We start from the raw sequence: 54,242 nt of genomic DNA, 5'->3' as shown, positions 1-54,242 counted from the left end.
AAGGAATATTGGTAAATACAGAGCAAGAGCAAAACCAATAGTTCCTAAAAATCAACGAAATAGCTTATGAAATACACTAACTTAATGACATTGGGCTAAAGCCCGCTTCTATTGATATTTTCATTCCTGAACTTCAAAAAGCAAACGCTCCCCGAATTTTGTATCATTAATTTTTCCGTTGTCATAGACAAGATTTCCGTTGACAAAAGTGTGGGTAACTTTAGAATGGAAGTTCGTTCCTTCCAGTGGGCTCCAACCGCATTTGTAAAGGATATTTTCTTTAGCAACTGTCCAGTTTCCATTTAAATCAACCAACACTAAATCGGCCTTATATCCTTCTTTCACGAAACCTCTTTTTTCAACTCTGAAAAGAATGGCAGGATTATGAGACATTTTTTCAACAATTTTTTCTAATGAAATTTTTCCGTTGATGTAATTTTCTAACATCACAACCAAAGAATGCTGAACCAAAGGTGCTCCCGAAGGACATTTTGTATAGACATTTTGCTTTTCTTCCCAAGTATGAGGCGCGTGATCTGTTGCTATGACATCAATTCTATCATCCAACAAAGCTTCCCAAAGTGCATCTTTGTCCTTTTGAGTTTTTACGGCTGGATTCCATTTGATCAATCCTCCTTTTGTATCGTAATCTTCATTTGTGAAAGTCAAGTGATGAACACAAACTTCTGCTGTGATTTTTTTATCTTTTAAAGGAATATCATTTCTGAAAAGTTCCATTTCTTTCGCGGTTGAAAGATGGAAAACGTGAAGCCTAGCTCCTGTCTTTTGTGCCAATTCAATTGCTTTTGATGAAGATTTATAACAAGCTTCTTCGCTTCTTATCAAATGATGAAATTTCACAGGAATATCTTCACCGTACTCATCCATATATTGTTGAGTATTTGCTCTGATTGTCGCTTCATCTTCACAGTGAACAGCAATTAACATTTTTGTATTACTGAAAATATTTTCTAATGTTTCAGGATTATCTACCAACATATTTCCTGTGGAAGAACCTAAAAACAGTTTAATTCCGGGAACATTTCTCGGGTTTGTTTTCAATACTTCTTCCAAATTATCATTGGTTCCGCCCATCATGAAGCCGTAATTCGCATATGCTTTCTGAGAACCTATCTCATATTTATCAGCTAATAATTCCTGCGTAACGGCATTCGGAACCGTGTTTGGCTGATCGATAAAACTTGTAATTCCTCCTGCAATGGCAGCTCTTGATTCAGTTTCAATATCGCCTTTGTGAGTTAACCCCGGATCACGGAAATGCACCTGATCATCAATAACTCCCGGCAAAAGATATTTTCCTTCACCCTCAATAATTTGATCTGCTTCTTCCGAGATAGTAGAATCTATTTTAGAAATTAAATCATTTTCAATTAAAATATCACCTTCAAAGATCTGGCCTTCGTTAACGATTTTTACATTTTTGATTAAGGTTTTCATTTACTTTTTACTTTAGATACCAGACTTTGCCCTACGAGATTCTAAAATCCGGCTGTTATTTCATTGTAAGCAAAATTAAGGTTTATGAATGAATTTTAACCTTGCTAATAAAAAATCAATTTGTAAATATTTACATTTGTAAAAAAATTTCGACTTTGTATAAGAAACTATTAGGGCAAACAATCATCTACGGAGTAGGAGCCATAGCACCAAGAATAATTTTATTTATCCTTAATCCACTTTTGATTTATAAAATTCCCAATGAAGGTTTTGCTACTTTCACACAGCTTTACGCATGGATTTCGTTTGTGAACATCATACTTTCTTTTGGTTTTGAAACAGCTTATTTTAGATTTTCTGCAGAAGAAGGAAATGAGAAAAAGACTTTTAATACTTCGTTTTGGTTTTTATTTTCAACCTCTACTATTTTCCTCGCGTTGTGCTACTTATTCAATCAGCAGTTAGCAGATTATGCCGGATATCATGATAATCCTGAATACATTAAATGGTTTGCTTTAATTGCCTTTTTTGATAATTTATTGGTAATACCTTTTGCTTGGTTACGTTTTCACAATAAACCAATCAAATATTCAGTAGTAAGGATTGTTCAAGCTATTTTTCAGGCAGTCTTTACAGCTGCATTATTTTTTTGGATTCCACAAAGTATTTCAAGAAGCTTTGGACTAGACCAAAATGTAGATTATCCGTTCTTTAGTAATCTTGCGGGAAGTGCGTTAGGGTTTTTATTATTGCTGCCGATTATAGTAAAGGTAAGATTTCAATTCATCACTTCTTTGTTTAGACGAATGATCAAATATTCATTCCCTTTGATGTTGGCTGGTTTAGCTTTTATGGTTAATGAGAATTTCGACAAATCAATTCAAAAAGGTCTTATCTCAGATGAAGAGGCCGGTGCTTATGGGGGGTGTTATAAGTTAGCCGTTTTAATGACGTTATTTGTTACCGCTTACAGAATGGGTATTGAACCTTTCTTCTTTAAACAAATGGACAAAGGCGATTCTAAAAAAACGTATGCAAAAGTCGCTGAATATTTTGCATTTTTTGCATGTGCAGTTGCATTAGGAATTATTGCGAATATTGCGTGGTTAAAAAGCGTTTTCATTCCTAACAAATCTTATTGGATTGCCATAGATATTATCCCAATTATTGTACTTGCCAATCTTTGCTTCGGGATATATTATAACTTTTCCACTTGGTATAAAGTAACAGACAGAACCAGTGTCGGAACTATTATTTCATGGCTTGGAGCAGGTATAAATATTGCTTTCAACCTTTTAGCATTAACCTATTACCACAGTATGATTGGTTCTGCATGGGCAACTTTCGGAGCCTATGTTATCATGATGATTGTATCTTATCTATTAGGTCAGAAATATTATCCTATACCTTATAGAATGAAAAAAATGTCCTTTTTCCTTATATTACTCAGTGTTTTCAGTTTTATTATTGTAAAATATCTGAATTATAATATATGGATGAGTAACTTATTGTTTTTGGTTTTCATAGCCATATTATTGTATAGCGAAAAAGATATGCTTCTCTCCCGAATCAGAAAAAACTAATCTTTGGTCTCTCTTTTGATGATTACCAGATCTGCTTAAAAAATTAAGCAAACTGGCTAAAGCTGATAAATATTACTCATAAAAATATTTTTAATTATTACCTTTAGCCAAGAAATTAAAAAAATTAAATTTAGAAAACACTAGAATTATATAAATGAAAATTATAGTACCTATGGCTGGACGTGGTTCCAGATTACGTCCACATACATTAACTGTCCCAAAACCTCTTATTCCTATCGCAGGAAAACCAATTGTACAAAGATTGGTAGAAGATATTGCTAAAGTTGCAGGAGAAGAAATTGAAGAAGTAGCTTTTATCATTGGAGATTTTGGTCCTGAAATTGAAAAATCATTAATTCAGATTGCCGAAAAATTAGGAGCTAAAGGAAGCATTTATTATCAGAATGATCCACTAGGAACAGCTCACGCTATAAAATGTGCCGAAGCTTCGATGCAGGGAGATGTTGTTATTGCTTTTGCAGATACATTATTCCGTGCAGATTTCATATTAGATAAAAACTCAGATGGTGTAATTTGGGTAAAAAGCGTAGAAGATCCTTCTGCTTTTGGGGTGGTAAAATTAGACAACTACGGTTTCATTACCGATTTTGTTGAAAAGCCAACGACTTTCGTTTCAGACCTTGCTATTATTGGTATCTATTATTTTAATAGTGCTGAAAAATTAATGAGCGAGATTAATTATATCATGGATAATGATATTAAAAACGGTGGAGAATATCAATTAACAACAGCATTAGAAAACCTTAGAGCAAAAGGGGCTAAATTCTCTTTAGGAAAAGTAAACGACTGGATGGATTGCGGAAACAAAAATGCAACCGTAGAAACCAACAGTAAAATCCTTGCCTATGAAATAGAGGAAATGTCTACGTATCCGGCTTCTGCAGTTATTGAAAATTCATTGATCATTCAGCCTTGCTTTATTGGTGAAAATGTAAAAATTTCAAACTCAAAAGTAGGTCCCGGAGTGTCTTTAGGGAACAATACAATTGTTGTAAATTCAAATATCGAAAACTCATTGATTCAGGAAAATACAAGAATCAATCATGGAAACCTATCTAATTCTATGATTGGAAATTCTGCTCAGTATTTTGGAGTTTCAAGAGAGATCTCTTTAGGAGATTATTCTGTTTTAGATTTTTTATCTAGATAAGAGTTTATTTAATTTAAATTATATATCTTCAAACCACACAAAATGTTTTGTGTGGTTTGGCGTTAATATTGCAAAGTATTACCTCAATCAAAAAGATAAATACATGAAAAACTGGATACCATTAATTTTACTACTTTTCGTTTTGTCATCCTGTAAGACAAGGAATGTCGCTAAAAAGAACAACAGCAATATACAAGACAGCACTGTCGCAGTAAAAGACGATGGAAATCCAAAGGATGCTACTGAGCCTGTAAGAGATAAGCTTTCATTCTATGAGCATGTTCTTATTCCACCCAAATTCGATCAGATAAAAATCAGCAGTAAAGTAAATGTAGAGACAGGAAACTTTATCCCGACTCTTGATGCGACTATTTATATCGAAAACAATCAAAAGGTTTGGATGAATTTAACTGCATTTTTGTTTACTGTTGCACGAGGTATCGCAACTCCTGAAGGAATAAAAGGACAGGACAAAACCAGTAAATCATACATTGATTCTGATTTCGATTATCTTAATAATTTACTTAATGTTAATTTCATTGATTATAAATCATTGGAGAAAATATTGATGGGTAGGACTTTTGTAAAAATCAGCGATTCTCAGTTTACGCTTACAAAAAATGCGCAGGGATACAAAATGGCTTCCAATGTCAATCAAAAAATCGTTACTGACGAAAAAACAAGAGAGTATAAAATTACGTTGCAATATGATGAAAATTATGATTTATTGAATGTAAATTTAAAAGATGTTCTATCTCCTGATGAATTAGAAATATCTTACAGTAATTGGAATGTATATAACGAAATTCGTCTACCAAAAAATGTTAAAATAATTATAAAAGGTTCAAAAAGCAGTCAGATTTTACTAGAAAATACGAAATTTGATTTTTCTAAGATGGAAACTCCGTATTCAGTTCCAGCCAATTATAAGAAAATCGAAATTAAATGATTAAAAAATTTAGCTTTTTAATGGGTATTTTGCTGTTCTCATTGCAATATGGGCAAAAAAAAGAGCAATTACAGCAACAAAATTCCGACCTTAAAAAACAAATTGCACAAATAAATTCAGATTTAGCTAAAACCAGAAGCGAATCTAAACTTTCTATAGCATACCTTACCAACGTCAATAAAAAATTAGTTTTAAGAGAAAAAGTATATACTAATACTCAAAAAGAAAAAAGATTTATTGAGGATGATATCTATCTTCGTCAGTTAGAAATCAACCGTCAGAACAAAGAATTAGCAATTCTTAGGAAAAACTATGCTGATATTTTGGTGAATGCCTACAAAAATAAAGGTGTACAAAATAAGGTAACTTTCATTCTTTCTGCCAAAAACATGGGTGAAGCAATCAGAAGAGTTCAGTACTTAAAAGAATATTCTGATTATCAGGATAAAAAAGCTGCTGAAATTTCAAATGCTGCAGCCAAAATAAAAAACACCATCGTTCAGAGACAAAAATCAATTAAAGATAAAGATCAGCTTTTAGTTAATCAACAAAAAGATTTAACAACAATAAATGCTGAAAGAGCTCAGAAAGAACAGCTTGTAGCAGAATTCAAGAAAAATGAATCACAGTTAACGGTTGAGCTTAAACAAAAACAAACGCAGTCTAAAGCGCTTGAAGGACAGATAAGATCTATTATTGCTGAAGAAATCAGAATAGCAAAAGCTGAAGAAGAAGCAAGAAGAAAGGCTGAAGCTGAAAAAATACGTCTTGCAAAGATTGCTGCTGAAAGAGAAAAAGCAAGAATCGAAGCTGAAAACAGAGCTAGAGCTGAAGCATTAGAAAAAGAAAGACTATTAGCAGAAGCTGAGGCCAAAAGAGCAACAGAATTAGCTGCTAAAAGAGCTGCAGAAGAAAAGAAACGTACAGAAGAAGCTGCAAGAGCCGAAGCTAATGCAAAAGATGCTGCAAGAAAAGTAGCAGCTACCAAAGCAACAGAAGAAGCCAATGCAAAAGCAAGAGAAGCTTCAAACAAATTAATTGCTGCAAGAGCTGCAGAAGCTGCACTTACAAAGAAAAAAGACGACGAGAAAAAAGCAGCAGAAAGCAAAGCAATGACTAACTATGGGGTTTCTTCTACAGTGGCAGGAAATAACTTTGCAGAAAATAGAGGAAGATTAGGCTTTCCGGTAGATAAAGGCCAGGTTACACACCGATTCGGAAGACAACCTCACCCGGTTTTCAAAAATATTGTTGAAGAAAATAACGGGATTAAAATTTCTGTACCTTCAGGAACACGTGCAAAATGTGTATTCCCAGGATCAGTATCATCAATCTTAGCCAACAGTGATGGAACAAAAACGGTCATGGTAAAACATGGAAACTACTTTACCATTTATTCCAACTTAGGAAGTGTGAGCGTTTCTAAAGGTCAACAAGTTTCTGCAGGCACTCCTGTAGGAGTAGTAGGACAGGATTTTGACGGCTCTTACACTCTTGATTTCCAGGTATGGAGCGGAACTACACCTGTTGATCCATTAGGTTGGGTTTCTTATTAAAAAAGATTAACTTTGTAAAAAATTTAGCAATGCAAACACTAACAATATTAGCCTTATCGTGGCAACATATCTTGATCGTTGCAATACTTCTTGTATTACTTTTCGGAGGTAAAAAAATCCCGGAATTAATGAGAGGCGTTGGTTCAGGTATTAAAGAATTCAAAGATGCTGTAAAAGAAGAAGACAAACCAGGTGCTGAAGAAAAGAAACCTTCTCCTGACAACAATCCTACCAGCAACTAAAATTCTATAGAAGAAATGAACTTTACAGAGATTGCATGGCCAATCTTCAATAAATCTATTGAAGATTATCACGTGCTTGATAACGTTAACACTCTAGTTAATAATCCATTCGAAAAAGATAGTTTGGAACGAATTTTGTATGCAAAGAACTGGATTGATACCGTTCAATGGCATTTGGAAGATATAATTAGAGATGAGAATATAGATCCGACCGAAGCTCTTCAATTAAAGAGAACAATAGACGCTTCTAATCAGCAAAGAACTGATTTAGTAGAATTTATAGATAGTTGGTTTCTTAAAAAGTTTGAAAATATAACTCCTAAATCTGATGCAAAAATCAATACTGAAACACCCGCTTGGGCTGTAGACAGACTATCAATTCTTGCATTAAAGGTTTATCATATGTCGTTAGAAGCTAACAGAGAATCCGCTTCTGAAGAGCATCGTCTAAATTGCCAGGCAAAATTGGATGTACTACTTACTCAGAAAGAGGACCTGTCAACTTCTATTAATCAGTTGCTTACTGATATTGAGAACGGTGATGTTAAGATGAAGGTATACAAACAAATGAAAATGTATAACGATGACAGTCTTAACCCAATCCTTTATCAAAAGGGGCAAAAATGAAACGACTATTTTTTTTCGGAGTACTAATAATTATAACATCATCCTGCGCAACGGAAAAATTAAATTTTTCTCCGCTGTCTAATAATTTTTATAGCGAAGCCAAAGGTTCTGATTCCGATAGAGGGGTAAAGAAAAGCATCGACATCAACATTAAAGAAAATGTAAATGCATCAGAAATCTCTAATCTAATTTCAACTTTTCCTAAGTTCAAAAATTCTGGATTAAATGAGGAAGTAATAAATCTGAAATACAGCTTACAAAACTATCTCTATGCAATTGATGCCAATAATCTTTCAGGAAAGAACAGAGCAATTAAAAGCTTCGAAAAATCTTATAAAAAAATTCAAAAACTAAGACAGCATCTCAACAAAGATGATGACGAAGTTCTTAACAGATATTTGGTAAGACTAAAAACCAATATCACCGTTATTGAAGATTCTTTAAAAGGAAATTAAAAACTAATTCGAATTATTAATGATAAAAATTCAGGCGGAAGCTAACGTTCCTACAGAACACGGCAATTTCCGAATGATTGCTTTCTCCGAAAATGAGAACGACTGGATGCCTCATATGGCTATTATCGCCGAAAATACAGACTTTTCTAAGCCTGTAAATGTACGTTTCCACTCAGAATGTATTACGGGAGAAGTTTTCCATTCAAAAAAATGTGAATGCGGGCAGCAACTTGATGCCGCAATGAAGTACACCCATGAAAAGGGAGGAATTATTATTTATCTTCGACAGGAAGGAAGAAATATAGGAATCATCAATAAATTAAAAGCCTACTCTTTACAAGAAAAAGGATTTGACACTGTAGAAGCCAACCTAAAACTAGGTCTTCCTGCAGACGACAGAAACTTTGGAGTTGCTATTGATATATTGAATTTACTGGATATAAAAGATATCAATCTTCTTACCAATAATCCTGAAAAGGTAAAGCATGTAGAAAATAGTAATATTCACCTCAATTCAAGAATTCCTTTACAAATTCCGGCTAATGAGAATAGCAAAGGATATTTACAAACAAAAAGAGATTACTTTGGACATCTTCTTGATGACAACGATAATTAAACTCAATACAATCAAAAGCTCCGAAAGAAATTCTTCCGGAGCTTTTTTAATTATAAAAATTGAAAAGATATATTCTTATTTTGCTTTAGTTTTAGGCACATTAGAATCATTTAAATGATAATATTGTACAACAGCATTGTAATCGTTATAATCTACAGGTGCTGACTGTTTAGCATGCTGCCCTGATCCATTAGCAGGAACGAGAACGATTCTAAAAGTTTGATTAGACAAATACTGAGTAATCTCTGTTGAATTCAACCCAGTTGATAAGTTAAAGTTTTGATCATCAATTCTAATTTGAACATTTTGAGAATCGAAAACAAAGTTATACTGAAACTCTCTATTGTTTGGCATTCCTGTAGAGTTTGGTATGTAAACCATCTTAGGAATAAGTTGCCAAGCATTACCAACATTCTTATATACTAAAACTACATCTGTACTTGCAATATTAATACCTTGTGTAAAAGCATAATTGTTCGCATTTGTAAATGACCCTGTAACATCTCTCATTATAGATACAGTATCACTATCCACATGATTATCATCCTTACAGCTATATGTGAATAGACTCACAAAAGCTAAAAGTAAAATTGGAAGAAATTTTTTCATTTTATAAAAGTTTAATTATTATTGATATGGCTTATTCAAAACATATACCAAAAAACTTAAAAACATTGTTTTCATCCTTATTTTAATTGTATTTTTGTTTATATTCAAAAAGTAATGAAGAAAGCAGCTTATATTTCCCTCTTTATATTCTTAGGCATGAGCACAAAAACGGCAGCTCAATACCAGCCTAAAAACATTTCTCAAACAGATATAAACAAAGCGAATCAATGGGTTGATACAACTTATAAATCTCTTTCTCAAGACGAAAAACTAGGTCAGCTTTTTATTGTTGCATTATATACCAACAAAGATGAAAACCACATTAATCAGGTACGAAACATTGTTTTAAATGATAAAATTGGTGGTTTAATCTTAATGCAGGATGATGCAGCGAAGGAAATTAATTTGGTTAATGAATTCCAGCAAAAATCTAAAATCCCATTAATGATCGGGATGGATGCTGAATGGGGATTGTTTCAAAGAATTGCTGCCGCTCATAAATTTCCATGGGCCATGACTTTAGGTGCTATCCAGGATAAAAATTTAATTGAGCAGATGTCTGCCAAAATAGCCGAAGACTGCCACCGAATGGGCATCAATTGGGATTTTGCGCCAGTTGTTGACGTTAATACAAATCCTAATAATCCGATTATTGGAAACAGAAGTTTTGGATCTGAGGTTGACAACGTAATTAACTCGGCATTGTCTTATTCAAACGGACTTCAGAATAATAATATTCTTGCAGCCATAAAACATTTTCCGGGACATGGTGATACAAGTACAGATTCACACCTTGATCTTCCGGTGGTTTCACACAGTATCGAAAGATTAAATAAAATTGAATTGGCACCATTCAAAGCCTTAATGAATAAAGGAATCGGAGGAGTAATGGTAGCACATTTGTATGTTCCAAGCTTAGAATCTGGAAAAGGAATTCCCGCTTCTGTTTCTAAAAACATCATCACAGGTTTATTAAAAGAAAAATTAGGCTACAAAGGTTTAATTATTACTGACGCCCTGAATATGGGCGCTGTAGCCAATAAATATAAACCGGGAGAATTAGATGCTATGGCTTTCAATGCTGGAAATGATATTATGCTTTTTTCTCAAGGTGTTTCTGAGGGGAAAAAATTAATTCAAAAAGCGATTGATAAAGGAGATATTCCACAATCACGAGTGGAAGAAAGTGTAAAGAAAATATTATTAACAAAATATTATTTAGGTTTAGACAAGTACACTCCTAAAAATCCAGAAAATGTAAATCAAGATCTAAATAACAGCTCACATACAAATTTAGTTCAAAACCTGTATGCAAATGCTTTAACATTATTAAAAGACAATAAAAAACTACTTCCTCTTACTGGCAAACAAATTTATTATGTTCCATTGGAAGAAGCACCTTATCAAACATTTGCCAATCAATTAGGTTCAAATATTATTATTAAAAAAGCGAGTGAAATTAATTCAATTCCCGCCAATTCAACAGTAATTGTCGGTTTCCATAAAGATAATTCTACCGCTTACAAACCTTATAAAATTTCAGAACCATCGAAAAAAACCTTGGCTGATCTAACAAAAAATCAAAATGTTATTCTGAACGTTTTCGGAAGTGCTTACGCTTTGAAAGATATTGATATTTCAAAAGTTTCTACCGTTCTTGTATCTTATGAAAACAATGATGATTCAATGACAGCAACAGCTAATGCTTTCAACGGAAAAACAAAAATATGGGGCAGACTTCCTGTTTCAGTTAATGATAATTTAAAAGCAGGAATGGGAATAGACTTGAACCCAAGTTCTGCATCAAATACAAAAGTGAGTTCAACAGTTTTCACAACATCAAAACAACAATAAACTAATGAAAATAGGCATACTTTGCTATCCAACATACGGAGGAAGTGGAATCGTAGCTACAGAACTAGGAATGTCCCTAGCCAATAAAGGTTATGAGGTTCACTTCATAAGTTCTGCGCTTCCTGCAAGACTAGATATTACCAATCCGAATATTTTCTTCCACAGAGTAAATGTTCAGACCTACCCTCTTTTTCAATATCAGCCTTATGATATTGCCTTAAGCTCGATGATCTATCGTGTCGTGAATCTTTATAAACTAGATTTACTTCACGCTCATTATGCCATCCCTTATGCCTACGCAGCATTTACGGCTAAGCAAATGTTGCAAGAGGACAATAACGACGTTCCATTGGTAACAACGCTCCACGGAACGGATATTACCCTTGTTGGTCAACATCCAAGCTACAAACATGCAGTAGAATTTTCGATTAATCAATCAGACGCGATAACTTCTGTTTCTGAAAGCTTAAAAAGAGATACGCTACAGTTTTTCAAGATTAAAAAAGAGATTCAGGTAATTACCAATTTTATTGATAATTCCGAATTTGATGAACCTAGTGATTGTCAGAGAACGCAATTTGCCAATCCTGACGAAAAAATACTCATTCACGTTTCTAACTTACGTCCTGTAAAACGTGTTGACGAAGTACTTCAGATTTTCAAAAATGTTCAGAAAAAAGTAAAATCTAAACTGATCATCATTGGAGAAGGACCCGATATGGAAAAAGTCAATCAGTTTTTAGAAGAAAACCCTGATTTAATCTCGAAAATTCGTCTTTTAGGAAAAGTAAACGATCTTTACAGAATCCTTCAGCTTTCAGACGTATTTCTATTGCCCTCTGAGCAGGAAAGTTTTGGTTTAGCAGCATTAGAGGCAATGGCCGCAAATACTCCGGTTATCAGCTCAAATGCAGGAGGAATTCCGGAAGTAAACATTCAGGGCGAGACAGGTTTCTTAGCCGAAATTGGAAATGTAGAAGCCATGAGTAACTACACAATCAAATTGTTGAGCAATGAAGAACTTTTAACCCAAATGAAGATAAACGCGAAAGAACAGGCGATAAAATTCGATTTGAAAAACATTCTTCCTATATATGAGGAAATGTATAGAACAACGATAGAAAACTTTAAAAAGGAGTTGTCTAAAGTATAGCATTTCGGCTATATTTGTAAGACACTCATGACGGAAAAACTACTTCAATATCTTTGGAACTTTAAGATTTTCCAAAATTTTGACTTCAAGGATATTGAAGGAAATTCCGTTGAAATAATAGATTTCGGAAAATGGAATACCGATTCCGGACCCGATTTTCAGATGGCAAAAATTAAAACTAATAATTTAATTCTTGCAGGAAACATCGAACTACATGTAAAATCTTCCGACTGGATCTTTCACAATCATTCTAAAGATCCCAATTATCAAAGTATAATCCTTCACGTTGTTTTCCAAAACGATATTGAGATTGATGAACTTAAAAATAAGAACATTCCCACACTGGAATTAAAAAGTTTTATTGATGAAAATCTCCTTTGGAAGTATGAAAAATTGGTGAGTGAAAATCAATTTATTCCCTGTGAAGAAATTTTTGATCCGCATAAAATTCCCATCCATTTTCATGAAGAGAATATTCTTAAAAAACTACAGGAAAAATCTTTAGAAATAGAGAAAAGTTTAGAACTATATAAGAATAATTTTGAAGCAGTTCTTTTTCATAACATCGCCTACTCTTTTGGTTTAAAAGTGAATGCTTTTATTTTTAAACAAATTACAGAAAGCATCAACTTCACAACGATTAATAAAATCAAACAAAACGAAACTCAGCTTGAAGCATTATTCTTTGGTATTTCTGGCTGGCTTGAAAATCCTGAAGATGACCAAATGCACATTTGGAAACGAGAATTTGATTTTATTAAAGCTAAATTTAATATTTCAGACTTACAATTTCGTCCAAAGTTTTTAAGACTGAGACCTCCGAATTTTCCGACCATCCGTTTGTCACAACTAGCCAACCTTTACCATCAACATCACAGCTTATTTTCAAAAGTAATTTTCACGAAAAACTATGCTGAATTATTTGAAATATTTAAAAATGTAAAAGCTTCAACATATTGGGATAATCATTTTAATTTCGGTAAAATTTCTACGGTTGATCAACCTAAAGTTTTAACTAAAGATTTTATTGAACTCATTATTTTAAATGCAATCCTTCCTTTAAAATACACCTATCAAAAATACCATAATGATGAAATGGCCAATGAAATTTTAGCATTTTACACGAGCATTTCCTCAGAAAAAAATTCCATTGTTAGTCAATGGGAAAACCTTGGTTTAAAAACTAAAAATGCTTTAGAGAGTCAGAGCTTGATTTATCATTATAAAAATTCCTGTGAAGAAAAAAATTGCTTAAATTGCGGTATTGGATTTAAACTTTTAAAAGAAACTTCAAATGTTTGATAATATCCGCCATAAAATGGAAAGAGAATGGTTTGGCGTTCTTACAAGAATGGGCGCTAAATTAGGAATCCCTGTGTCTAAGCTGAGAGTTTTCTTCATCTACTCTACTTTTGCCACAGCAGGTTTTTTCTTTCTTATCTATTTAGGATTGGCATTTACCCTTTGGATTAAAGATATTTTTATCACAAGAAGACCTAGCGTTTTCGATTTATAGATTATGGAATTTTTACAGATCACATCACCAGACGATTATAGAGTTCAAGAAATCTATAATTCTTATTCCAGTACTTTTCCTGAAGATGAGAGAAGAGATTGGGATAAATTTTCGAGCCTTTTTTCAAACCCAAATGTAAAGATAATCTCTGTTTTGCATGACTCAAAAACAATTGGTTACCTCATCCTTTGGGAGCTAAGTCACTATGTTTTTGTTGAGCATTTTGAAGTGCTTGAAGAATTCAGAAGTCAGAAATTCGGATCACATATTACCGGATATTTATTTGATAATTATCCTAGAATTATTTTAGAAATCGAGCCTGAGCATTTAAATGAAGATGCAAAAAGACGCTACTCTTTTTATCAGAAAAATGGATTTAAACTTCTTGATGAAATGTATGTACAGCCAAGTTACGGTGAAGGTAAAAAACCGCTAGACCTTTGGTTGTTATCAAATTATACTCCTGAAAACCTGAAGGAAGTTAAAGATGAAATTTATGATATTGTTTATCATTAAAATATAGTAACGCTGGAAAATGATTCTAGCGTTTTTTATTTCCCACAGATTACACAGATTTTCACAGATGATTGCGCATAATTTTTAAAGATAAAATATTACATAAACATCTGTGAAAATCTGTGTAATCTGTGGGAGAAAAATTTTGTAAAAACTAATTCACTTCATACTCCAACTTAATCGTAATACTCGCTTCTTTTTCCTTAGAAGACGTATTGAAAGTTCCTCCATACGAATAATCTTCATTAGAATTAGGCGCTGTAATTTGAATTACGCCCATTGATGCTTTTTTAAGATTTCCTAATTTACTTCCAGAATTTTCAGCAATCTTTTCGGCTCTTTCTTTAGCATCTTTGGTTGCAGAAGCAATCATTTCCTGCTTTACAGTCGCTAATTTGGTATAAAAATAAGAAGGTGAAGAAGAAGTAAATTCTATTCCACGATTGATAATTTCTGTAATATTTCTGGAAAGGTTTTCTATTTTTGCGACCTCTTTGCTTTCAATAGAAACTTTTTGCGTTAGGCTATATCCCGAAAATTCACCCTGAACATTGTTTCCATTTGAGTCTGTATAATTTCTAAACTGCTTCTGAATATCTACCGAAGAAAATACAATTTCACTTTGCTTGATTCCTTTTGAAATAAGATAATCATTGATAACCTTCCTATCCATCGCCAATTCATCATAAGCAGATTTCAGATCGGCATTATTTTTAGAGAAACTTCCCGACCAGGTAATTAAGTCCGAAGTAAATTGTTTCGTTCCCAAACCGGTAATTGAAATGGTATTTTCAGATTTATTTCTGTTTTTAATGGCACTTCCTAAAAGTCCAAGACCAATGATGAAGCCTAAAGATGCAACTGCAATGGCAATAATATTTTTATTCATAAAAATTCGTGAATTTAATTGATTTTATTTCTAAGAGTATATCAATTTCTATTCCGAAATTTTAAGATTTAATTAACATTTGCATTAGTGCTTAATTTGTTTTAATCTTTCAATATAAAGAGGAATTACTTCTTCAAGTCTTAACAGCACACCAGATAGGTTTTTAGCTTTTACATAAGTGCGAGTCTGTGGTTTTGTGACAAATGCAAACTCAATAAACTCTGAAATTCTTTCAGCAGGAATTCCTGCTTTTGTAAAATAATAATCATCTACTCTTTTTCTTACCCATACAATATGCTCCTGCAAATCATCATATCGATACTGCCGTTTCTGCCTTCTTGCTTTTCCACTTACCAAATCATAAACGCCCTGTACATTAAGATTTCCCAAAAGAATCGGAAGTAAAACACTTTTCACTTCTGCAGGTGTTTCCCTCATTTTACCGGTAGGCTGAGGAAGTCCGACCGCCTGTTGAACAATCTCTCCTTTATCCACTTTAGCAACAGCTCTGGAATCATCACCCAAATCACCCGTTAATCTTTTGGCAACTTTAACTTCTTCTATATCCTCCGGGATTTTAATGAGCGTGATCGTTAATTGGGAGTTTATTCCGTTTATCAATACTCTTTTGGAAATTCTTTCATAGCCTACTCGTACAAATCTCAATTCATCATTATTAAAAGCTTCAATAGAAAATTCACCCAAATAGTTTGTATATACTTTTTGATCTGTTGACATATTAATTACCGTAACAGCTCCAAGATTAATATCATTATCATCCGTTATTTTTCCTGTTACTATTTCTTGAGAAAAAACGTAGCTACACAAAAATATGAGGAACAGAAAAACTTTTTTCCAGCCTAATAAAAATGAATATTGATTTTTTAATTTCAATTCAGGTACTACTATTATTTTATTCTCCTATTTTTTCAGTTTTCTTGTATTCCGCGAAAGCAACTTTTAATTCATTTTCAATAGTTACAATATTAAAGTTTTTACGGTAGTTTTTAGCTAATTTTCTGGTGTCGTTAGCATATACTAAAAACCTATCAATCTGCTCCTCAGTCATTCCGTATTTTGTAAGAAAACTAACATTAACCTCTCTTTTAAGCCTGTTCATAAAATTCTGATTTTCAAAATAATCAGGCTTCGTTATTTTAGGTTGTTTCGCTTTTTGCACTAAACCCACAGCAGCTCCAATTAACTTAACCATATCAACCTGCCCTACACTAAAATCATGCCCTTTAAAAGTTGTTGAAATAGAGTTATTTGGTAAGGGTTCATTTAATGGACTCCTCATATATTCATCCATCGACGATTTTAAAGCAGCTATTTTTCTTGATCCATCAAGATATTTAGTATCTTTTTCCAGATTGCCCGTAGGTTTGTAGGTAATTTTAACTTCCTGAATTAATGTTTCAGCCCTTACAAGTTTCACATTAAAAGGCGTATTTATATTTTCATTCGTGATCTTTTTATCGGAACGATAATATCCTTCTTTCACAAAACGAACCTCATCATTTTGCTGAGCTTCTATCACAAACTGTCCGGAGGAATCACTGTGAGCACTTTTATTATTGGAAATGTTTACCACTAAAACAGAATTCAGATTATGGTTATCCTCATCAACTACTTTACCCGTAATTTTCTGCTGAGAAAATAAATCTGCAAAAGCAAAATAGGGAATAATGTAAAGGCTTTTTCTAATAATAAAGGTATTCATCTGTGTTTATTTTTTAGTTTGAGGAGCTCGGTACGACGAGATCCTTGTAAGAACAAATCGTTGGAATCTATACAAATCTGCATCACTACAATATCCGTATTTTAAAATGTTTTTTCTTTCAAAACCACCTGCAAAAACATAATAAATAAAATTCTGGATCAAAGCCTTATCTATCTTAAGATCTGTAAAATATTGCTCACCCAATGCCTTTGTAAGATAATCCATAAAATCAATATCATCCCATTTATTTTTAACCTTTCCAATACTAAACCCTTGCCCTTTTGGCTGAACAAACTCTCCCGCTCTTGGAGCCAGTAGTCTAGGATCAGATTTTTGAGACATATAAACTGCCAGATCACTTTTTAGTTTCTCAACTTTTTTTGGAGGATTCAGACTTTTCGAATCAATTTTTATGTCTCCCGTGAGACCTTTCTTGATTTCTACTTCAGCAATTAAAGCAGCTGTCCTAATCAAAGTAATATTCATTGGAGAGCTGATATTTTCAGCGCTTACTTTTTTATTGAATCTTTCATATCCCGATTTAACAAAACGAAGTTCATCACCTTGTCTTCCGAAAATCATAAAATGTCCGTCATGGTTTGTAGATACCCTTTCATCTGTTCGAATATTGATTACCGTTACATCCGGCATCTCTATATTTTCTTCAGATATAATTTTGCCAAAAATATAATCCTGAGCCTTAGTATGAATGAAAAATACAGTAAATAAGAAAAAAAGTAGTTTAAATTTCACGAATAGTTTTTTATAACGCAAAACTAAAGCTATTTTTAAATTAAAATACAAGTTTAACCACAGTTAACGCGTTTTAGGATTTTTTTGTGAATTTCCATTTCTAAAATTGTTAAATAGCGAATTCAAATTGTTAAAATTTCACTTAAAAATTAGCTAACTTGCACTCTCAATTCTTTCAAAAAAATGCAAAATTCTTATACAGTTATCAATGCTTCTGCGGGCTCAGGGAAAACCTACGCCTTGGTTCAGAGACTTTTGATGATCTGTCTTCGTTATCCTAATCAACAACATGCCATCAGAAATATATTGGCCTTAACCTTCACCAATAAGGCAGCCAATGAAATGAAAGAAAGGATATTATCTTGGCTGAATAATTTTGCTGCAGATACTTTTGCTGAAAATGCAGATTTAAAAAATATTCAAACAGCATTTGAACAAGATGGTCTAAGAATAACAATTGATGAATTGCATGTTCGTTCTAAAAAATTGTTAGATTATGTTCTCCATAATTATTCCACATTAAATATTGGTACTATTGACCGTTTTAACGCGCGATTGGTAAGAAGTTTTTCTTATGAATTAGGCTTGGCTAAAAATTTTAATCTTGAAATTGATGCAGAACCTTTTTTGATTGAAGCCGTTGACAAAATGCTTGATCAGATTGGTGAAAATGAATCTATCTCTAATTCTTTCATGGATTATGTAGATTACAGCCTTGAAAACAACGAAAGAATTAACCTTAATAAAAACCTTTATGACTCGGCAAAAGAGTTTGTAAAAGACATTCATTACGAGCAACTGAAAAACAATAAGAGTTTTGATGATACGAATTATGAAACTATAAAAAACACGATCCGAAAAGATATCACGTTTAATAAAAAGCATTCGTTAGAACTCTCTACCCAATCTATCGAATTATTTAAATCAAGAAATATTGAGATTGAGGATTTTGCTCAGGGAAAAAATGGAATCGGAGGATTTTTCACTAAGGTTCTAGATTTTTACAACCAGAAAAGACCCGGATTTCCTTTTCCTACTACTCAGGAAGAATCTGTTCTCAATAATTATAGAAAAGGAGCTTCTGCAAAATCTAAAAGTAAAGAATCTGAAATTTTTGAAATCTTAGAACAATTACTGGAAAACAGAATGCAACTCATTCTTCTGTACATCGAAACTCAGAAAAAAGAGAAAATTTTATCTGCTTTACTTCCTTTGAAAGTTAATAAAGATATTCAGGATGAATTGAAAAAAATTGAGGATGAAAACGATCTTGTTTTGCTTTCAAAATTTAATATTTTAATTAACGAAAATCTCAAAAATGAGCCTTCCGCTTTTATTTATGAAAAAGTGGGCTCACAGTTTCAACATTATTTCTTTGATGAATTTCAGGACACTTCTGAGCTTCAGTGGCAGAACTTTGTTCCGTTAAGAGATCACAGTGTTTCAACAGATAATACTTCATTCACGCTGGTTGGAGATCCTAAACAAAGTATTTACCGATTCCGTGGGGGGGAAAGTAAATTAATGCTGGATATTATCAATAAAAAAGAGTTCTCACCAAAACAAGCCCAATTACTTGTTTTGAAAGACAACTGGCGAAGCGCAAAAAATATTGTTCATTTTAATAATGAATTGTACGAATATCATTCTCGAAATCTTCAAGAAGAGCACAAAAATATATTTGGCGCAGATGCCGAACAAAATGCAAAATCAGTGCATGAAGGTCGCGTAAAAGTGAATCTTATTGACAATCTTACCAATGAAGACTTTTACACCGATACTTCTGAAAGGATGGAAACAAATATTCAGGAATGTCTGAATAATGGTTTCAAGTTTTCTGACATTACGATTCTTTGTAGAGGAAATTTTGACATTTTTAGTTATTCTCAAAAATTAGGAAATCTAAAAGTGACTTATCGTGGGGAAGAAACCAATATCAAGACGATTTCTGATAAAGGATTAACCTTAGAACTTTCTAATACTTTACAAGCGGTTATTGAGTTTCTGAAATGGGAAACCAATCCTAAAAACAAACCTAATCTCATCATGATGATGTATCATCTAGATAAATTAGGAAGAATAACTATGCCGGATTTCACCTTGGAAATGAAAGAAATTCTGGATATTGAAACTCATGAAGAGATTTTACAATTCCTTCACTTAAAATATGCTTTACGACTAAAACAAGAGAATTTCCCGAGGTTTAATTTATACAACTTTGTAGAATATTACGTTAACGAATTTTCCATTGAAAATAAAGAAACTGATTTTCTTTTGAACTTTTTGGAAATGCTCTTTAATTTTACCCAAAATGCAGGCGCAAGCACCAAAGAGTTTTTAAAATATTGGGATGAAGAAGCCTCGACTTACACGATTCAGGCCTCGGAAAACATTGATGCCATTCAGATCATGACGATTCACAAATCTAAAGGACTTGAATTCCCTATTGTTTTTATTCCGATGATGAATAAGAATCGTGACAGCGAATTTACCAACTGGTTTGAAACAAGCAGCGATGAAGCGTTGAAATCTGTCAACATCAATCAGTTTAGTAAAAACCTTGAAGTGTATGATCAGGAAATCGAGAAATTCAATACACAAAATTCGTACAAAAACCTTGTCGACAGGCTTTGTCTGCAATATGTGGCAACTACCCGACCTGTTGAACAATTATTTTTCTATTTACAAAAAGCAAACAAAACCTCAAATAACCTTGAGCTTCTGGAATTTCTACAAACCAAAAACGTCAATGAAAGTGATGAGTTTGATTTGTATGAAGTGAAACCCGAAATGCTGAAAAAATATTCAAAAGATAAAACGTCTTCTTTCAAAACAAAAAACATTGAGAATCTTAAAAATATCAATGAAAAAAGTACTTCTATAAAAATTGCTACTCCATCGAAAAATTATCAGGTTCGAAATGAGAAAGTAAGAATTGGTCTTTTTGTTCACGAATTATTATCAAAAATCAATACAGAAAAAGATATTGCTAAAGTTCTTGAAAGTTATCTTTTGGAAGGGCAAATTACCTTGGAAGAGAAAAATGATATTCAGGAAACATTGCAAGAAATCGTTCATACGTATTCTGAATTCTTTGATGAAAAATGGGAAGTGATCAATGAACAAGATATTATGATCTCCGAAAGAGGCCAAAGCCGAATCTACAGACCAGACCGAATTTTAAAAAGCGATGAAGGCTATATTATTGTGGATTTCAAAACTGGTGAAGAAACGGTGAAGAATGACAGACAAATAGAAAGATATAAGAATGTGTTGGAGCATCTCGGAAAAAAGGTGTTGAGAACACAGCTTATTTATTTATAAAAAAGTTTCGGCGGCACCAAAGGTGCCGCCGAAATTTTTATCTTGAACTTTAAATTAAAGCTAAATCTTAAGCCGTTGGATCTGCAACAAAAACTCTCTGTGACAACTCCTGATCAAAAAGATATAATGCTGATGGATTATCACAAACCATTTTAATTTTCGTTACATATTGAGAAGCACTCGCCTCTTCTTCTACTTGCTCATTGATGAACCACTGTAAGAAAGAAGTCGTTGCAAAATCTCCTTCGTCATTCGCATTTTTCACAATGTTGAAGATACTTTTTGTTACTTTTTTCTCGTGCTCCAATGCTTTTTCAAAAATGTCTGTTGCATTTGCAAATTCGTGTGGTGGTTTTGCAATTTCTCCAATGATGATCTGTCCTCCAACATCATTTAAATAATCAAACATTTTATCAGCATGCATCAATTCTTCTTTGCTCTGTACTCTGAAATAATTGGCAATTCCATCAAGGTCTATTGCTGAAAACCAAGCAGACATTGAAAGATAATATTGTGATGCGTATTGTTCGTGAGCTATTTGTTCGTTAATTAATTGTGCAATTTTATCGCTTACCATAATAATAAATTTTACAGTCAAAATTATGGAATAAAACCCCGAAATCAAAAGATTTAATGAAATTTAATACAAAAAGAACGGAATTACTTCCGTCCTTAACACATTAAAAAATAAGAATGAAAAACTCTTAATTCACAGCCGGGGCAGCTGTATTCATTGGTTTCATCATCATTTTTCCTCCCTTCATTCCTGCTTTTCTCTGCGCCATTTTAGCTTTTCTGTCTGCCTGCCATTTATCATATTGCTGAGGCGTTAAGATTTTTTTCATATCCGCATCCATTTGCTCTCTTTTAACTTTCATCTGCTCCATTTTAGCCTGTCTTTCGCCTTTGTTCTTATCAAACTCAGCTTTCATTTCAGCTTTTCTTTTTTCTTGAAGAGCTTTGATTTGGGTTACCTGTGCTTGATTCAGGTTCAAATCTTTCTGCATTTCATCTAAGTGCTCCTGCTGTTTTTGTTGCATTTTCTGTTGCATTTCTGCTCTCTTCGCTTGCTTATCCTGAGGAGTTGTTTGTTGAGCCATTGCAAAACTTCCCATTCCAATAAATGCTATTGCTACTATTAATTTTTTCATCTTTTTAAATATTTAATTATTAATTAATTGTTATATACCTTTTTGATAACCAATTAAAACAGAAGTTAAATAAGTATATTCATAAAAAATGTTAAATTTAAATATCAAAATAATAAATTAACAAAATAAAAGGGCAGATTATAAAAACCTGCCCTTCACACCACTTAAATATAATATATGAAAATTATTAATTGCTTGTGAGTCTGAAACCTCCTGAGCCACTTCTGTTTCCTCCTCCATTATTTTCCTGTCTTGGAGAAGGGCTTTCAGATCTTTGTTGTCTGAAACCACCCCCATTCTCTCTAGGTGCAGAACTTTCTCTTCTTACTTCACTATTTCCTCTAAATCCGCCACTATTTCTGGTTCCTCCGTTATTTTCAGCGTTCCCTCTAAAGCCTCCGTTATTATCTCTAGGCGTTGGACTTACTGGTCTTACATCGTTATTCCCTCTGAATCCACCTGTATTTCTAGTTCCTCCGTTATTATCAGTATTTGTTCTAAAACCTCCATTAGCTCTCGTTCCATTATTTTCAGCACCACGGAAGTTTCCTGAATTATTATTAGACTGATTACGGAATCCTGAGTTGTTATCTCTTACAGACCCTCTAAAACCATTATTTTCTCTCTGGCTCGTTCTTACAATGTTCAATGAAGGATTATTATTCCCTCTGAATCTTGCTCTGTCTACTCTGTAAACATTAATATTTACACTTCTGTAACGAGGCATTGGTCTGTATCTTGGTGTGTAATAAGTTCTTCTGTAATTTTGGAAATAAACGATAGGACTCGCACCGTGATAATAATCGTTTTGGAATGTCACGAACACTCTAGGTCCTAAAATTCTTTCCATTGCATAGTATCTATCATAATACCATCTGTCTGGGTTGTATCTGTAGAAATTATTCCAAGTTGCAAAACTTCCGTACAAACTATTCAAGCGTAATACCTGATCTATTTGCCAACGGTTCAATCTATTTTGGGTAAAGAATACATTCCAGTTTACATTCACGATACTGTTTCTGTAATCATTATAATAGCTTTGGTAATAATCGGTTGGATAATAATCCTGAGGATAGTTATAATAATAATCGTCCGGAAAATAATTTTGATCGTCCTGATTAGAATAATATCCGTCATTACTTCCATAATTGTTATTTCCATAACCATTATTTCCGTTTCCGTTATTATATCCATCATTTGGATATTGTTGAGCGAACGACAAAGTCGCCAAACTCAAAGCAAATCCTATAAATATTTTTTTCATTCTTATTGTTGTTAATTGGTTAATATATAGTAGAATATCTCTATTCTATCTTTTGGATACAAATAAAAAAAAGAAGTTAAATCTTTTGACCTAACTTCTTTTAAAATATCATTAATTAATTGATAATCAATTGTTAAATTTACAACCTTCCACTACTTTTCACCCAATTTGCAATTTTATCATTAAAATCAGTCTTTTCTTTTAAATCTTCTAATTTTAAATGCATTCTATAGCGCCAATAATAGGGGAATATCGCTGGATTATTGATTCTTTCGTTATCTATTTTCGGGTTGATAAGCTCTTCATCTGTAGCAAAAAACTCCTGAATTGGGAAAATAGCCAACATCGCATCCGTATAAAGATGTTGCTTCATAATGATCTCCGCTAAATGAGCATCTAATTCTTCAGGTGCTTTGCCGTACTGCATCAATTGTTGGTTAAAATATTTCTGCGTTAAAGCTGGATCTTCTTTCCACCATTGTCTTAATGTAGAGCTATCATGTGAAGAAGCCGTAATTACGTTCATATAACCTGCATTTTTAGGATTAAAGAAAGGAATGTTATCAGAAGGCATACGTTGAACTTTCAAGGCTATAATCGCCAATTCATCCATCACAGCAGGAACACAGTCAGGAACCATTCCCAAATCTTCTCCACAAATCAACATTTTGGTTGCGTTAAGGATCATCGGAAGTTTTTCCATTGCTTTTTCTTTCCACAAGTAATCTTGTCTTTTGAAGAAATAATCGTTGTACAGATCGTAAATAGATTTCTTTTCCCAGTCTGACAAATAACTGTAGGAATCTGTATTGTACACATTGAACCTTGGATGGTAAACAGTTTCACCATTTCTTTCTTCAGTTAAAAACAACACATTTGCACAAAGTGAAATCAACTGCTCTTCGATTGGTCCTCTTGGATTTTTCTTGAAAAAGTCTGATAATTTTCTCTGCGTATCAAATTCATCTTTAAAAGAATAGGTCCCATTAAAATTATCATTGATGAATTCAAGAGCCTTATTACTATTTTCTCCAACATATTTCCAAAGAATCAGATCATTAATAAACGGCTTGCAATATCTATTGAAATCAAAAGGAATATGCCACGCTTTAAATTCATCTGTCGTAATGGGAACCGCAGGATAAAAGTATCCTAAAATTCCTTGTGTTGCAGAAATCGGCATTCTCCAGATTCTGAAAAATCCTAAAATATGATCTATTCTCATCGCATCAAAATACTGCTCCAATGCTTTGAATCTATTTTTCCACCATTGATAATTATCCGCTTTCATCGCTTCCCAATTATACGTTGGAAATTCCCAATTCTGACCCAATTCTGTAAATTGATCCGGCGGTGCGCCTGCTTGGAAATCCATCCCGAATAATTCAGGTTCCGTCCAGGCTTCAACGGAATATCTGTAAATTCCAATCGGCAGATCTCCTTTTAAAGAAATCCCTAAACTATGGATATACTCTACCGCCTCTTTCAATTGTTTATGAAGCTGATACTGCACCCATGCATGGAGCATAGACGCATCATAGTCTTTATTTTTTGCTGAGAAGAATGGCGAAATTTTCCCTGCAATATATTTTTTATGCGTCTTCCAATCATTGAAATTCGGAGTTTTATATTTATCTCTTAACACACAAAATGCAGCATACGGAATCAACCAACTCTCATTATCTTTTATAAATTTCTTGAAGTTTCTGTCTTTATAAATCTTCTCTTTTTCTGTATTAAAAACCGCTTTTACATATTTCCATTTTCCGGAAATCATTTTTTCGTAATCAACTAACTCTAAATTATTTAATTCTAATTTATCAGCTACATATTCTTCAACTACATCTTTCGGTAATTTAAAATCAAGGTTTTCTAATGAAATATATTGCGGGTGCAATGCATATACTGAAACGGCAGCGTAAGGATAGGAATCTGTCCATATATAATTCGCAGTCGTATCATTAATAGGTAATATCTGGATAATACCGAGACCCGTTTCTTTGGTCCAGTCTGCAAGCTGTTTCATATCATAAAACTCACCCACCCCAAAACCATTTTCACTTCTTAAAGAGAATACAGGAACCGCGACGCCTGCATCGTGATACATTTGGGATAACTTAAATCTAAAATAATGATTGGAGACAATCTGTAAAACATCTTTTTGCTGATTGGCAATGGTGAATCTATTTTCTCCGGCTTCTACATCAATTACTTTACCTTCATTTTTATCATACAGACAATATTTAAATTGAATAAATTCATTCTCGGGAATCTCAATAGAAGCTTCCCAAATTCCAAAGTCAGTCTGGGCTAGATGAATTGCTTTTTCATAGTCCCAACGTCCCAAAGAAGCAGTACTTCCAAACAATACAATCGTCCAATCCGGATTATAAACAGGCGCTTCTAATCTGAATAAATGAGTATGTTTTTTCAACACTGAAATTTTCTCAGGAACAAACTGATTCAGCTTATTGTAAAGGATTTTATTGTTCAGATAGTTTTCAGGAAAATTCTTGTTATTCCATTCATCAAAAATTAAAAATTCCTTGTAATTATGGGGAAAACTAAGATGATGCAATACAAATTCTTCTCTTAGAACTTTTCCATTTTCATCTGTTAACTGATATTGATAAGAGAGGGATTTCGAAAAATAATCTACTTCACATTTCCACAAACCGTTCTCAGTACAAAACATTTTATGAGTTTTAGGCACAGCTCCTTCTTCATTGATGACCAGCTGCAAATATTCTCCAACTTTTGCCCTGTAGCCTATATTAAAGTATAATTTCATCTTGAATTTTTTATAAAAATACTGTTTAATCTCCAAAAACCGCCCATATTGAATATCAAATATTCATTAAAAAACCTTCTCAAATATTTGAGAAGGTTTTGATTTTCAACAATGTTAAAAGAAATATTTTCTAATTTCAATTGTTAGTCCTCTTATTTTGTTACCAGAATTTTCTTACTTAATAATACTTTACCAGACTCATTTGCAATACTCGCCACATATGCTCCATTGATAAGATTTTTCAAATAAATCTGCTGGTTTAGTGAACCGTCTTTTACGAATATATTTTCCTGCATTACATTTTTACCTGAAACATCAAAAATCGTCAGTTTAAGATTTCCTTTAACCGATTTATCATTAACGCTAACGTTGATCAACTGCTCGTCAACTCTCGTAGGATAAATATCTAAATTTGCAAGAACCGTTTTTGAAATTGCCTTATCGTTTGCAAAATACTTACTTGCCAAGTCATAAATATGTAAATTCAAATTTCCAGGAAGTTGTTTTGCCTGTAAATTATCTAAACTCAATTCATATAAAGGTGCCCCTTTGGCACTTGCAATGACAACGTTTCCTTTCGCATTAACAGCCGCCCCGTTCACAGAATATCCTTCCGGAACTCCCGTAATCTTTCCTACAAATTTTGCTTTTAATTCTTTCGTAGACACTTTGAAAACATTTCCTGAAGTTGCAAAAACATAAAAATTATTATCTGCATCTGCAATCATATCACCGCCAAAACCTGTTTCAATTGTTGTAAAAGAATTTTTCCCGTTAGAAGGATCCTCTTTTACAATTCCAAGATCATTAACAACATATTGATTGTTCTTTTTACTGATTTGTAAAAACTGTGTTCCGGAATTATTCATCGCGTAAATATTTCCATCATAACCGTTCGACATTCTCGTTATATGAGAATTAATATCACAAGAAGTTACTCTCACTACATTATTTTCAATTAAAGTTGTTTCTTTTGTTTTAGGATTTAAAACATACACATTGGATGAAAACATGGGCATGTACACCAAGTTATTATTAGAAGAATCATATGCCAATGCTGCCATCGTAACCGCTTGAGAATTATTGTATGTATTTTTATCCTCCGTTACAGAACCATTTCTTGCCTGTGAAAATACTTTTGCCGAAGAATCAGCAGAGAAAATACTTTCTCCCGACGTCCCGTTCACTGCATCTATCGCTCTGAAATCATTAAAAATAATACTTGGAGTATCTTTTCCTGTAAGGGCAAAAAAATCTTGCTGTGCATAAGCGCTTGTGCTCATTAACACCAAAAATAAAGGGAATAAATGTTTTTTCATAATAAGTTGAATTTAGATTCATAATCATTTTAGTATGACTAAGTTACATAATTTTAAAATTAAATAACAAAAAATCTCTACTATTGAATAATATTTACAATAATTTAATTTCAATATTGTGATTATGATAATTTGGATATTTTTTAACCTAACAGTTTTTTTATATTTAAATTTTAACCATTAAGATTTTAGTTAAGCTATTAAGATTATTAAGAAGATTTCTCCTTCGTCGAAATGACAGGAAAGGGCATAAAAAACTCTCGCAGATTTAGCGGATTAAGCAGATGATTATGAATAAAAATATGCAGGAGGTATTAAGTTCTCTATTTTAATTCAAACCGTATGTTTTATGAATCACTTTGTGTTTTATTCGATATGGCTAGAGATTCTTCTTTCGTCAGAATGACAAATTCCGTACAAAATAGTAACAAAAAACTCTCGCAGATTTAGCGGATTGAGCAGATGATTATGAATAAAAATCTGAGTAATCTGTAAAATCTGCGAGAGATATATTAAGTTTAAAACTTATTTTATGTTTTAATTTAAGACATAAGATGTTCCATCTCTTCCGTCTTTTAATTCGATACCTTCAGCAAGAAGTTTATCTCTGATTTGGTCCGAAAGGTCAAAGTTCTTAGATTTTCTTGCCTGATTTCTCAGCTCAATTAAGACCTGTAGTGTTTGATCTAGTTTTTCATTATTATTCTCTTCAACAGCCTGAAGTCCTAAAACATCAAATATCAATGCATTTAATGTAGATTTTAAATCTTCAAGATCTTTTGTTGAGATTGTTTCTTTAGCATCATTTAAAGCAAAAATAAATTTCACTGCTTCAAATAAATGAGCAATCAGAACCGGAGAATTGAAATCATCATTTAAAGCATCGTAAGCTTTCTTCTTCCACTCTTCAAGGTTAAAACCTGATTGTTTTTCATCATTCGGAGTAATTGAATTCAATACTTTTATCGCTTCCATTAATCTGATGAAACCTTTTTCACTTGCGATCATGGCATCATTAGAAATATCTAACACGCTTCTATAATGAGCCTGCAGGAAACAAAAACGTACAATTGACGGATGGAAAGGCTTTTCGAAGAAATCATTATCTCCTGTTACCAACTGCATCGGTAAAATGTAATTTCCTGTAGACTTGCTCATACGTTGGGTATTCATTGTCAACATATTGGCATGCATCCAATAATTTACCGGAGCAGTATCATTGCAAGCTTTTCCTTGGGCAATCTCACATTCGTGGTGTGGGAACTTTAAATCCATTCCACCTCCGTGGATATCAAATTTTTCACCTAAATATTTCGTACTCATTGCAGTACATTCAAGATGCCATCCCGGAAAACCTTCTCCCCAAGGTGAATTCCATCTCATGATGTGTGCAGGCGATGCTTTTTTCCAAAGGGCAAAATCCTGTGGATTTTTCTTTTCTCCCTGTCCGTCTAAATCTCTAGTATTAGCGAAAAGTTCTTCAATATTACGTTTTGAAAGCTCACCGTAATTCAGACCTCTTTGGTTGTATTCCAGCACGTCAAAATATACAGATCCGTTGCTTTCGTAAGCAAAACCTTTCTCAATTAATTTCTGAGTTAACTCAATTTGCTCAACAATATGGCCTGTTGCCGTAGGTTCGATGTTTGGAGGTAATAGATTAAACATATCCAAAACTTTGTGGAAATCTACCGTATATTTCTGTACGATCTCCATAGGCTCCAGCTTCTCAAGACGAGTTTGTTTTACAAATCTGTCGTTGTTTACATCTCCATCGTCTGTAAGGTGACCTGCATCTGTAATATTTCTTACGTATCTTACTTTGTATCCTAAATGCGTTAAACTTCTGTAAATAAAGTCGAAAGAAAGGAAAGTTCTCACATTTCCCAAATGTACATTGCTGTAAACAGTAGGTCCACAAACGTACATTCCAACGTTTCCTTCTAAAATGGGGTTAAATATCTCTTTTTCCGCTGTAAGCGAGTTGTATATTTTTAATTGCATTGTGTTGTTTTTGATTTAATGATTTTAAGTTTAGTGTAAAGTTTCTTTATTGTTAAAAGACTTAGATCTCTCAACAGCAACATATACAGCAACAACAAATAATGGTTGCTACAAAAATCTGGTCTGAAACTTTTTTAAATTTTATCATTATTAAATTGCTTTTAAGTGATACTGTAAGTGATCTACATAGTCCTGAATAAGAAATTCTAAACTAAACTTCCGAGGCTCCGTTTTTGTGGTATCGCAAGTCATTTGTAATGCCTCATCAGGAATATTCTCAACCGTATGAACAATTTGAAAATTTAAAAATTTCCAAAGATTAATAACATCTTGAGTAGGAATATTCTGATAATTCTGAGCTTTTACCCAAAAATTCTGATCATAAACAATATTCTCGTTTTCTTTATATTGAGTAACTACAAATCTTCTGATATTTGTAATTGCACTATCACAAAGATGACCTAAAATTTCTTTTTTTGACCATTTCTCAGGCGAAATTTTAGAAGACCAATCTTCTTCATAGATTGTTTCAAATCTAAGAAGTTCTTCCTCAATAATATTTTTAAGAATCTGATAGTTCATTACAATCAAATTTAATCCAATTTAGCATGGCTTCCTACATAATGTAAGAATTCCTGCCTTGTAATAGGATTGGTTTTGAAAATTCCACTTAACTCTGCTGTAATTGTTGAACTTGCCGTGTCTTTAATTCCTCTGCAATTTACACAAAGATGTTTTGCATCAATAATACAAGCCACATTTTTTGTTCCCAAAGCTTCTTTTAAAGCATTCACAATCTGCATTGTTAATCTTTCCTGAACCTGAGGTCTTTTTGCGTAATAATCTACAATTCTGTTAATTTTAGAAAGTCCAATTACTTCGCCATTTGAAATATACGCAACATGGGCTCTCCCAATAATTGGTAAAAAGTGGTGTTCACAAAAAGAATATACAGTGATATCTTTTTCCACCAACATTTGGCTATATTTATATTTATTTGAAAATGTGGAAATTCCCGGTTTGTTTTCAGGCAATAATCCTCCAAAAATTTCATTTACATACATCTTTGCGACACGCGTTGGAGAATCTTTCAGAGAATCATCCGTCATATCCAGCCCCAGCGTTTCCATAATCTCACCGAAAAGTTCAGTAATCTTTTCTATTTTTTCCTGTGGCGATTTATCAAAAGCATCTTCCCGTATAGGCGTATGTTCTTTTCCTGTGAAAATATCATCGTCGTTATCAGTAAAATCAACCATTTTTTATTTAATTTGCAACAAAAATACGGATAATATTTGTTCGTATATTTCAATTTAACTCAAAAATATCACCTCATCTCCTCATTCGTATAAAAGTTATGATTATTGCTGAAGAAGTACTCCATGAAAATCAGAAAAAAGAATTTTTAGAATTCCCTGTCAGGCTTTATCAACATGACAAAAACTACATCAGACCTTTAGATAAAGATATTGAAGCTACTTTTGATCCTCAAAAAAACAAATTCTTCAAAAACGGAGAATGCAAAAGGCTCTTATTTAGAAATAAAAATAATGAAACAGTTGGAAAAATAGCGGTTTTCGTTAATCAACTTTATACGCAAAATCAACCTACCGGAGGAATTGGTTTCTTTGATTGCATTAATGATCAGGAAACGGCTAATTTCATTTTCGATTATTGTAAAAAATGGCTTCAGGAAAGAGGAATAGAAGCAATGGACGGGCCCATCAATTTTGGAGAAAGGGATAAATTCTGGGGACTGCTCATTGACGGCTTTATAGAACCTTTATATGGGATGAATTATAATTTCCCTTACTACAAAGAGCTTATTGAAAATTATGGTTTCAAAATCTATTTTGAACAGCTTTGTTTTACACGACCCGTATTTGGTGAAGTTTCTAGGGTTTTTACTGTAATGCATAAAAAGCATTCGCTGAATCCTGCTATTTCTGCCAAGCCCATGAAAAAGAATAATCTGACCAAATTTGCTAAAGATTTCACTGCAATTTATAATCAGGCTTGGGCTTCCCATGGAGAAGGAAAACAAATTGAAGAAGCTAAGACTTTGAAAATGTTTATGACCATGAAGCCAATCATCAATGAACATATTTCCTGGTTCGTCTATGAAAATGAAAAACCCATTGCCATGTGGATTAATATTCCCGATTTGAATCAATGGTTTAAATATATGAATGGGAAATTCGGTTTTATTGAAAAATTAAAATTTTTGTGGATTAAAAGATTCAAAAAGAATGAAAAAATGGTAGGTCTTGTTTTCGGTGTTGTTCCTGAATGGCAAAAAAAAGGCATCGACGGATATCTGATCTGGGAAGGAACACAACACCTCAGAAAGCACACCGATTTTACCATTACAGAACTTCAATGGATTGGTGATTTTAATCCTAAAATGATAAAGATTGCAGAAAATTTAGATACTGAGGTAACGAGAAAACTAGCAACCTATCGTTATTTATTTGATCGTAATAAAACTTTTGAAAGACATCCTGATCTTTAAAATAAAAACCCTGCTGATGTATCAGCAGGGCTCCTTTCATTATACTAATTATTAGAATAGCTCTCCAGCTACTTTTTTAATATTATCACTTTTTCCCATTGAGTAAAAGTGTAAAACAGGTACTCCAAAATCAAGAAGTTCTCTGCATTGGTTGATCGCCCATTCAATTCCTATTTGTCTAACCGCTTCATTGTTTTTAGCGCTCTCCACTTCATTGATTAATTCTTCAGGAAGATCAATTTTAAAAACTTGTGGTAACAGTTTAAGATGCCTTTTAGTTGCAATAGGTTTTATTCCCGGAATTATTGGAATGGTAATTCCCATCTCTCTCGCTTTTGTAACAAACTCGATAAACTTTTTATTATCAAAAAACATTTGAGTCACAATATAATCTGCTCCGGCATCTACTTTTTGTTTCAGCCATTTTAGGTCGTAGTTCATGGAAGGTGCTTCCATATGTTTTTCAGGATAACCTGCTACTCCAATACAGAATTTGTTATTTTCCTCACAAGCCTGCTCATCATGAAGATATTTCCCTCTTCCCAAATCATTAATTTGGTGAACCAAATCCATCGCACTTTCATGACCTCCTTTTGTCGCCTCAAAATACTGATGACCTTTCATGGCATCTCCACGAAGTGCCATCACATTATCAATACCCAGATACATACAGTCTACCAAAAGGTATTCTGTTTCTTCTTTTGTAAATCCTCCACAAAGCAAGTGTGGAACCGTATCTACATTATATTTATGCTGAATTGCCGAACAAATACCCAACGTTCCGGGACGCATTCTGGTAATCTTACGTTCCATCAGACCGTTGCCTTTATCAATGTAAATATATTCTTCACGAGAAGTCGTCACATCAATAAAAGGAGGATTAAACTCCATCAAAGGGTCTATATTTCTATACAAATCTTCGATTCCGATTCCCTTTTGGGGCGGAACAACTTCGAGAGAGAATAAAGTTTTTCCGTTGGCGTTTTTTATGTGTTCTGTTATCTTCATTTATTAATTTAATTTCTTAAAAATTAATCAGTTTTTATAAATCCAATCTGTTATTAAGGTGTTAGATTCTCCACATCTATTATAAGAATCTAATGAAAAGATTAATTTAAATCTGTATTTTCTATTATTAGATGTTTCAAAAAACTTACTGTTCTGTAAAACTTCAAAATCTGATTTAATATTAATTGTATATGAATGTGTCTTTTGAGGTTTTAAATTCTTATCCTTATTTCTGTAGGTGAAACAATCAATATCTTTATTACCCATTTTCATTTTTTCAAAACTATTTGTTTCTTCATTAAAAAATTCTAAATCTTTTAATCTCATATTACAAACGTTTAATTCCTTGGGAATTTTAAATGATTCGTTCCCAACATTCATAATAGACAAAGTAAAAAGACCTGTATTTTTCAAATTATCGTTTTTAATTTTCACGGAATATTGGCAATTATTCTGTCCAAAAATAAAAGTTGAAATAAACATTAGAAAAATGAATAGACTCTTTATCATAACAATCGTTAATTTAATCTGCTAAATTAGGTGACAACCATTTCCTCGCTTCCTGTAAAGAAATTCCTTTCCTCTTAGAATAGTCTTTCAACTGGTCTTCTGTAATTTTTCCGAGTCCAAAATATTTTGCATGCGGACTTCCGAAATAATAACCGGAAACGGCAGCTGTCGGGAACATCGCTAAACTTTCTGTAAGATATACTCCGATATTTTCTTCCACTTTTAAAAGATCCCAAATGGCATGTTTTTCCAAATGGTCCGGACAAGCCGGATATCCTGGTGCCGGACGAACTCCTTTATATTTTTCCGCAATTAAATCATCATTGCTTAAACTTTCCTGATTGGCATATCCCCAATATTCTGTTCTTACTTTTTTATGTAAAAATTCGGCATAGGCTTCTGCAAAACGGTCTGCCAAAGCTTTTACCATGATTGCATTATAATCGTCATTGGCTTTTTCATATTCATCTGACAACTCATCTGTCCCGAAACCTGTGGTCACACAAAAAGCTCCCACATAATCAGTTTTCCCTGAGTTTTGAGGAGCAATAAAATCGCTTAATGCTAAATACTCTTTGCCTTTAGATTTTTGAAGTTGCTGTCTTAATGTGATGAATTTCGATTGTGGCTGATTATTTTCATCAAAGATCAAAATATCATCATCTTCAGTTGAATTTGCTTTGAAAATTCCGAAAATAGCTTTGGCTGTCAAGGATTTTTCATCCAAGATTTTCTTTAAAATAACCTGAGCATCTTTAAATAATTCTTTAGCCTGAGATCCTACAACCTCATCATCAAAAATATTCGGATATTTCCCGTGAAGATCCCAACTTCTGAAAAATGGTGACCAGTCTATAAACGGAACCAATTCATTTAAATCCTGACCTTCGAAAACCTGTACCCCTAAATTATTTGGTGTGAAAATCTCTTCGTTTTCCCAATCGATTTTAAATTTGTCTTTCCTTGCCTCTTCAATAGAAACATATTCTTTATCAATCTGTCTGTTCAGGAATTTTTCACGGAAATCTGAATAGTCATTCTTCAAATCGCTTACATATTCTTTATTTCTATCTCCCAATAAAGAACTCACCACGTTTACGGCTCTTGAAGCATCATTTACGTGAACTACCGCATTTTTATATTTCAAATCTATTTTTACCGCAGTATGTGCTTTTGAAGTTGTTGCACCGCCAATCAACAATGGGAAATTAAGATTTTGACGTTCTAATTCTGATGCGATGTACACCATCTCATCTAAACTTGGCGTGATTAATCCACTCAAACCGATAACATCCACCTTATGTTCAATCGCAGCCTGAATAATTTTTTCAGCCGGAACCATTACTCCAAGATCTACAATCTCGTAATTGTTACAACCCAACACAACACTCACAATATTTTTACCAATATCATGAACGTCACCTTTTACCGTTGCCATTAAAATTTTACCGTTGGCTGGTCTTTCACCATCCTTTTCAGCTTCAATAAACGGCTGTAAATAAGCAACCGCCTTTTTCATTACCCTCGCCGATTTTACCACTTGTGGCAAGAACATTTTTCCGCTTCCAAATAAGTCACCGACTACGCCCATTCCTGTCATCAAATTAACTTCAATAACATGTAAAGGTTTTGAGGCTGCCTTTCTTGCTTCTTCTACATCTTCTTCAATAAAACGATCAATTCCTTTTACCAAGGAATGCGTAATCCTTTCCTGCAAAGGTCTGGTTCTCCATTCAAGTTCTTCAACAACTTCTTTTTTGACCGATTTATTCTTTTCAGAATAGTCCAACAATCTTTCTGTTGCATCTTCTCTTTTATCAAGAATTACATCTTCTACAAGACCTAATAATTCTTTATTAATTTCATCATAAACCTCCAACATCGCAGGATTTACAATCCCAATATTCATTCCTGCCTGAATCGCATGGTAAAGGAAAACCGAGTGCATGGCTTCTCTCACGGTATCATTTCCACGGAAAGAGAATGAAACATTACTCACTCCTCCACTTACCGACGCATACGGAAGATTTTGGCGAACCCATCTTGTTGCTTCAATAAAATCGATTGCATTTCTTCTGTGCTCCTCCATTCCTGTTGCTACAGGAAAAATATTCAAATCGAAAATAATATCCTCTGCCGGAAACTTTACTTCATCAACTAAAATATCATAAGATCGTTTAGTAATTTCAAGTCTACGATCGTAGGTATCAGCTTGTCCGTCTTCATCAAAAGCCATTACAATTACTGCTGCACCATATCTTTTGATTGCTTTAGCCTGCTTTCTGAATTCTTCCTCTCCTCCTTTTAAACTGATGGAATTCACTACAGATTTTCCCTGAACAACCTGCAGACCGGCTTCTAAGATCTCCCATTTGGAAGAGTCGATCATAATTGGAATTCTGGAAATATCCGGCTCTGAAGCAATTAAGTTTAGGAATTTGATCATGGAGGCTTTTCCATCAATCAATCCGTCATCAAAATTAACATCAAGAATTTGCGCGCCGCCTTCAACCTGGTGGCGGGCAATATCTAAAGCTTCAGAAAATTTCTCTTCTTTAATTAATCTTAAAAACTTTTTGGAACCGGCAACATTCGTCCTTTCACCAACGTTGATGAAATTACTTTCCGGGGTTATAATCAAAGGCTCAAGGCCCGATAGTCTTAAATATTTCATTAGTTGTGTATTCTTCTAAAATAAATTAGTAGCGTTAATCTTAAGCAATAATTGTAAAAAAATTATACAATTTCTCTCACTTTTCTTGGCTCATACTTATCAACCAAATCCGCAATTGCTTTTATATGATCCGGCGTTGTTCCGCAGCAACCCCCAATAATATTGATGAGGCCTTTTTCTACATATTCTCTAATTTGTTCCGCCATAAATTCCGGTGTTTCATCATATTTACCGAACGCGTTTGGAAGTCCTGCATTGGGATATGCTGAAACATAAAAATCTGTATTATGCGCCAGCGTTTCTAAATAAGGCGTCAACTGATTTGCTCCTAATGCGCAGTTGAACCCAACACTTAATAAATTCAAGTGTGAAACTGAAATCAAGAAAGCTTCTGCGGTTTGTCCGCTCAATGTTCTTCCTGAAGCATCGGTGATTGTTCCCGATACCATGATTGGAATTTTAATTCCTCTTTCTTCACCAATTTCATCAATAGCGAAAAGAGCAGCTTTTGCATTGAGTGTATCGAAAATAGTTTCTACCAATAAAATATCGGAACCTCCATCTAATAAAGCTTCAGACTGTTGTTTATAAGCAATTCTCAGTTCATCAAAAGTAATTGCTCTGTATCCGGGATCATTTACATCAGGGCTTAAACTTGCCGTTCTGTTGGTTGGACCAATGGAACCCGCTACAAATCTTGGCTTATCAGGATTTTTAGAGGTAAATTCATCACACACTTTTCTTGCAATTTTTGCCGATTCATAGTTCAGTTCGTACACCAAATCTTCCATGTGGTAATCTGCCATCGCAATGGTTGTTCCTGAGAAGGTATTGGTCTCCAAAATATCAGCTCCGGCTTCGAGATACTTTTTGTGAACTTCCTCGATCGCGTGGGGCTGTGTTAATGAAAGTAAATCATTATTTCCTTTTACAGGGTGTTCATAATCCTTGAAACGCTCGCCACGATAATCTTCTTCCTCGAATTTATATCGCTGAAGCATTGTTCCCATCGCTCCGTCTAAAACAAGGATTCTTTCGGATAATGCTTTATATAGTTGTTCTGAATTTTTCATTTTATTTTTTTATTGAAATGATTTTAATAGGATTGCATCCTATTCTTATCTAAATCGTCCCTTCGGGACTCCTTGGTATATTTCAAACTTGTTTTTTACTTTCTAATCCTTGTCAAGGTTTTGAACCTTGACAAGGATAATTTCTGCAGTGAATCTGAGCAGCCCGATTTGAGCGGAAATCCTTTTTTTCTGGCAAAAGCGATGGAAAAAAAAGATTGGGAGCGGAAGGCGGATACAGCTGCCCAAATAATTAATCCAATGCTTGTTTTAAGTCTGCGATAATATCTTCTACATTTTCCAAGCCTACTGAACAACGAACTAAGCCGGCTGTAATTCCCACTTCATTTCTCTCTTCATCTGATAATTTCGAGTGCGTGGTAGAAGCCGGATGCGTCACAATCGTTCTGGTATCACCCAAGTTTGCAGAAAGAGAACACATTTTTATTTTATCTAAAAAATTTCTTCCACCTTCAATTCCGCCTTTGATTTCAAAAGCAACGATATTTCCGCCCAACTTCATTTGTTTTTTTGCCACTTCATAACTCGGATGCGATGGTAGGAATGGATATTTTGTCAATTCCACATTCGGATGGCTTTCTAAAAATTCGGCTACTTTTAAAGCATTTTCGCAGTGTTTTTCTACACGGATTGCTAATGTTTCCAAGCTTTTTGATAAAACCCAAGCGTTGAAAGGCGACATTGCAGGTCCCGTATTTCTTGCGAAAAGATAAATCTCACGAATCAGATCTTCTCTACCCACTGCTACTCCACCCAAAACACGCCCCTGACCATCAATCAGTTTCGTTGCTGAGTGAACAACAACATCAGCACCATATTTAATCGGCTGCTGAAGATAAGGTGTTGCAAAACAATTATCTACAATAAAAATAAGATTATGCTTTTTCGCTATTTTCCCGAAAAATTCTAAATCTAATACCTCAATTGCAGGATTTGTTGGGGTTTCCAGATATAAAATCTTGGTATTTGGCTGAATATATTTTTCTACGTTTTCGGCATCTCCAGCTTTGAAATAAGTGGTTTCAATATTCCATTTTGGGAAATACTTTGTGAACAACGTATGTGTAGATCCGAAAACCGACTGGCAACTTACAATATGATCTCCAGCATTTAACAAAGTTGCAAATGTTGAATAGATTGCCGCCATCCCTGTTGCGAAAGCATATCCTGCTTCTGCACCTTCCATTTTCACAATTTTATCTGTGAATTCTGTGACATTAGGATTTGAAAATCGGCTATATAAATTCTTTGGTTTTTCTTCTGCAAAACTCGCTCTCATATCTTCTGCATCCTGAAAAATAAAACTGGATGTAAGATATAAAGGCGTGGAATGTTCATCAAACTGGGTTCTTTCAGTTTGTGTTCTTATTGCGAAGGTTTCAAAATTTTCGTTTTCCATTATTCTATTATTTTTCCATAGATTTCACCTACGGCTATTGATATTGAACCCTTCGGGTTCGCTGATTATTTAGTTTCACTTACTCTTAAAATATCTCCAAAAACTCCTCTTGCAGTAACCTGAGCTCCAGCTCCGGCTCCCATAATAACAATTGGGTTTTCACCATAACTTTCGGTATAGATTTCAAAGATTGAATCTGAACCTTTTAATTGTCCTAACGCTGAAGTGGCAGGAACAGAGATTAATTTTACATCCAATTCTCCTTTCTCTTTTTGTAAATCTCCATGCAGATCTCCAACATATCTCAATACGTGGCCAGGCTCTTGGTTTTCTTTGATTTTTTGATATTCATCATCCAACTCTTCCAGTCTTGAAAGAAATTCCGGTTTGGAAACAGAAAGCAAACTTTCCGGAACTAAATTTTGAATATTGATATCACTAAACTCATTAATTAAGTCTAGTTCTCTCGCCAAAATCAATAATTTTCTTGCCACATCGTTTCCAGACAGATCTTCTCTTGGATCTGGTTCTGTATATCCTTTTTCCAACGCTTCATTGATGATTGTTGAAAATTGAGCATCTCTTAAAGAAAAGTTATTGAAAACATAACTTAATGTTCCAGAGAATACTCCTTTAATTCTTGTGATATTTTCTCCTGAAAGGTGTAATAATTTTATGGTATCAATCAGCGGTAAACCTGCACCAACATTAGTTTCGTATAAATAACGTCTGTTGTTTTTATTCAACGTATATCTTAGTTTACGATATTCCTCAATCGGAAGGGTATTGAATATTTTATTGGAAGAAACCAAGTCGAATCCGTTTTCAGCTAATACGTGATAGTTATGAACAAAATCTTTGCTTGCTGTGTTGTCGACAACAATTAAATTTTCTAATTGATTTTCTTTAGAGAACTTAATTAATTCTTGAACATCTGACGGACTTTCTGCCGTCAATACCTCATCATTCCAATTGCTATCAAACCCTTTTTTATTAAAAGCAATTTTTCTTGAATTGGCCACTGCAACCACTTTAAGATCGATTTTTTTACGTCTCCTAATTTCTTCTGATGACTGCAAAACTTGTTCTATCAAAGTTTTCCCAACATTCCCATGACCAATAATTGCTAAATGAACCGTTTTTGGTTTTTTAGAGGTTTCAGATTCGATGATATTTTTTGCTTTCTCGTCTTGAGAAGAAGTTACCACAATATTGATGCGCTTTTCACTTCCTACTTGATTTAGGAGCAATGGAAAAACGTTGTTTCTAGCTAATTCTGCCAAGACTTTATTTAAATCTTCTGCAACAAAACCAATTACAGAAACATTATTTATACTGTAAATCTGAGAAACTTTTCCTGATTTTCTTTCTGCTTCAAATTCGTCAATCAGGCAATTAACTGCCTTTTCAGAATCAGCTTCCTGAACTAAAATTGATAATCCGTTTTCAATGGCCTGTTGAGAAATTACTCCAACACTAATTCTCGCTAAAGTAAGCGCTTTAAAAATTCTTCCGTCAATCCCGATTTCACCTAAGAAATCCTCCCCTTCAAACTTGATGATTGATCTGTTTTTTAAAAATTTTATTTCGTTTGCATTATTTTTCATTCTACAAAATATTTTTAATGATATTATTTAATTGTTCGTATTCCATTAAGAAGGCATCATGCCCATGAATTGATTTGATCTCGTGATAGAAAACATTTTCCTTTTTTTCTTTTAGCTTTTCAAAGCACGTTCGGATCTCGGAAGCAGGAAAAAATAAATCTGTATCTACCGAGATCATGTGCATTCGCGCCTCGATTCTTTCTAATTTATCTTCCTCTGTATTAATGTTCATTAATAAATGATTCATCAGTTTATATGCTTCTAAACTAAATCTATCGTTTAATGAATTTCCGTGATAAACAAGCCAATCTTCCGATTCCAGGGTTTGTTTTTCCTTATTGTATTTGTTTTGAAATCTATCGTTTAAAGATTCTGGTGTTCTGTAACACAACATCGCGTGAATTCTGGCTTTCTGTAATGGCTTATCATTTCCATTTAACAAAAACTTCTGAACCAGGCATTGTGCATGAAGCCAATCATGAGTTCTGTAATCGCAGGCAATAGGAATAAAAATTTCGGCAAGCTGTGGTTGTTGAACCAACATTTCCCAGCCGATTCCTCCTCCCAAAGAACCTCCAATAATGGCATACAAGTTTTTTATAGTAAGTGTTTCAAGACCTTTTAAAAAGATATTGGCAATATCTGAAGGCGTGAAATCTTCATATTCATCAATTAAAAAATGATCATAGCCGTTTCCGGGAATGTTGAAACAAAGAACTGTATATTGATTCGTATCGATGACCTGATTTTTACCTATTAATTTTTTCCACCATCCTTTCTCCCCAGAAACATCTGAATTTCCGGTTAAGGCATGATTAATTAAAATGATAGGTGCTGTAAACAGGTCTTTCCCGAAAAGCTGGTAGCTCAACGAGATATTATATTCCTTATTGGAATTGGTTTGATACGAAAGATTAATATAGTTTAGTTCTGTTTTCAATTCTATTATACTTTTTGATAATACAATTTGAAAATGCCATAAGGAATGGCTGAAAGAACTTCAGTGAGTTATCTGTCCAAAATAATCTTTGGTAGAACGTAGCACCTTCTTCGCTTGCACGAAGGGTTGCTAAGGTTTCATAGGGTCTAATCCCTCAACCTTTCTTGATAACATTTTCAATATGTGAATGATCGAATACTGCAAATATAGAACTTTTCTTTTAAATATTTATATAAATTTAATTTAATCTCGGGAAGCCCTTAAGCAAAAGAGTTTCAAGGATATGTTACATATTATTCAGATTCAAAAGGTTGGAATTATTTTTCAAAAAACTTACCTTCGTAAGGAAAAGTGATGAAATATGAGCGTCGAAAAACAAAGATTACAAGATAAAAACTGGAAAAATTGGGGACCTTATGTCAGCAACAGACAATGGGGAAACGTTCGCGAAGATTACAGTCCGGACGGTAATGCCTGGGGATCCACAAGCCACGATAAAGCTGAAAGCTACGCATACAGATGGGCTGAAGAAGGAATTGCCGGCATCTCAGACCCAAAGCAACTTTTATGTTTCGCTCTTTCTTTCTGGAATAAAAAAGATAAGATCGTCAAAGAACGATTTTTCGGATTGAGCAATCACCAAGGAAACCACGGAGAAGATATTAAAGAACTCTTTTATTATTTAGATAATACACCTACGCACAGTTACATGAAAATGGTGTACAAATATCCTATCAACGAATTTCCCTACGATACCCTTGTTACAGAAAATGGAAACCGCAGTAAGAAAGAACCGGAATACGAACTCTTTGATACCGGAATTTTTAACAATAATGAGTATTTTGATATTTTTATTGAATATTGTAAAGCAGACCATGATGATATTCTCGTAAGAATTACCGTCTGTAACAGAAGCCATCAAGATGCTCCCATTGTTGTTATCCCAACAGCATGGTTTAGAAACAACTGGAAATGGGGTTACAATAATTACAAAGGACAACTCAACGCTTCTAACGAAGGCTGTATTGATATTCATCATGATAGTATTTCCATTAAAAAATTCTATTCAAGAAACAACAATTCGAAGAGTGTGTTTTGTGAAAATGAAACCAATGCACCTAAGCTATATGGATCTCTATATTCCGGAAACACCTATTTTAAGGATGGGATTAATGATCATATCATTTATGGAAGTAATACTGTAAACCCAGAAAAAACAGGAAGTAAAGCTTCTTTTATCATTGATGAAATTGTTGGAGCCGGACAATCTAAAACATTTGATTTCAGATTATCTCCGCATGAAACAGATGAGCCATTCAATCAGTTTGATGAAATTTTTAATGCAAGAATTTCAGAAGCAGATGAATATTATAACGCAATTCAACAAGATGTAAATACAGAAGATGAAAAAAATGTACAAAGACAAGCCTTTGCCGGACTGCTTTGGAACAAACAATTTTATCATTATAACGTAGGAAAATGGCTAAAAGGAGATCCTAATTTTGAGGCTCCAAGAGATTTCAACAATTATGTAAGAAATACAGAATGGAATCATATGCACAACAAAGATGTTATTTCCATGCCTGATAAATGGGAGTATCCTTGGTATGCAACGTGGGACCTTGCTTTTCACTGTGTTCCTTTCGCCATCATTGATGCTGAATTTGCAAAAAACCAACTTTTACTATTAACCAAAGAATGGTACATGCATCCGAACGGACAGCTTCCTGCTTATGAGTGGAATTTGAGTGATGTAAATCCGCCAGTTCATGCATGGTCTTGTTTCAGGGTTTTTAAGATTGATGAAAAAACAAACGGAAAACCAGATCTTTTATTTCTTGAAAAAGTTTTTCAAAAGCTATTGCTAAATTTCACATGGTGGGTTAACCGAAAAGATAAAAGCGGTAATAATATTTTCGGCGGTGGTTTCTTAGGCCTCGATAATATCGGTGCTTTTGACCGAAATATGGAATTAAAAGACGGACAACATCTGGAACAAGCCGATGGAACAAGCTGGATGGCAATGTACGCTCTGAATATGATGAGAATGGCAATGGAGCTCGCTCAATATTATCAAGTGTATGAAGATATGGCCATCAAATTCTTTGAACATTATCTTTATATCGCCGAAGCTATGGAAAACATGGGAGACGGTAAAGAAGGTTTATGGAATGAAGAAGACGGTTTTTTCTATGATGTTTTACAATTAGGAAATGGTGAAAGTGTTTCTTTACGTTTGAGAAGTATTGTTGGTTTAATTCCTTTATTTGCAGTAGAAGTTATTGACCATCATTTATTGGATAAAATGCCCAATTTCACAAAAAGGATGGAATGGATTTTAAAAAACAAACCTGAATTAACAAAGCTTGTTTCCCACTGGGAAGAAGAAGGGCAAGGAAGAAAGCATCTGATGAGTATTCTGCGTAAAAACAGATTGTCTAAAGTACTAACAAGAATGCTTGATGAAAAAGAATTTTTAAGTTCTTACGGAATCAGAGCGATGTCTAAAGTATATGAAGAAAATCCGTTTGTATTCTCTGTTCATGGCAGAGAAAACAGAGTCTATTATACTCCTGCAGAAAGTGACAGCAGAATGTTTGGAGGAAATAGTAATTGGAGAGGTCCGATTTGGTTTCCTATTAACTTCCTGATAGTTGAAAGTTTACAGCGTTTTCATTTTTATTATGGAAACAGTTTAAAAGTTGAATTACCAACCGGAAGCGGAGATAAGAGAAATCTTGATGAAGTAGCACATAACATCAGCAACAGACTTTGCTCTATATTCTTAAAAAATGAAAATGGAGAAAGGGCTTTTAATGGTGGAAATACGACCTTCAATTATGATGAAAACTTCAAAGATTACATTACATTTTTTGAATACTTCCACGGAGATAATGGCCGAGGAGTCGGCGCTTCTCACCAAACAGGATGGACAGCCACTGTCGCCAAATTAATGAAATCAAGAATATGATATAATGATAAGCCTCTTTTTTAAGGGGCTTTTTTCTTACTCTTTATTATCTTAATCATATTACAACTCCATCTGAGACAAAAAAATAAAATAAGCATACCATAAAAACAACTTTAATAATAATTCAATATTATTAATCATATAACATTGAGTTATTCACAACTTATCACTACATTAGCGCAACAAACCAACAAAAACTCTTTATGAAAACAAAACTACTACCTATTACTGGCTTGGTATTATCCAGTATGTTTATTAATCAAATTAAGGCTCAGGAATATCAACCCATAAACATTCAAAGCGGATTCAATGCTGATGTTATCGCAAACGGAATAGGAGCAGCTACCTCATCTACCAACAGTGATGTGGATGGTGTAAATTATGCTTTTATATCCAGAGATTTTCAATCAACATCTTCAAGCACTCCACTTACCTATGGCCTTCCTGTCAATGGAATTATTAACTCAGCGGTAGCATCAACATCAGGTCTTACTTATCAGATGGCTTCATATAGTGGAAACAATTCATTAAGACTACAAAATGCAGGAAGCAGCGGAACCCTTGCTTTTTCAACTCCTATTCCGGCAAACAGTTTATACATGCTGATAACTGGAGGAAGTGGGTCGTGTATTGTAGACGCTACGGTAAACTTTTCAGACGGTAGTTCACAAGCTTTCGCAGGATTATCTGTTTCTGATTGGTACGGAGGCAGTAATTATGCTATTCAAGGAATTGGAAGAGTTAACTTGAATAATGACGGTTTAGAATCTGGAGGCGGTACCAATCCTAGGATATATCAAGTTTCTATGGCAATTAGCACAGCTAATCAATCAAAAAATATTCAGAGTGTAACAGTTACAAAAGTATCAGGAGGTGTTCCCAATATTTTCGCATTCTCTGCGGATGCTTACAACTCTTGTGGTGCTGCTACCAATATTACCCCAACACCAGGAATGACATCTGCCATATTAAACTGGACTGCACCTAGCAATCCTCCTGCGGCGGGCTATCAATATTATTACACTACATCTACAACCCCACCTACATCTACAACAACTCCTTCGGGAAGTGTACCAGCAGGTACCACAACAGTAAATTTAACCAACCTTACATTAGGACAAACCTATTATTTCTGGGTAAGAACAAACTGTGGATCTAGCCAAGGTTTCTGGAAAATGAAACAATTTACAACAGGACAAGTTCCTACTACCTATACGAGTGGAGATATCAATACAATGTATAATAATACAGTTTCTACCACTTCCACTACCAATTGTCCTGCAACTCTTACCGTAAGCGTTCCGGTAGGTTATAAGATAAAATCAACTGATGTTTCTTACACAATGACAACTGCTAACGATGGGTGGATTGCCGAACAAAAAAGTTTGTTGGTTTGCACAAATAATAATACAGCAGAAGCATCAGTTACTTCCGGTGGAGGAAACAATGGAGGAACATCTTCTTATAATAGAACCGGGCTAACGTTAGCGAATGATCTTACAGGAAATGTGAATTTTGAGCTTAGAGCATGGAGAACCTATGGTGGAGCTGCCTGTAGTGCAGACTATAATAAAGTAGATAATAATTCATGGACTGTAACCGTAACTTTGGAACCATTGAACTTAGCAACAAACGAGGTAAAGGCCGAAAAGCAATTAGTTGTTTATCCTAATCCTTTCAATGATGTCTTAAACATTGAAAAATCAGATAATATAAAACGTGCTGTAGTTACTGACCTTTCTGGAATTACCGTAAGAACTTTTGAAAACCCTTCTTCAGCATTACCACTGGAAAGTCTGAAAACAGGAGTTTATATTTTAACCTTAACATCGAAAGACGGCACCGTAAAAAGCACAAAAATTATAAAAAAATAATACAACAGCTAATAATTAATCAACAAAAAAACCGGACGCAGTGTCCGGTTTTTTTTATTGATGAGGTAAAAGGAAAATTAAATTTTCTCTCCGTTTACGTAAACTTCATATCCTATTTCTACATTTGGTTCTAAGGTTTTAGAAACCGAACAGTATTTTTCGAAAGATAATTCTGCAGCTTTTTGCGCTTTTTTAGGATCAATATTTCCTTCCAGCAAAAACTTAACTTTAATCGCTTTGAAAGGTTTTGCATCATCAACCTGAACTCTCTCCCCTTCTACTTCTGCCTGAAAACCTGTAATTTCCTGTCTTTGTTTTTTCAAAATAGAAACTACATCTATTCCGCTACATCCTGCAACCGCCATCAAAACACTTTCCATAGGAGAAACTCCTTTTGCTCCGGGTTGTGTGGTATTATCCAAAAGAATAGAATTCCCTTGAGAATTGGTACATTCAAATAAAAAATCGTCGTTTATTCTGTGAAGTGTAATCTTCATTTGTTGAATTTATTTAAGATACTCCAACTTTCCTCAGCATGACCATTCTAATACAATCTGTTAAAAAGCACAGTGTTAACCAGTGTCATTCTGAGCGGAGTTGAAGCGTTTATTAATTATTTAATCTTTACAAAATTATAAAATTCCTCTCGCTTTTATCTCTAAATATTTATTGATAACATCAATATTTAAATTTTCAGGAAGCGTATATACCGTATAAATCCCATATTTACGAAGTTCCTGAATAATTAATTTCTTTTCAAACTCAAATTTCTCAGCAATAATTTCATCATAGATCTCTTGCATATTTTCCGGATTTTTGTTAATCAATGTGTGAAGTTCTGCATTTTTGAAAAACACCACAACCAGCAAATGATTTTTTGCTATTCCGCGGAGATATTTCAATTGGCGGTTGAGTCCGTCCAGTGTTTCAAAATTAGTAAACAATAAAATTAAACTTCGTTGATTGATGGAATATTTTACATCCTGATACAATCTGTTAAAATCACTTTCAAAAAAGTTGGTATTGATATTATAAAGCGCTTCTGATATCTTTTTAAGCTGCCCCGATTTATTCTCAGCCGCAATTTTATTTTCGGTTTTCTTTGAAAATGTCATCATTCCTGCACGATCTCCTTTCTTTAAAATTATATGAGACAAAGCCATCGTTGCATTGATTGAATAATCCAAAAGATTTAATCCATTGAAAGGCATCTTCATCGTTCTTCCCGTATCAATCAACATAAAAATACGCTGGGATTTTTCATCCTGATATTGATTAACCATTAAACGATTTGTTTTAGAAGTCGCTTTCCAGTTGATCGTTCTGATATCATCACCGGGAACATATTCTTTGATCTGCTCAAATTCCATAGTATGTCCCAGCTTTCTTATTTTTTTAATTCCGCCCATCAAGAATTCACTTTGAAGGGCCATTAATTCATACTTTCTAAGATGTACAAATGATGGATATGAAGCTAAATTAGCATCTTTTTGAAACCTAAATCTCTTTGAAATAAATCCTATCGGGGACGATGCATAAATATTTAAACTTCCAAAATTGTATTCACCTCTTTCCTTTGGTTCTAATGTGTATTGAAAATAAGTATTTCTTTCTGATGCTATCTCTTTTTTAATTACAAAATCTCTCTTCTGAAACTGAAATGGAATTTCGTCAATAATTTTAGTCGTGATTTTAAAACCATAATTATTTTTAACATCAATTTTTACAGGATTTTCATCACCATTAGATAATTTTTCCGGTAAAATCCTTTGTGCCAGTACTCCATCTTTTTGATTGAAAAGCAATAGAGCATCCACCATTGCCGCAAGAAAGCAAATCAATAAAACAGCATGAGCCACCATCATTACAACAGGGAAGAAAAACGCCAAGACATAAAGAATCCCCACTCCGATGAGCGCGATGAAAAAGCGAGTGTTTATGTAGAGGTTTTTCATTGGCTATAAGCTTTAAGCAATAGGCAGTAAGCTTTTTCTTTATGGATAGTTAGTTATTTGGTCCTTATTTATCTAGGAATCTCTATTCCTTCTAATATTTGTCGGATGATTTCATCGGCAGTTAAACCTTCCATTTCCCTTTCAGGAGAAACGATTACTCTGTGACGCAAAACTGCATAACTTGCTTCTTTGATGTCTTCCGGTGTTACAAAATCTCGTCCTCTTAACGCTGCAAAAGATTTTGAAGCTGTTAATAAAGCTAAGCTCGCTCTTGGTGAAGCGCCCAAATATAAGAATTGATTTTCTCTTGTATTAATAATGATCTTAGCAATATATTCTATCAAATGAGTCTCAACGATAATCTCTTTAACCAATTGTTGATAACTTTTCAATTGTTCTGCGGTAACCACACGGTTGACAGCTTCAGTTTTATCTTCTCTTTTGCTTTCGTGCTGATTTTTAATGATCGTGATTTCCTGCTCAAGATTAGGATAACCCACATTTATTTTAAATAGAAAACGGTCTAATTGTGCTTCCGGAAGCCTGTATGTTCCTTCATGCTCAATTGGGTTTTGTGTGGCAACTACCAAAAATGGTTCCTCCATTACATAACGAATACCATCCATCGTAATTTGTCTTTCTTCCATCACTTCAAACATCGCAGCCTGAGTTTTCGCAGGCGATCTGTTGATCTCATCGATCAAAATAAAGTTGGAGAAAATCGGACCTTTTTTAAATTCAAATTCAGAGTTTTTGACATTGAAAATGGATGTTCCCAAAATATCAGAAGGCATCAAATCCGGGGTAAACTGAATTCTACTAAAGCCTACATCAATGGTTTTTGCCAATAATTTTGCTGTAATCGTTTTCGCAACTCCGGGAACCCCTTCGATTAGAACGTGGCCATTGGATAAAAGGGCAGCCAAAAGATGTTCTACCATACTTTCCTGACCTACAATTACTTTTCCAATTTCAGATTTTACTTTATCTAAGCTTGCACGAAGTTCAATCATGTCAATTCGAGATTGAAAATCGGTTTCTTTTTTCTCGAGATTTATCGAACTTTGATTTTCTATGTTTGGGTTTTCAAGGTTTTCCATATTAATATATTTTTCAATATAACAATGTATCAATGTAACAGTTTACCAATAATTATATCGTTACATTTTAATTATTTTGTTTAATTTTTATCGATTGGATCTCATCCAACCTCTTCTTAAGTTGTCCCTTTGGGACATTCTTCTTTTATTTTAAAATTTCGTCCAGCAATTTATTCATTCTTGCCAGGTCTTCTTTGATCACATGAGCGTAAGGATCTTGTGCTTTTTTGATCAGATTAATGGCCTCATTAATCATTTCGATTGTTTTTCCGGTTTTCAATTGAAGCTTTTTCGCAAATTCTTCATCCAGATTTTGGGTATCAATAAGAAGGTCTAATCTTACTTTATTCAGGAAATATTGCGCTTTTTTCGCCATCATATCATGAAAATCGCCTTCCTGAAGATAGAGATTCCCTATGCTTTTTACAAAATCTACCGAAGTATTTTTCAATGGTTCAATCACAGGAACGATACGCTGCTTTCTTTTTGCATTAAAGAAAACAAATAATACCAACCCTCCCAAAAGCACCCACCAAGCATATTTCAAGGCAGGATTTGACAAAATAAATCTCATAAAGAAACGAGAAACCTGTGCATTGCTTTCTACGAACCAAAGTGTTTCTTTGTCATCAAGATACGAAAAAACATCTTGTGTATATTTTATGTTTCCGGGTTTCAGCAGGTAATAATTCGTCAGAAAAAGGGGTTCACAATGAACATAAATATTTCCTTTCCCAAATTTAACTTTAATAAAATTGGCTTGATTTGAATTGTTCTTTTCAACTGTTTTTCCAAGAACTTCAACCTGAGGTTTAATAAAAGAAAAGCCTCTTCCTGAAGGAAATTTATCTAATTTAATAAAATCATTCTGATATTTTTTATCCGTCAGTTTTAAAACATTCTCCTCCTCAAAAGAGAGGTCCGAATCATAATATCCGATACTGTCTGAAATCTCTTTTGGAATTTTACTCACAATCAACATCGCATCTGAACCTTTAGAAACCTCATCCAAGATTTTATTCCAAGATTCTTTATCAACCTCAGTTTCTACAACCAGAATATTATGTGATTCTTTTTGATGAGTATTGTAGTAATCGTAAGGAGTCTGATCTATTTTTTTTAATTTATTTTTAAAAAGATCTTTTGCTTCATGATCAAAAACAAATAATCCGAAAGGTGATTTTTCATTCGTATCAAAATTCTTACGCCAGTTGGTAACCTCTTTTTTATTCACTTCAAGCAACGCCAAAATAACCATCACTACGATGAAAATTACAGCATATATTTTGAAAGTTTTATTCATTGTAAAAAGAGTTTAATTAAGGTTTAAATGCCTGATATTGAGTTTTGAATTTCTGATAATTTTGCTCATCAATACTAAATTCTCCGTACCAGACGTATTCGAAGATATAAGATAAATTAGAAAAATCATTTTTCAGATGAGGAGCTTTCAATTCTGCAACATAATCTTTATTGGTCTTTTCAGGATTCCAGTTGATGGATTTTTTATCACTTAATTTTTTAAGTACAAATAAGAACTGATAACGAACTGCCGAACGATAATCTCCTTCCCTCTCAAAAGTTGCAATACTTTCCGGAAAGTTAATCTCATGAATATTTTCATGAAGTTCTTCATCTTTAATTATTACTTTCTTATTCTTTTTTCCGAAGATAAAATTCCCGTCTTTTCCAATTAAATATTTAATAATAAAATAGAGAAGAAAACCAACCAGAACAATTCCAAATATTCGAATTAAGATTCCTGCGATATTACCTGATTTTGAGAAAACAGTATCGCCAAAAATACTTTGTAATATCTGACCCACTTTTCTTAAAAGCTTTTGCCAGAAAGATTCTTTTGGTTTAACCGTTGTATAATCAAACTCATTTCCTTTATATCTCGACTGAATATTTTCCTTGAACTTTTTTGGATACACCGTGTTGTCAGAAACCGGATTGTTAAGCAAAACAGAATCTGCACGATACATATTTTTGTAATGTCCCGTGTTCAATGAATCTTCTACATACTCTTCAACAACCGTTGGTTGCGGATCGTTTTGAGCATAATAAAATTCAAAGGAGAAAAATATCAGTAAGAAAAAAAAGATTTTATTCATTACTTCCGATGGTATCTATTTCTGCTAATTCTACTTTTTGATGAAGGTCTGTTCTGCTGTCATAATACATTAATCCAGAATTCACATACAGCATATTTGAAAGGAAAAACGACACAAGTATCGAGATTCCGTACATTACAAAGAAAAATATTCCCGCAGTTCCAGTAAACGGATTTTGTTCAAAATTAGCATCCGGGGCTGACGTTAAAAGTGATCCGAAAAAAAACAGCATCGGAATAAGCGTGAAAATTGAAGTGACAACATATAAAATAATTGATACGATGATCGTTGAGCCCCAATATTTCCAATAAGGCGATTTTTCTCGTCCGTTTGGATAAGAAAACTGAGATCGGATGGAATAGCTTAAACTTTCGAAAAAACCTCGATCAGAATTAAAAAAATCATACATCAAAAATGTTACAACATTAAATAACGTAGGAAAAACCAACAAGATCAAAAAGATTCCTATAACAATTAAAACCAATACATAAGAAAACCCTATTATAATGAATGACAGCGGTGTAACGATAAACATCATGCCTAAACAAAGCTTAACAATTTTGCCTGCATTATTTTTAAAATCACTTAGAATATCATCTGTTTTGATCTTGTCCTGTCCTTCCGCCAATCTTTTTAGATAAAAAACCGGAAACAGATAATTAACGATCATTAAAATTAAAAAAAGAAGAAAGGTGACAATCCCGACCACAATAAGCATTCCCGTATTATTGTCGAAATACTGCTGCAAATAATAACTTTCACCGTTAAGATTAGAACCAAACAATTGTGAGAATAACTCTCTGTATCCTAAAACAAATACTGTTACCATCAAGATCATCAGCAAACCATTCAGTAAAATATAATTTTTGAAATAATTTTTACCGTATAGCTTGAAAAAAGTAAAACTGTCACTTATAAAAGTTCCGAAATCTCTTTTTTTATAAAACTGCATCATTGATTGGGTTGTTAGTTTTTTTATTGACAATAGCCGGATAAATAATATAATAGAATCCTATAATCGCTAATGTTCCGAATATAATAATTAAATTCAAAATCAACGGCATCTTTAAAGCATGTCTTGTGACATATCCTTCAATAATTCCCGCACATATCGTAAACGGAATGGTACTTAAAAATATTTTAAATGAATCTTTAAAGCCATTTTTAAAAGAATTAAATCTTGAAAAAGTCTTTGGGAATAAAATAGAAGCTCCCAAGATCAATCCGCACATCGCCTCAATAATCATGGCGAAAATCTCAAAAACTCCGTGAAGCCAAATCCCTCTTGCACTGTCTTTCAACGCTCCATAATCGTAGAAAAAATACTGGAAAGAACCCAACATCACACTGTTTGAAAGCAAAGCATATAAAGTTCCTACTCCACCTGCAATTCCATAAATATATAATTTTGCTCCAACTCCGATGTTATTAAAAATAATCCCGATGGTACTTCCCCAAGTTGAACCACTTTGGTACACACCAACAGCATTTCCTTTTTTAATATTCTCTATCGTTTCATTCACATAGTTTTCACCAAGAATAATATTCGTAAATTCTTTATCGTAAATCGCAGAAAGAACTCCGATTAAAGTAAACAAAGTGAAAAACAAGAATGCATACGTTAAATATCTCCTATATTGATAAACCAACAAAGGCACTTCAGTTTTAAAAAAATACAGAATTCTGTTTTGTTCTACTCTTTTGGTCTTATAAATCTTTTGAAATATCTGAGAAGACAGGTGGTTTAAATAAACCGTAGTATTACTTTTGGGGTAATAGGTCTGCGCAAAAGAAAGGTCATTGATAAGGTTGATATACAGCGAAGACAGGTCATCAGGATTTTTTTTTACTTTCCCTTGAATAACCTGTTCAATTCCCAACCATTTTTCTTTATTTTGCTTAATGAAATAAACCTCTCTCATAATTGTAAGGCTAAAATAATAAAAAATATGTCTCAAATTGCGATTAATACTTCACAAAATGTAAATATTAATTTCAACATCGCAAGTGTTGGAGAAAGGATGCTTGCATTCATCATTGATCTTTTAATAAAGGTCCTTTACGCAGTGGTTGCTTTCTATGTATTTTTTAATTTTTTTGATCTGGGATATTTATTAAACGGACTTGATCAATGGTCTCAAATGGCTATTTATATTGCAATTACATTTCCTATATACATTTATCCCGTAGTTTTGGAAAGCCTTATGGAAGGTCAAACTCCCGGAAAAAAATTAATGAAAATTCGTGTGGTGAAAATTGATGGGTATCAGGCAAGTTTTGGAGATTATTTGATTCGTTGGGTTTTCAGATTAATTGACACTTCTTTTGCGGGAGTCGTTGGTTTAATTTCTATGATCGTTTCTAAAAACAACCAACGTTTGGGAGATATTGCTTCGGGAACTGCAGTAATCTCACTAAAGAATACCATTAATATTTCTCATACTATTTTAGAAAATATTCAAGAAGATTACATCCCGTCTTTCCCTCAAGTTATTGCTCTGAGTGATAATGATATGAGAATCATTAAAGACAATTACACCAAGGCATTACGAGTGGATGACAGACAAATCATCAATAAACTTTCTGATAAAATAAAAGGGATTTTAAAGCTTGAAGTGGATGCAACAAAAATGACGGAAAGGCAGTTTATTAATGTCGTTATTAAAGATTATAATTATTATACGGGAAAGGATAATTAAAACCCATCTTTAAGTTTTGGCTAAAGCCAATTTGAATACATAAAACATTAAATGGGCTTTAGCCCAATGTCATTAAGTTAAGGCTTTAATATATTGATTTTCAGTTAATTTAGTTTGTTTTACTGATTGTTTTTTTGTATATTTAACAGTGAGTCAAGCAGTTAAACCGAGGAGAAAAAGTGTGAATGATATTATTTCTTCTCTCCAATTTGAAATTTCTCATAGCTTTACAAAGAAAAATTTTGTAGTTGATGTGAAGGAT

The 54,242-nt window shown here is 33.6% G+C and carries 46 protein-coding genes and 1 riboswitch; of the genes, 18 read left to right on the top strand and 28 right to left on the bottom strand.

Annotated elements, in window-relative coordinates:
• Positions 1 to 120 precede the first annotated feature (120 nt).
• A complete protein-coding gene (locus BUB80_RS18045; RefSeq protein ID WP_073295885.1) occupies positions 121 to 1,458 on the bottom strand; it encodes a dihydroorotase in 1,338 nt (445 codons plus the stop codon).
• Positions 1,459 to 1,613: 155 nt separating this feature from the next.
• On the opposite strand from BUB80_RS18045, the gene BUB80_RS18040 reads away from it, so the two are divergent.
• From BUB80_RS18040 to ribA, 8 genes are all read left to right on the top strand, one after another.
• The gene (locus BUB80_RS18040; RefSeq protein WP_073295883.1) at positions 1,614 to 3,041 is read left to right on the top strand and encodes an oligosaccharide flippase family protein; all 1,428 of its coding nucleotides are present in this window, start codon (positions 1,614 to 1,616) and stop codon (positions 3,039 to 3,041) included.
• Positions 3,042 to 3,195: 154 nt separating this feature from the next.
• A complete protein-coding gene (locus tag BUB80_RS18035) occupies positions 3,196 to 4,212 on the top strand; it encodes a sugar phosphate nucleotidyltransferase (protein WP_073295880.1) in 1,017 nt (338 codons plus the stop codon).
• Between the two features lie 103 nt (positions 4,213 to 4,315).
• Positions 4,316 to 5,161: a lipoprotein insertase outer membrane protein LolB1 gene (locus BUB80_RS18030; RefSeq protein ID WP_073295877.1), complete on the top strand. Its 846-nt coding sequence runs from the start codon at positions 4,316 to 4,318 to the stop codon at positions 5,159 to 5,161.
• Positions 5,158 to 6,717: a peptidoglycan DD-metalloendopeptidase family protein gene (locus BUB80_RS18025; protein ID WP_073295874.1), complete on the top strand. Its 1,560-nt coding sequence runs from the start codon at positions 5,158 to 5,160 to the stop codon at positions 6,715 to 6,717. Before BUB80_RS18030 ends, BUB80_RS18025 begins: the two co-directional genes overlap by 4 nt.
• A gap of 29 nt (positions 6,718 to 6,746) precedes the next feature.
• Complete coding sequence (locus tag BUB80_RS18020) at positions 6,747 to 6,959, top strand: Sec-independent protein translocase subunit TatA/TatB (protein WP_073295871.1); 213 nt, start codon at positions 6,747 to 6,749, stop codon at positions 6,957 to 6,959.
• Positions 6,960 to 6,974: 15 nt separating this feature from the next.
• Positions 6,975 to 7,586, top strand: coding sequence for a DUF4254 domain-containing protein (locus BUB80_RS18015; RefSeq protein WP_073295869.1), 612 nt, complete (start codon positions 6,975 to 6,977; stop codon positions 7,584 to 7,586).
• The gene (locus BUB80_RS18010; RefSeq protein WP_073295866.1) at positions 7,583 to 8,041 is read left to right on the top strand and encodes a hypothetical protein; all 459 of its coding nucleotides are present in this window, start codon (positions 7,583 to 7,585) and stop codon (positions 8,039 to 8,041) included. Before BUB80_RS18015 ends, BUB80_RS18010 begins: the two co-directional genes overlap by 4 nt.
• A 19-nt stretch (positions 8,042 to 8,060) precedes the next feature.
• Positions 8,061 to 8,657, top strand: coding sequence for a GTP cyclohydrolase II (gene ribA, locus BUB80_RS18005; RefSeq protein WP_073295863.1), 597 nt, complete (start codon positions 8,061 to 8,063; stop codon positions 8,655 to 8,657).
• Positions 8,658 to 8,732: 75 nt separating this feature from the next.
• On the opposite strand, the gene BUB80_RS18000 is transcribed toward ribA, so the two are convergent.
• Positions 8,733 to 9,230 carry a hypothetical protein gene (locus BUB80_RS18000; RefSeq protein ID WP_139262767.1) on the bottom strand — a complete coding sequence of 166 codons (498 nt, stop codon included), beginning with the start codon at positions 9,228 to 9,230 and terminating at the stop codon, positions 8,733 to 8,735.
• Between the two features lie 150 nt (positions 9,231 to 9,380).
• Here BUB80_RS18000 and BUB80_RS17995 point away from each other — a divergent pair, with 150 nt between their 5' ends.
• Genes BUB80_RS17995 through BUB80_RS17975 form a run of 5 tightly spaced genes read left to right on the top strand, consistent with a single transcriptional unit; the run spans position 9,381 to position 14,305 of the window.
• Positions 9,381 to 11,120 (top strand): glycoside hydrolase family 3 protein, encoded by a 1,740-nt coding sequence (locus BUB80_RS17995; RefSeq protein ID WP_073295858.1) that lies wholly within the window; start codon positions 9,381 to 9,383, stop codon positions 11,118 to 11,120.
• A gap of 4 nt (positions 11,121 to 11,124) precedes the next feature.
• On the top strand, positions 11,125 to 12,273 hold the full coding sequence (gene bshA, locus BUB80_RS17990) for an N-acetyl-alpha-D-glucosaminyl L-malate synthase BshA (RefSeq protein WP_073295856.1): 1,149 nt from the start codon (positions 11,125 to 11,127) through the stop codon (positions 12,271 to 12,273).
• A 27-nt stretch (positions 12,274 to 12,300) separates the two neighbouring features.
• The gene (locus tag BUB80_RS17985) at positions 12,301 to 13,575 is read left to right on the top strand and encodes a DUF2851 family protein (protein WP_073295853.1); all 1,275 of its coding nucleotides are present in this window, start codon (positions 12,301 to 12,303) and stop codon (positions 13,573 to 13,575) included.
• The gene (locus BUB80_RS17980) at positions 13,568 to 13,789 is read left to right on the top strand and encodes a PspC family transcriptional regulator (protein ID WP_034712816.1); all 222 of its coding nucleotides are present in this window, start codon (positions 13,568 to 13,570) and stop codon (positions 13,787 to 13,789) included. Before BUB80_RS17985 ends, BUB80_RS17980 begins: the two co-directional genes overlap by 8 nt.
• A gap of 3 nt (positions 13,790 to 13,792) precedes the next feature.
• The gene (locus BUB80_RS17975; RefSeq protein ID WP_073295850.1) at positions 13,793 to 14,305 is read left to right on the top strand and encodes a GNAT family N-acetyltransferase; all 513 of its coding nucleotides are present in this window, start codon (positions 13,793 to 13,795) and stop codon (positions 14,303 to 14,305) included.
• A 154-nt stretch (positions 14,306 to 14,459) separates the two neighbouring features.
• Here BUB80_RS17975 and BUB80_RS17970 read toward each other — a convergent pair whose 3' ends face one another.
• From BUB80_RS17970 to BUB80_RS17955, 4 genes are all read right to left on the bottom strand, one after another.
• Positions 14,460 to 15,194, bottom strand: coding sequence for an SIMPL domain-containing protein (locus BUB80_RS17970; protein ID WP_073295847.1), 735 nt, complete (start codon positions 15,192 to 15,194; stop codon positions 14,460 to 14,462).
• Between the two features lie 84 nt (positions 15,195 to 15,278).
• Positions 15,279 to 16,088, bottom strand: a complete 810-nt coding sequence (locus tag BUB80_RS17965; RefSeq protein WP_073295844.1) for a peptidase associated/transthyretin-like domain-containing protein — start codon at positions 16,086 to 16,088, stop codon at positions 15,279 to 15,281.
• Between the two features lie 19 nt (positions 16,089 to 16,107).
• Positions 16,108 to 16,917, bottom strand: coding sequence for a peptidase associated/transthyretin-like domain-containing protein (locus BUB80_RS17960; RefSeq protein ID WP_073295841.1), 810 nt, complete (start codon positions 16,915 to 16,917; stop codon positions 16,108 to 16,110).
• Positions 16,918 to 16,923: 6 nt separating this feature from the next.
• Complete coding sequence (locus BUB80_RS17955; RefSeq protein ID WP_073295839.1) at positions 16,924 to 17,670, bottom strand: hypothetical protein; 747 nt, start codon at positions 17,668 to 17,670, stop codon at positions 16,924 to 16,926.
• A gap of 183 nt (positions 17,671 to 17,853) precedes the next feature.
• On the opposite strand from BUB80_RS17955, the gene BUB80_RS17950 reads away from it, so the two are divergent.
• A complete protein-coding gene (locus BUB80_RS17950) occupies positions 17,854 to 20,994 on the top strand; it encodes a UvrD-helicase domain-containing protein (protein ID WP_073295836.1) in 3,141 nt (1,046 codons plus the stop codon).
• A gap of 67 nt (positions 20,995 to 21,061) precedes the next feature.
• On the opposite strand, the gene BUB80_RS17945 is transcribed toward BUB80_RS17950, so the two are convergent.
• The 8 genes from BUB80_RS17945 to folE all read right to left on the bottom strand — a co-directional run bounded on the left by BUB80_RS17945 (position 21,062) and on the right by folE (position 30,782).
• Complete coding sequence (locus tag BUB80_RS17945) at positions 21,062 to 21,571, bottom strand: ferritin (protein ID WP_073295833.1); 510 nt, start codon at positions 21,569 to 21,571, stop codon at positions 21,062 to 21,064.
• Between the two features lie 127 nt (positions 21,572 to 21,698).
• A complete protein-coding gene (locus tag BUB80_RS17940) occupies positions 21,699 to 22,145 on the bottom strand; it encodes a hypothetical protein (protein ID WP_073295830.1) in 447 nt (148 codons plus the stop codon).
• Between the two features lie 187 nt (positions 22,146 to 22,332).
• Positions 22,333 to 23,409 carry a hypothetical protein gene (locus BUB80_RS17935; RefSeq protein WP_073295827.1) on the bottom strand — a complete coding sequence of 359 codons (1,077 nt, stop codon included), beginning with the start codon at positions 23,407 to 23,409 and terminating at the stop codon, positions 22,333 to 22,335.
• Positions 23,410 to 23,548: 139 nt separating this feature from the next.
• Entirely contained in the window at positions 23,549 to 26,200 is a 2,652-nt protein-coding gene (locus BUB80_RS17930; RefSeq protein ID WP_073295888.1) for a 4-alpha-glucanotransferase, read from the bottom strand.
• Between the two features lie 152 nt (positions 26,201 to 26,352).
• Positions 26,353 to 27,519, bottom strand: a complete 1,167-nt coding sequence (locus tag BUB80_RS17925; RefSeq protein WP_073295824.1) for a T9SS type A sorting domain-containing protein — start codon at positions 27,517 to 27,519, stop codon at positions 26,353 to 26,355.
• Positions 27,520 to 28,056: 537 nt separating this feature from the next.
• Positions 28,057 to 29,523 carry a cysteine--tRNA ligase gene (cysS, locus tag BUB80_RS17920; protein WP_073295821.1) on the bottom strand — a complete coding sequence of 489 codons (1,467 nt, stop codon included), beginning with the start codon at positions 29,521 to 29,523 and terminating at the stop codon, positions 28,057 to 28,059.
• A 150-nt stretch (positions 29,524 to 29,673) separates the two neighbouring features.
• The gene (locus BUB80_RS17915) at positions 29,674 to 30,105 is read right to left on the bottom strand and encodes a DinB family protein (protein ID WP_073295818.1); all 432 of its coding nucleotides are present in this window, start codon (positions 30,103 to 30,105) and stop codon (positions 29,674 to 29,676) included.
• 11 nt (positions 30,106 to 30,116) lie between these two features.
• The gene (folE, locus tag BUB80_RS17910) at positions 30,117 to 30,782 is read right to left on the bottom strand and encodes a GTP cyclohydrolase I FolE (RefSeq protein WP_066752686.1); all 666 of its coding nucleotides are present in this window, start codon (positions 30,780 to 30,782) and stop codon (positions 30,117 to 30,119) included.
• A gap of 98 nt (positions 30,783 to 30,880) precedes the next feature.
• Between folE and BUB80_RS17905 the strand changes: the two genes are divergently transcribed.
• The gene (locus BUB80_RS17905) at positions 30,881 to 32,035 is read left to right on the top strand and encodes a hypothetical protein (RefSeq protein ID WP_073295815.1); all 1,155 of its coding nucleotides are present in this window, start codon (positions 30,881 to 30,883) and stop codon (positions 32,033 to 32,035) included.
• Positions 32,036 to 32,086: 51 nt separating this feature from the next.
• On the opposite strand, the gene metF is transcribed toward BUB80_RS17905, so the two are convergent.
• The 7 genes from metF to BUB80_RS24080 all read right to left on the bottom strand — a co-directional run bounded on the left by metF (position 32,087) and on the right by BUB80_RS24080 (position 41,264).
• On the bottom strand, positions 32,087 to 33,043 hold the full coding sequence (gene metF / locus BUB80_RS17900; protein WP_073295812.1) for a methylenetetrahydrofolate reductase [NAD(P)H]: 957 nt from the start codon (positions 33,041 to 33,043) through the stop codon (positions 32,087 to 32,089).
• 27 nt (positions 33,044 to 33,070) lie between these two features.
• Positions 33,071 to 33,457 (bottom strand): hypothetical protein, encoded by a 387-nt coding sequence (locus BUB80_RS17895; protein ID WP_139262764.1) that lies wholly within the window; start codon positions 33,455 to 33,457, stop codon positions 33,071 to 33,073.
• A gap of 109 nt (positions 33,458 to 33,566) precedes the next feature.
• On the bottom strand, positions 33,567 to 36,227 hold the full coding sequence (gene metH, locus BUB80_RS17890; protein ID WP_073295806.1) for a methionine synthase: 2,661 nt from the start codon (positions 36,225 to 36,227) through the stop codon (positions 33,567 to 33,569).
• A gap of 62 nt (positions 36,228 to 36,289) precedes the next feature.
• On the bottom strand, positions 36,290 to 37,300 hold the full coding sequence (locus BUB80_RS17885; RefSeq protein ID WP_073295803.1) for a homocysteine S-methyltransferase family protein: 1,011 nt from the start codon (positions 37,298 to 37,300) through the stop codon (positions 36,290 to 36,292).
• Between the two features lie 250 nt (positions 37,301 to 37,550).
• Positions 37,551 to 38,717, bottom strand: coding sequence for an O-succinylhomoserine sulfhydrylase (locus BUB80_RS17880; protein ID WP_073295800.1), 1,167 nt, complete (start codon positions 38,715 to 38,717; stop codon positions 37,551 to 37,553).
• 65 nt (positions 38,718 to 38,782) lie between these two features.
• Positions 38,783 to 40,324: an ACT domain-containing protein gene (locus tag BUB80_RS24085; RefSeq protein WP_073295797.1), complete on the bottom strand. Its 1,542-nt coding sequence runs from the start codon at positions 40,322 to 40,324 to the stop codon at positions 38,783 to 38,785.
• A 1-nt stretch (position 40,325) separates the two neighbouring features.
• Positions 40,326 to 41,264: an alpha/beta fold hydrolase gene (locus tag BUB80_RS24080; protein ID WP_073295795.1), complete on the bottom strand. Its 939-nt coding sequence runs from the start codon at positions 41,262 to 41,264 to the stop codon at positions 40,326 to 40,328.
• A 65-nt stretch (positions 41,265 to 41,329) separates the two neighbouring features.
• Positions 41,330 to 41,438: riboswitch (SAM riboswitch) on the bottom strand.
• 187 nt (positions 41,439 to 41,625) lie between these two features.
• Between BUB80_RS24080 and BUB80_RS17865 the strand changes: the two genes are divergently transcribed.
• Both BUB80_RS17865 and BUB80_RS17860 read left to right on the top strand, forming a co-directional pair.
• Positions 41,626 to 44,235: an MGH1-like glycoside hydrolase domain-containing protein gene (locus BUB80_RS17865; protein ID WP_073295792.1), complete on the top strand. Its 2,610-nt coding sequence runs from the start codon at positions 41,626 to 41,628 to the stop codon at positions 44,233 to 44,235.
• Between the two features lie 203 nt (positions 44,236 to 44,438).
• Positions 44,439 to 46,109 carry a T9SS type A sorting domain-containing protein gene (locus BUB80_RS17860; protein WP_073295789.1) on the top strand — a complete coding sequence of 557 codons (1,671 nt, stop codon included), beginning with the start codon at positions 44,439 to 44,441 and terminating at the stop codon, positions 46,107 to 46,109.
• Between the two features lie 77 nt (positions 46,110 to 46,186).
• On the opposite strand, the gene BUB80_RS17855 is transcribed toward BUB80_RS17860, so the two are convergent.
• From BUB80_RS17855 to BUB80_RS17825, 7 genes are all read right to left on the bottom strand, one after another.
• Positions 46,187 to 46,606 carry an OsmC family protein gene (locus BUB80_RS17855; RefSeq protein ID WP_073295786.1) on the bottom strand — a complete coding sequence of 140 codons (420 nt, stop codon included), beginning with the start codon at positions 46,604 to 46,606 and terminating at the stop codon, positions 46,187 to 46,189.
• 135 nt (positions 46,607 to 46,741) lie between these two features.
• Complete coding sequence (locus BUB80_RS17850) at positions 46,742 to 48,064, bottom strand: DUF58 domain-containing protein (RefSeq protein WP_073295783.1); 1,323 nt, start codon at positions 48,062 to 48,064, stop codon at positions 46,742 to 46,744.
• A gap of 68 nt (positions 48,065 to 48,132) precedes the next feature.
• On the bottom strand, positions 48,133 to 49,164 hold the full coding sequence (locus tag BUB80_RS17845; RefSeq protein ID WP_073295780.1) for an AAA family ATPase: 1,032 nt from the start codon (positions 49,162 to 49,164) through the stop codon (positions 48,133 to 48,135).
• A gap of 145 nt (positions 49,165 to 49,309) precedes the next feature.
• Positions 49,310 to 50,467: a DUF4350 domain-containing protein gene (locus BUB80_RS17840; protein ID WP_073295777.1), complete on the bottom strand. Its 1,158-nt coding sequence runs from the start codon at positions 50,465 to 50,467 to the stop codon at positions 49,310 to 49,312.
• 16 nt (positions 50,468 to 50,483) lie between these two features.
• Complete coding sequence (locus tag BUB80_RS17835; RefSeq protein WP_073295775.1) at positions 50,484 to 51,281, bottom strand: DUF4129 domain-containing protein; 798 nt, start codon at positions 51,279 to 51,281, stop codon at positions 50,484 to 50,486.
• The gene (locus BUB80_RS17830; protein ID WP_073295772.1) at positions 51,274 to 52,236 is read right to left on the bottom strand and encodes a DUF4013 domain-containing protein; all 963 of its coding nucleotides are present in this window, start codon (positions 52,234 to 52,236) and stop codon (positions 51,274 to 51,276) included. The genes BUB80_RS17835 and BUB80_RS17830 overlap by 8 nt, the downstream gene beginning before the upstream one ends.
• Complete coding sequence (locus tag BUB80_RS17825) at positions 52,220 to 53,203, bottom strand: stage II sporulation protein M (RefSeq protein ID WP_073295769.1); 984 nt, start codon at positions 53,201 to 53,203, stop codon at positions 52,220 to 52,222. The genes BUB80_RS17830 and BUB80_RS17825 overlap by 17 nt, the downstream gene beginning before the upstream one ends.
• A gap of 27 nt (positions 53,204 to 53,230) precedes the next feature.
• Here BUB80_RS17825 and BUB80_RS17820 point away from each other — a divergent pair, with 27 nt between their 5' ends.
• Complete coding sequence (locus BUB80_RS17820; protein WP_073295766.1) at positions 53,231 to 53,980, top strand: RDD family protein; 750 nt, start codon at positions 53,231 to 53,233, stop codon at positions 53,978 to 53,980.
• Positions 53,981 to 54,242 lie beyond the last annotated feature (262 nt).

It is taken from the genome of Chryseobacterium polytrichastri, assembly GCF_900142445.1.
GTDB lineage: Bacteria > Bacteroidota > Bacteroidia > Flavobacteriales > Weeksellaceae > Chryseobacterium > Chryseobacterium polytrichastri.
The sequence above is the reverse complement of the archived record's forward strand: the minus strand, read 5'-3'. Positions and strand labels throughout refer to the sequence as shown.

What these genes read in the sequence shown, in the direction of transcription:
- BUB80_RS18015 (WP_073295869.1), top strand. Translation starts at nt 6,975, where the DNA reads ATGAACTTTACAGAGATTGCATGGCCAATCTTCAATAAATCTATTGAA.
- BUB80_RS17915 (WP_073295818.1), bottom strand. Translation starts at nt 30,105, where the DNA reads ATGAACTATCAGATTCTTAAAAATATTATTGAGGAAGAACTTCTTAGA.
- BUB80_RS17995 (WP_073295858.1), top strand. Translation starts at nt 9,381, where the DNA reads ATGAAGAAAGCAGCTTATATTTCCCTCTTTATATTCTTAGGCATGAGC.
- BUB80_RS17855 (WP_073295786.1), bottom strand. Translation starts at nt 46,606, where the DNA reads ATGAAGATTACACTTCACAGAATAAACGACGATTTTTTATTTGAATGT.
- BUB80_RS17820 (WP_073295766.1), top strand. Translation starts at nt 53,231, where the DNA reads ATGTCTCAAATTGCGATTAATACTTCACAAAATGTAAATATTAATTTC.
- BUB80_RS17975 (WP_073295850.1), top strand. Translation starts at nt 13,793, where the DNA reads ATGGAATTTTTACAGATCACATCACCAGACGATTATAGAGTTCAAGAA.
- BUB80_RS17960 (WP_073295841.1), bottom strand. Translation starts at nt 16,917, where the DNA reads ATGAATACCTTTATTATTAGAAAAAGCCTTTACATTATTCCCTATTTT.
- BUB80_RS17970 (WP_073295847.1), bottom strand. Translation starts at nt 15,194, where the DNA reads ATGAATAAAAATATTATTGCCATTGCAGTTGCATCTTTAGGCTTCATC.
- BUB80_RS18045 (WP_073295885.1), bottom strand. Translation starts at nt 1,458, where the DNA reads ATGAAAACCTTAATCAAAAATGTAAAAATCGTTAACGAAGGCCAGATC.
- BUB80_RS17885 (WP_073295803.1), bottom strand. Translation starts at nt 37,300, where the DNA reads ATGAAAAATTCAGAACAACTATATAAAGCATTATCCGAAAGAATCCTT.
- metH (WP_073295806.1), bottom strand. Translation starts at nt 36,227, where the DNA reads ATGAAATATTTAAGACTATCGGGCCTTGAGCCTTTGATTATAACCCCG.
- BUB80_RS17845 (WP_073295780.1), bottom strand. Translation starts at nt 49,164, where the DNA reads ATGGAAAACCTTGAAAACCCAAACATAGAAAATCAAAGTTCGATAAAT.
- BUB80_RS18035 (WP_073295880.1), top strand. Translation starts at nt 3,196, where the DNA reads ATGAAAATTATAGTACCTATGGCTGGACGTGGTTCCAGATTACGTCCA.
- BUB80_RS18030 (WP_073295877.1), top strand. Translation starts at nt 4,316, where the DNA reads ATGAAAAACTGGATACCATTAATTTTACTACTTTTCGTTTTGTCATCC.
- BUB80_RS18025 (WP_073295874.1), top strand. Translation starts at nt 5,158, where the DNA reads ATGATTAAAAAATTTAGCTTTTTAATGGGTATTTTGCTGTTCTCATTG.
- BUB80_RS17830 (WP_073295772.1), bottom strand. Translation starts at nt 52,236, where the DNA reads ATGATGCAGTTTTATAAAAAAAGAGATTTCGGAACTTTTATAAGTGAC.
- BUB80_RS17865 (WP_073295792.1), top strand. Translation starts at nt 41,626, where the DNA reads ATGAGCGTCGAAAAACAAAGATTACAAGATAAAAACTGGAAAAATTGG.
- folE (WP_066752686.1), bottom strand. Translation starts at nt 30,782, where the DNA reads ATGGTTGATTTTACTGATAACGACGATGATATTTTCACAGGAAAAGAA.
- metF (WP_073295812.1), bottom strand. Translation starts at nt 33,043, where the DNA reads ATGAAGATAACAGAACACATAAAAAACGCCAACGGAAAAACTTTATTC.
- cysS (WP_073295821.1), bottom strand. Translation starts at nt 29,523, where the DNA reads ATGCAATTAAAAATATACAACTCGCTTACAGCGGAAAAAGAGATATTT.
- BUB80_RS17840 (WP_073295777.1), bottom strand. Translation starts at nt 50,467, where the DNA reads ATGAATAAAACTTTCAAAATATATGCTGTAATTTTCATCGTAGTGATG.
- BUB80_RS17980 (WP_034712816.1), top strand. Translation starts at nt 13,568, where the DNA reads ATGTTTGATAATATCCGCCATAAAATGGAAAGAGAATGGTTTGGCGTT.
- BUB80_RS17930 (WP_073295888.1), bottom strand. Translation starts at nt 26,200, where the DNA reads ATGAAATTATACTTTAATATAGGCTACAGGGCAAAAGTTGGAGAATAT.
- BUB80_RS17860 (WP_073295789.1), top strand. Translation starts at nt 44,439, where the DNA reads ATGAAAACAAAACTACTACCTATTACTGGCTTGGTATTATCCAGTATG.
- BUB80_RS17945 (WP_073295833.1), bottom strand. Translation starts at nt 21,571, where the DNA reads ATGGTAAGCGATAAAATTGCACAATTAATTAACGAACAAATAGCTCAC.
- BUB80_RS17925 (WP_073295824.1), bottom strand. Translation starts at nt 27,519, where the DNA reads ATGAAAAAACATTTATTCCCTTTATTTTTGGTGTTAATGAGCACAAGC.
- BUB80_RS18010 (WP_073295866.1), top strand. Translation starts at nt 7,583, where the DNA reads ATGAAACGACTATTTTTTTTCGGAGTACTAATAATTATAACATCATCC.
- BUB80_RS17950 (WP_073295836.1), top strand. Translation starts at nt 17,854, where the DNA reads ATGCAAAATTCTTATACAGTTATCAATGCTTCTGCGGGCTCAGGGAAA.
- BUB80_RS24085 (WP_073295797.1), bottom strand. Translation starts at nt 40,324, where the DNA reads ATGAAAAATAATGCAAACGAAATAAAATTTTTAAAAAACAGATCAATC.
- BUB80_RS17940 (WP_073295830.1), bottom strand. Translation starts at nt 22,145, where the DNA reads ATGAAAAAATTAATAGTAGCAATAGCATTTATTGGAATGGGAAGTTTT.
- BUB80_RS17850 (WP_073295783.1), bottom strand. Translation starts at nt 48,064, where the DNA reads ATGAAAAACCTCTACATAAACACTCGCTTTTTCATCGCGCTCATCGGA.
- BUB80_RS17985 (WP_073295853.1), top strand. Translation starts at nt 12,301, where the DNA reads ATGACGGAAAAACTACTTCAATATCTTTGGAACTTTAAGATTTTCCAA.
- BUB80_RS17905 (WP_073295815.1), top strand. Translation starts at nt 30,881, where the DNA reads ATGATTATTGCTGAAGAAGTACTCCATGAAAATCAGAAAAAAGAATTT.
- BUB80_RS17880 (WP_073295800.1), bottom strand. Translation starts at nt 38,717, where the DNA reads ATGGAAAACGAAAATTTTGAAACCTTCGCAATAAGAACACAAACTGAA.
- ribA (WP_073295863.1), top strand. Translation starts at nt 8,061, where the DNA reads ATGATAAAAATTCAGGCGGAAGCTAACGTTCCTACAGAACACGGCAAT.
- BUB80_RS17825 (WP_073295769.1), bottom strand. Translation starts at nt 53,203, where the DNA reads ATGAGAGAGGTTTATTTCATTAAGCAAAATAAAGAAAAATGGTTGGGA.
- bshA (WP_073295856.1), top strand. Translation starts at nt 11,125, where the DNA reads ATGAAAATAGGCATACTTTGCTATCCAACATACGGAGGAAGTGGAATC.
- BUB80_RS17835 (WP_073295775.1), bottom strand. Translation starts at nt 51,281, where the DNA reads ATGAATAAAATCTTTTTTTTCTTACTGATATTTTTCTCCTTTGAATTT.
- BUB80_RS18020 (WP_073295871.1), top strand. Translation starts at nt 6,747, where the DNA reads ATGCAAACACTAACAATATTAGCCTTATCGTGGCAACATATCTTGATC.
- BUB80_RS17935 (WP_073295827.1), bottom strand. Translation starts at nt 23,409, where the DNA reads ATGAAAAAAATATTTATAGGATTTGCTTTGAGTTTGGCGACTTTGTCG.